This is a genomic window from Bacillus sp. F9_6S_D1_P_5 (genome assembly GCF_054823925.1).
In genome coordinates this window covers 57,672-111,718 of sequence record NZ_JBTREW010000017.1, presented here as the reverse complement: position 1 = coordinate 111,718, position 54,047 = coordinate 57,672, and the positions used below count along the sequence as shown (strand labels likewise).

General features: G+C 33.9%; 49 protein-coding genes and 2 other annotated features (1 of these 51 only partly in view). Of the genes, 9 read left to right on the top strand and 40 right to left on the bottom strand.

Annotation, left to right across the window (positions count from 1 at the left end; genetic code table 11):
- Positions 1-117 precede the first annotated feature (117 nt).
- The 4 genes from ACUXEY_RS20160 to ACUXEY_RS20145 all read right to left on the bottom strand — a co-directional run bounded on the left by ACUXEY_RS20160 (position 118) and on the right by ACUXEY_RS20145 (position 2,678).
- Positions 118-960: a DegV family protein gene (locus ACUXEY_RS20160; protein ID WP_025991670.1), complete on the bottom strand. Its 843-nt coding sequence runs from the start codon at positions 958-960 to the stop codon at positions 118-120.
- A 152-nt stretch (positions 961-1,112) separates the two neighbouring features.
- A complete protein-coding gene (locus tag ACUXEY_RS20155; protein ID WP_000629012.1) occupies positions 1,113-1,364 on the bottom strand; it encodes a DUF2535 family protein in 252 nt (83 codons plus the stop codon).
- 342 nt (positions 1,365-1,706) lie between these two features.
- Entirely contained in the window at positions 1,707-2,450 is a 744-nt protein-coding gene (tatC, locus tag ACUXEY_RS20150; protein WP_461301447.1) for a twin-arginine translocase subunit TatC, read from the bottom strand.
- Positions 2,451-2,492: 42 nt separating this feature from the next.
- Positions 2,493-2,678: a twin-arginine translocase TatA/TatE family subunit gene (locus ACUXEY_RS20145; RefSeq protein WP_000492443.1), complete on the bottom strand. Its 186-nt coding sequence runs from the start codon at positions 2,676-2,678 to the stop codon at positions 2,493-2,495.
- Positions 2,679-2,891: 213 nt separating this feature from the next.
- On the opposite strand from ACUXEY_RS20145, the gene trhA reads away from it, so the two are divergent.
- Together trhA and ACUXEY_RS20135 are read left to right on the top strand one after the other, a co-directional pair.
- Positions 2,892-3,548: a PAQR family membrane homeostasis protein TrhA gene (gene trhA, locus ACUXEY_RS20140; protein ID WP_000136894.1), complete on the top strand. Its 657-nt coding sequence runs from the start codon at positions 2,892-2,894 to the stop codon at positions 3,546-3,548.
- A 261-nt stretch (positions 3,549-3,809) separates the two neighbouring features.
- Positions 3,810-5,165 carry an RNA-guided endonuclease TnpB family protein gene (locus ACUXEY_RS20135; protein WP_461301446.1) on the top strand — a complete coding sequence of 452 codons (1,356 nt, stop codon included), beginning with the start codon at positions 3,810-3,812 and terminating at the stop codon, positions 5,163-5,165.
- Between the two features lie 287 nt (positions 5,166-5,452).
- On the opposite strand, the gene ACUXEY_RS20130 is transcribed toward ACUXEY_RS20135, so the two are convergent.
- The 6 genes from ACUXEY_RS20130 to ACUXEY_RS20105 form a co-directional block, all read right to left on the bottom strand.
- The gene (locus ACUXEY_RS20130; protein ID WP_098345781.1) at positions 5,453-6,172 is read right to left on the bottom strand and encodes a lysophospholipid acyltransferase family protein; all 720 of its coding nucleotides are present in this window, start codon (positions 6,170-6,172) and stop codon (positions 5,453-5,455) included.
- Positions 6,173-6,283: 111 nt separating this feature from the next.
- Positions 6,284-6,919, bottom strand: a complete 636-nt coding sequence (locus tag ACUXEY_RS20125) for an FMN-dependent NADH-azoreductase (protein WP_001991934.1) — start codon at positions 6,917-6,919, stop codon at positions 6,284-6,286.
- A 242-nt stretch (positions 6,920-7,161) separates the two neighbouring features.
- On the bottom strand, positions 7,162-9,147 hold the full coding sequence (gene pbpC, locus ACUXEY_RS20120) for a penicillin-binding protein 3 (RefSeq protein WP_461301445.1): 1,986 nt from the start codon (positions 9,145-9,147) through the stop codon (positions 7,162-7,164).
- Between the two features lie 155 nt (positions 9,148-9,302).
- Entirely contained in the window at positions 9,303-9,791 is a 489-nt protein-coding gene (locus ACUXEY_RS20115; RefSeq protein WP_014893782.1) for a dihydrofolate reductase, read from the bottom strand.
- Between the two features lie 19 nt (positions 9,792-9,810).
- Positions 9,811-10,767 (bottom strand): thymidylate synthase, encoded by a 957-nt coding sequence (locus ACUXEY_RS20110; protein WP_429601459.1) that lies wholly within the window; start codon positions 10,765-10,767, stop codon positions 9,811-9,813.
- A gap of 106 nt (positions 10,768-10,873) precedes the next feature.
- A complete protein-coding gene (locus ACUXEY_RS20105) occupies positions 10,874-13,456 on the bottom strand; it encodes a family 78 glycoside hydrolase catalytic domain (RefSeq protein ID WP_461301444.1) in 2,583 nt (860 codons plus the stop codon).
- Between the two features lie 184 nt (positions 13,457-13,640).
- Between ACUXEY_RS20105 and ACUXEY_RS20100 the strand changes: the two genes are divergently transcribed.
- Positions 13,641-15,098, top strand: a complete 1,458-nt coding sequence (locus ACUXEY_RS20100) for a serine hydrolase (RefSeq protein ID WP_429601461.1) — start codon at positions 13,641-13,643, stop codon at positions 15,096-15,098.
- A 123-nt stretch (positions 15,099-15,221) separates the two neighbouring features.
- Entirely contained in the window at positions 15,222-16,505 is a 1,284-nt protein-coding gene (locus ACUXEY_RS20095) for a S41 family peptidase (protein ID WP_461301443.1), read from the top strand.
- Between the two features lie 35 nt (positions 16,506-16,540).
- Here ACUXEY_RS20095 and ACUXEY_RS20090 read toward each other — a convergent pair whose 3' ends face one another.
- The 6 genes from ACUXEY_RS20090 to ACUXEY_RS20065 all read right to left on the bottom strand — a co-directional run bounded on the left by ACUXEY_RS20090 (position 16,541) and on the right by ACUXEY_RS20065 (position 21,387).
- Positions 16,541-17,470, bottom strand: coding sequence for an aminoglycoside phosphotransferase family protein (locus ACUXEY_RS20090; RefSeq protein WP_461301442.1), 930 nt, complete (start codon positions 17,468-17,470; stop codon positions 16,541-16,543).
- A gap of 11 nt (positions 17,471-17,481) precedes the next feature.
- The gene (locus ACUXEY_RS20085; protein ID WP_461301441.1) at positions 17,482-17,868 is read right to left on the bottom strand and encodes a VOC family protein; all 387 of its coding nucleotides are present in this window, start codon (positions 17,866-17,868) and stop codon (positions 17,482-17,484) included.
- A gap of 1 nt (position 17,869) precedes the next feature.
- Entirely contained in the window at positions 17,870-18,505 is a 636-nt protein-coding gene (locus ACUXEY_RS20080) for an HAD family hydrolase (protein ID WP_429601464.1), read from the bottom strand.
- A gap of 108 nt (positions 18,506-18,613) precedes the next feature.
- Positions 18,614-19,201 carry a YpjP family protein gene (locus ACUXEY_RS20075; protein WP_429601465.1) on the bottom strand — a complete coding sequence of 196 codons (588 nt, stop codon included), beginning with the start codon at positions 19,199-19,201 and terminating at the stop codon, positions 18,614-18,616.
- A gap of 283 nt (positions 19,202-19,484) precedes the next feature.
- Complete coding sequence (locus ACUXEY_RS20070) at positions 19,485-20,684, bottom strand: ABC transporter permease (protein ID WP_461301440.1); 1,200 nt, start codon at positions 20,682-20,684, stop codon at positions 19,485-19,487.
- Positions 20,677-21,387: an ABC transporter ATP-binding protein gene (locus ACUXEY_RS20065; protein ID WP_429601467.1), complete on the bottom strand. Its 711-nt coding sequence runs from the start codon at positions 21,385-21,387 to the stop codon at positions 20,677-20,679. Before ACUXEY_RS20065 ends, ACUXEY_RS20070 begins: the two co-directional genes overlap by 8 nt.
- A gap of 153 nt (positions 21,388-21,540) precedes the next feature.
- Here ACUXEY_RS20065 and ACUXEY_RS20060 point away from each other — a divergent pair, with 153 nt between their 5' ends.
- Both ACUXEY_RS20060 and ACUXEY_RS20055 read left to right on the top strand, forming a co-directional pair.
- Entirely contained in the window at positions 21,541-21,972 is a 432-nt protein-coding gene (locus ACUXEY_RS20060; RefSeq protein ID WP_461301439.1) for a GNAT family N-acetyltransferase, read from the top strand.
- Positions 21,973-22,001: 29 nt separating this feature from the next.
- Entirely contained in the window at positions 22,002-22,529 is a 528-nt protein-coding gene (locus tag ACUXEY_RS20055; RefSeq protein ID WP_461301438.1) for an HAD-IIIA family hydrolase, read from the top strand.
- Positions 22,530-22,583: 54 nt separating this feature from the next.
- Here ACUXEY_RS20055 and ACUXEY_RS20050 read toward each other — a convergent pair whose 3' ends face one another.
- From ACUXEY_RS20050 to ACUXEY_RS20025, 6 genes are all read right to left on the bottom strand, one after another.
- Positions 22,584-23,024, bottom strand: a complete 441-nt coding sequence (locus tag ACUXEY_RS20050) for a GNAT family N-acetyltransferase (protein ID WP_429604914.1) — start codon at positions 23,022-23,024, stop codon at positions 22,584-22,586.
- The gene (locus ACUXEY_RS20045; protein ID WP_461301437.1) at positions 23,021-23,500 is read right to left on the bottom strand and encodes an SAM-dependent methyltransferase; all 480 of its coding nucleotides are present in this window, start codon (positions 23,498-23,500) and stop codon (positions 23,021-23,023) included. Before ACUXEY_RS20045 ends, ACUXEY_RS20050 begins: the two co-directional genes overlap by 4 nt.
- A gap of 81 nt (positions 23,501-23,581) precedes the next feature.
- Positions 23,582-24,280 carry an aspartate/glutamate racemase family protein gene (locus ACUXEY_RS20040; protein ID WP_461301436.1) on the bottom strand — a complete coding sequence of 233 codons (699 nt, stop codon included), beginning with the start codon at positions 24,278-24,280 and terminating at the stop codon, positions 23,582-23,584.
- Between the two features lie 149 nt (positions 24,281-24,429).
- A complete protein-coding gene (gene eutG, locus ACUXEY_RS20035; protein WP_461301450.1) occupies positions 24,430-25,632 on the bottom strand; it encodes an alcohol dehydrogenase EutG in 1,203 nt (400 codons plus the stop codon).
- A 52-nt stretch (positions 25,633-25,684) separates the two neighbouring features.
- The gene (locus tag ACUXEY_RS20030; protein WP_461301435.1) at positions 25,685-27,124 is read right to left on the bottom strand and encodes a GntP family permease; all 1,440 of its coding nucleotides are present in this window, start codon (positions 27,122-27,124) and stop codon (positions 25,685-25,687) included.
- A 205-nt stretch (positions 27,125-27,329) separates the two neighbouring features.
- Entirely contained in the window at positions 27,330-27,995 is a 666-nt protein-coding gene (locus tag ACUXEY_RS20025) for an HAD family hydrolase (RefSeq protein ID WP_461301434.1), read from the bottom strand.
- Between the two features lie 191 nt (positions 27,996-28,186).
- Here ACUXEY_RS20025 and ACUXEY_RS20020 point away from each other — a divergent pair, with 191 nt between their 5' ends.
- Together ACUXEY_RS20020 and ACUXEY_RS20015 are read left to right on the top strand one after the other, a co-directional pair.
- Positions 28,187-28,984 carry a lipid II flippase Amj family protein gene (locus ACUXEY_RS20020; RefSeq protein WP_461301433.1) on the top strand — a complete coding sequence of 266 codons (798 nt, stop codon included), beginning with the start codon at positions 28,187-28,189 and terminating at the stop codon, positions 28,982-28,984.
- Between the two features lie 32 nt (positions 28,985-29,016).
- The gene (locus tag ACUXEY_RS20015; protein ID WP_461301432.1) at positions 29,017-29,586 is read left to right on the top strand and encodes a nucleotidyltransferase family protein; all 570 of its coding nucleotides are present in this window, start codon (positions 29,017-29,019) and stop codon (positions 29,584-29,586) included.
- A 42-nt stretch (positions 29,587-29,628) separates the two neighbouring features.
- On the opposite strand, the gene ACUXEY_RS20010 is transcribed toward ACUXEY_RS20015, so the two are convergent.
- From ACUXEY_RS20010 to ACUXEY_RS19930, 17 genes are all read right to left on the bottom strand, one after another.
- On the bottom strand, positions 29,629-30,543 hold the full coding sequence (locus ACUXEY_RS20010) for an alpha/beta fold hydrolase (RefSeq protein ID WP_461301431.1): 915 nt from the start codon (positions 30,541-30,543) through the stop codon (positions 29,629-29,631).
- 37 nt (positions 30,544-30,580) lie between these two features.
- Entirely contained in the window at positions 30,581-31,921 is a 1,341-nt protein-coding gene (locus tag ACUXEY_RS20005; RefSeq protein ID WP_461301430.1) for a sodium-dependent transporter, read from the bottom strand.
- Positions 31,922-32,037: 116 nt separating this feature from the next.
- Positions 32,038-32,286, bottom strand: a binding site (T-box leader).
- A 770-nt stretch (positions 32,287-33,056) separates the two neighbouring features.
- The gene (imm47, locus tag ACUXEY_RS20000; RefSeq protein ID WP_461301429.1) at positions 33,057-33,869 is read right to left on the bottom strand and encodes an Imm47 family immunity protein; all 813 of its coding nucleotides are present in this window, start codon (positions 33,867-33,869) and stop codon (positions 33,057-33,059) included.
- Positions 33,870-34,407: 538 nt separating this feature from the next.
- A complete protein-coding gene (locus ACUXEY_RS19995; RefSeq protein WP_061682591.1) occupies positions 34,408-34,797 on the bottom strand; it encodes a hypothetical protein in 390 nt (129 codons plus the stop codon).
- A gap of 33 nt (positions 34,798-34,830) precedes the next feature.
- Positions 34,831-35,418: a CdiA family toxin C-terminal domain-containing protein gene (locus tag ACUXEY_RS19990; protein ID WP_461301449.1), complete on the bottom strand. Its 588-nt coding sequence runs from the start codon at positions 35,416-35,418 to the stop codon at positions 34,831-34,833.
- A 75-nt stretch (positions 35,419-35,493) separates the two neighbouring features.
- Positions 35,494-36,153 (bottom strand): WXG100 family type VII secretion target, encoded by a 660-nt coding sequence (locus ACUXEY_RS19985; protein ID WP_461301428.1) that lies wholly within the window; start codon positions 36,151-36,153, stop codon positions 35,494-35,496.
- A 113-nt stretch (positions 36,154-36,266) separates the two neighbouring features.
- A complete protein-coding gene (locus ACUXEY_RS19980; RefSeq protein ID WP_461301427.1) occupies positions 36,267-36,704 on the bottom strand; it encodes an SseB family protein in 438 nt (145 codons plus the stop codon).
- Positions 36,705-36,773: 69 nt separating this feature from the next.
- Entirely contained in the window at positions 36,774-37,529 is a 756-nt protein-coding gene (locus ACUXEY_RS19975; protein ID WP_461301426.1) for a DUF975 family protein, read from the bottom strand.
- 164 nt (positions 37,530-37,693) lie between these two features.
- Positions 37,694-40,408 (bottom strand): hypothetical protein, encoded by a 2,715-nt coding sequence (locus ACUXEY_RS19970; protein ID WP_461301425.1) that lies wholly within the window; start codon positions 40,406-40,408, stop codon positions 37,694-37,696.
- A 23-nt stretch (positions 40,409-40,431) separates the two neighbouring features.
- Positions 40,432-43,107 carry a tetratricopeptide repeat protein gene (locus ACUXEY_RS19965; RefSeq protein WP_461301424.1) on the bottom strand — a complete coding sequence of 892 codons (2,676 nt, stop codon included), beginning with the start codon at positions 43,105-43,107 and terminating at the stop codon, positions 40,432-40,434.
- Positions 43,108-43,190: 83 nt separating this feature from the next.
- Positions 43,191-43,463 (bottom strand): WXG100 family type VII secretion target, encoded by a 273-nt coding sequence (locus tag ACUXEY_RS19960; protein ID WP_000136048.1) that lies wholly within the window; start codon positions 43,461-43,463, stop codon positions 43,191-43,193.
- A gap of 127 nt (positions 43,464-43,590) precedes the next feature.
- Positions 43,591-47,598: a type VII secretion protein EssC gene (gene essC, locus ACUXEY_RS19955; RefSeq protein WP_461301423.1), complete on the bottom strand. Its 4,008-nt coding sequence runs from the start codon at positions 47,596-47,598 to the stop codon at positions 43,591-43,593.
- A gap of 31 nt (positions 47,599-47,629) precedes the next feature.
- A complete protein-coding gene (locus ACUXEY_RS19950; protein WP_144611187.1) occupies positions 47,630-47,992 on the bottom strand; it encodes an EsaB/YukD family protein in 363 nt (120 codons plus the stop codon).
- Between the two features lie 29 nt (positions 47,993-48,021).
- Complete coding sequence (locus ACUXEY_RS19945) at positions 48,022-48,795, bottom strand: hypothetical protein (protein WP_461301422.1); 774 nt, start codon at positions 48,793-48,795, stop codon at positions 48,022-48,024.
- An 11-nt stretch (positions 48,796-48,806) separates the two neighbouring features.
- The gene (locus ACUXEY_RS19940) at positions 48,807-49,571 is read right to left on the bottom strand and encodes a vWA domain-containing protein (protein ID WP_144611185.1); all 765 of its coding nucleotides are present in this window, start codon (positions 49,569-49,571) and stop codon (positions 48,807-48,809) included.
- Between the two features lie 195 nt (positions 49,572-49,766).
- Positions 49,767-51,065, bottom strand: coding sequence for an aspartate--tRNA(Asn) ligase (gene aspS / locus ACUXEY_RS19935; RefSeq protein WP_461301421.1), 1,299 nt, complete (start codon positions 51,063-51,065; stop codon positions 49,767-49,769).
- A gap of 108 nt (positions 51,066-51,173) precedes the next feature.
- Positions 51,174-51,385: a binding site (T-box leader), on the bottom strand.
- A gap of 66 nt (positions 51,386-51,451) precedes the next feature.
- Entirely contained in the window at positions 51,452-52,807 is a 1,356-nt protein-coding gene (locus tag ACUXEY_RS19930; RefSeq protein WP_461301420.1) for a UDP-N-acetylmuramoyl-tripeptide--D-alanyl-D-alanine ligase, read from the bottom strand.
- A 92-nt stretch (positions 52,808-52,899) separates the two neighbouring features.
- Between ACUXEY_RS19930 and ACUXEY_RS19925 the strand changes: the two genes are divergently transcribed.
- The gene (locus ACUXEY_RS19925) at positions 52,900-53,388 is read left to right on the top strand and encodes a hypothetical protein (RefSeq protein ID WP_461301419.1); all 489 of its coding nucleotides are present in this window, start codon (positions 52,900-52,902) and stop codon (positions 53,386-53,388) included.
- 106 nt (positions 53,389-53,494) lie between these two features.
- Here ACUXEY_RS19925 and ACUXEY_RS19920 read toward each other — a convergent pair whose 3' ends face one another.
- Positions 53,495-54,047, bottom strand: partial view of a M36 family metallopeptidase gene (locus ACUXEY_RS19920; RefSeq protein WP_429601497.1) — the final stretch only. It continues 959 nt past the right edge of the window; the window shows 553 of its 1,512 coding nt (coding positions 960-1,512); its start codon lies beyond the right edge, outside the window; it ends in the stop codon at positions 53,495-53,497.

The window sequence follows — 54,047 nt, the reverse complement described above, 5'->3', positions numbered from 1 at the left end:
AAAGATGGCTCCGATTGAATATCGGAACCACCTTTTAAGTGCTTGATTTTTCAGGGCTTTTTTATTAAACTGTCCATTTTATAGGGTACAGTTCATTTATTTCAAGTAGCTTTTTTATTACTCTGCTAAATACATAAATCCGATTGCACCCGGACCTGTATGAGTACTAATAATAGGCGTTGTAAAGAAAATTTCTGATTTAGCAAATCCACTTACTTTTTCTACAGCCGCTTTTACATTTTCAGCTAAAGGAATTGCTTTCGCATGTGGAATTGCCACAGCTTTTACAACTTTTCCAGCTGTATCTTCCTCAAATAACTTAGCTAACGTTTTTACAATTTGACCTTGGCTACGCACTTTCGTTACAGGGTTATAAACACCATCTTCAAGGCTAGCAATTGGCTTTATATTAAGTAGTGAACCGATAAACGCTTTTCCTTTACCGATACGCCCACCCTTCACTAAGTTTTCTAATGTATCTACTACTACATATAAACGAGTATTCTTTCTCACTTCATCTACACGTTTTAAAATTTCTTCTAGTGAGCGTCCTTCATTTGCCATTTTCGCAGCTTCAACTACTTGATATGCTAAAGCATGTGTAATAAATTGCGAATCAACAACTGTCACTTTTGTGTCGGTCATTGATGCAGCACTATTTGCAGTTGCTACAGTACCACTCATACCACTTGTCATATGAATGGAAAGTACTTCACTTCCATCTTCCCCTAACTTGTCATACATTTCTACAAATGTACCCATTGCTGGTTGTGATGTTTTTGGTAGTTCTTCTGATTTAATCATTTCTTCAATAAATTCATCCGGTTGTAGATCAACGCGATCTAAATATGTTTGTCCATTTACAGAGATTGATAATGGTAGAACATGAATGTCATACTTCTCAATTACCTCTTGTGATAAATCTGCCGTTGAATCTGTTACAATTTTAATTTTTTGCATATTATATTCTTCCCTTTCCAATACGCTCTCCTTATTATTATACTAGCATTCCCTGTGCTTTCAACAATTTGGAACGAAATTTAATCAAATTAATTATATTTTTATACCTAAAATGAAAAAGACAGAGCTCCTAACCCTGTCCACACTCTATATCATGCATTTTTTTCAAGAGTATTTGTTTTATATACATTTAAATAATCATTCCACTTCAAACAATTTTGTAAATATTCACGGAAAGAATACGAAAATCTTGGGTGTTTTTGTTTTTGAATTTTTGCAATAAATAATTGAAGACGAGACTGAATTAGAAACGATAATGGATGCTGTGCTTGTAGGACAGGGATTTCAAATATTTTAATACAATCCCCTGTTGAATGAGTGAAATAAAAACTTTTCGTAATCACAATATCAATCCTCTTTTTCATTGGATTTTTGAACTTCTTCTACTTTACGCTGTAACACGTTGTTTAAAGTGGCGACTCCTATGAATACAAAAGTATCCTTAGACAATCTCTGTAGTCCTTATGGTTAGAAGATTTATACTCTATTCATCTCCACCTAATCCATCCCCCATCCTAAATTTCTCATAAGACGAGGACTCGTTATCCGTATATTGCTTAATATATTCAGTATAAACTTATAAAAGCGCAAAGTTTGTCTAAATTTTGGAGATTCTATAATTTTTTTCTTCTTTATATTGTATACGTTTATAGCTAGAGTATAACAAATAAATAAAAAAAGTGCCTTTATAACGAGGCACTTTTCGACTGCATTTCTTCTTCTCTTTTCTTTTTTCGCTTACTAACAATCTTTGATAAAGCAATACTAATTTCATAAATACAAATAAGCGGTACCGCAACTAAACTATGAGATAAAAAATCTGGCGGTGATATACACGACGCAATGATAATTAATGCTACGTAAGCATACCTTCTTATTTTTATTAGAAATTCCGCCGTCAATAGTCCAATACTCGTTAAAAACATTACTACTACTGGCAATTCAAAAATTACAGCAAATGGAACTGTTAAATTAAGAACAAAATGAAAATACTTTTCTGTCGTAAACATCGTATTAAACATTTCATTACCTATCGTAGTTAAAAAATGAAATAAAAACGGCATTACAACGAAATATCCAAAGCATAAACCTGCAATAAATAATATAGACAATACCGGTATATACATTACTGTCATCTTTTGTTCATTTGGATGTAAACCCGGTTTTACAAATAACCAAATTTGTATAGCAGCAAAAGGAATTGTACAAACGATAGCAAATACTGTAGCAATCGAGAAAAAAATCCACAATACATCACTTGGACCGAGAACAGTTAATTTCATTGGTAAATCTTTTACAAGCCAAAAATAAATATCCTTCGTAAAAGTAAACCCAATAATTAAAAATAGTACAAAGGATAACACTGTATATATTACTCTTTTGCGAAGCTCAACTATATGTTCTACGACGCTCATTTCCCGATCTTCCATCTCGTTCACCACACTTTATTTATCCATTACGAGGAAAATTCATTACATTTTCTCTTTCTTTTCCTTCTCTTGAAATGCATCATCAGTCAACTCTTTCGTTGATTTTTTGAATTCTTTTAACGTTTCCCCTAAAGCCTTTCCGATTTCCGGCAATTTTTTCGGCCCAAATAAAATAAGTACAGCTACTAAAATTAAAATTAATCCTGGAAAGCCAATATTTGAAAACATTTCTCCATCCCCTTTATTAGTAGATTCCTTGTCCTACTATTACATAATTTTATTTTGTCAAAAAAGTTTGAAAACGTCAACAAATCCATTAGCTTTTGTCAAAAAAATTCAAAAATATAATCAATTATACAAATTTCATTTTCTATTGCCCTTGTGTATGATATGGTAAGGGAAAAGACATATTATTTTATGATAGTAGAAAGGATTTGCATTATGACTGAAAAAATGACACGAATGACACAATTTGTGAAAGAAGAAATTGCAAATGCAATTACACATGGTATCGGTGCCATTTTAAGCATCCCTGCCTTAATCATATTAATTATTCATGCCTCTAAGCATGGTACCGCATCTGCAGTAGTTGCATTTACGGTTTATGGTGTAAGCATGTTCTTACTGTACTTGTTTTCGACATTGTTACATAGCATTCACCATCCAAAAGTAGAAAAATTATTTACTATACTAGACCACTCAGCCATTTATTTATTAATCGCTGGCACATATACTCCTTTTTTACTTATTACGCTTCGTGGACCATTAGGTTGGACGTTACTCGCAATTATATGGACACTAGCAATCGGGGGTATCATCTTCAAAATTTTCTTTGTACGTCGCTTTATTAAGGCATCAACGCTATGTTATATCATAATGGGATGGCTCATAATCGTTGCCATTAAACCACTTTATGAAAATCTAACTGGACATGGTTTTTCACTACTGTTAGCGGGCGGAATTTTATATTCTGTAGGGGCTATATTCTTCCTTTGGGAAAAGTTACCTTTCAATCATGCCATTTGGCATCTTTTCGTATTAGGTGGTAGTGCGATGATGTTCTTCTGCGTACTCTTTTACGTCTTACCTACGGCATAATAAAAAAGGTTTCAGCTTAATGTAAGCTGAAACCTTTTTTATCTTTTTCGGCAAGAAGGTAGTCTGAACTCTTTTGTTTCGTTCATAACAATGTTCCCGGGGCAAATATTTGTTTCTTTTTGTTTTACGATATAATCTGCCCTTAGATAAGGAGGGAATAGATCGTAAGACAACGAAATTGGATAATAATCATCATTCGGTTACTTGCACCAAAAGTAATGAATAAGTTTAATGAACTCTCTAAGAAAGGTGGTGAAAACAATGGCTAGAAAGAAAGCAGTGAAAGTATTACGTAAACAAAAGAAACGAGAGAATATGCAGCGCTTCACCCAGAAACAGAATATCGGACGAGCTTGCCTGACTGCAAAGGAATTTCGTTTACTTCAGCGCATGTCACATAGTTCAAAAGCATTGCGAAATGTTGGATTGTACACGATGAAACAAAGTTATTTGACCCATAATAAAATTGCTACTGTAAAAGAAGTGGATACCGCCATGCAAGCCGATATGAATTACTGGGGCATTCAATCAAATTCTGTTCAAGCGATTCGTAGAGCCTTATTTACAGAAGTGAAGAGCTTTTTTAAAGCGTTGGAACAGTGGAAGAAAAAACCTGAGAAGTTCACAGGGCGTCCTAAGTTTCCGAATTATTCTCGTTCCACTGACAAACGAATTATTGAAATCTATCAAGTCCCAAAAGTGGATGAGAACGGGTATTGGATGATTCCGATGAATGTGGCATTCAGGAAAAAATTCAGCTCCATTAAAATACGTATGCCTAAAAACGTAAGAAATAAAAAAATCTCCTACATTGAGATTGTACCGAAGCAAAAAGGTCGGTTCTTTGAGGTGCATTACACATATGACATGCACGTTTCTCAAATGAAGCAACAATCCACGACTACGAGTAACGCTTTGAGTTGCGATTTAGGTGTAGACAGATTAGTAAGTTGCGTAACCAATACAGGTGATACATTTTTAATTGATGGGAAAAAACTAAAATCTATTAACCAGTACTTCAACAAAATGATACGTAATCTACAACAGAAAAATGTGGACAATGGAATTTCAAAACGTAATGTAACGAATAGAATGGCTGCACTTTGGCATAAACGAGAACGACAAATAAATGGTTACATTTCACAAACGGTAGGCCTGTTATTTAAAAAAGTGAAAGCATGTAACATAGATACGGTTGTCGTAGGGTATAACGCTAGTTGGAAACAAAAATCTGATATGGGAAAAAAGAATAATCAAACATTTGTTCAAATCCCGTTTCATAAACTGATTGCGGCAATTGAGAATAAATGTATAAAAGAAGGTATACGATTTTTCAAACAAGAAGAAAGCTATACTTCAAAAGCTAGTTTTCTTGATAAAGATCCGGTTCCAGTTTGGTCTAAGGATGATAGGACGCATTATCGCTTTAGTGGTAAACGAATCACTCGTGGTCTGTACCAAAGTAAATCAGGAAGATGTATTCATTCGGATATTAATGGTGCATTGAATACATTGGAAAAATCAAGAGTTGTAGAATTGGATGAAAGTCTTAAAGTAAAAACGCCGATTCTATTAGAAGTGCAAAAACGTAAGGCTGTTGCCTCGCGCATAGCTTAGTGGGTGTGTCAACCATCCATGTGTACTCGACTTGTCGGGGCTTGTAGCACACGCCAGATTCATCTGAGTGGTGGCTTCTTCCAGAAGGAAGAACTGCTTTTTTTCGAAAGGGTGGTGCAAGTGGAAAAACGATAGTTCGTTGCCAGTACCAACCAAAAACATACTTGGGGTGTTACCGTCAGGTGGCATGAATGCTAGAGCGTCAAACTGTCTAGCGATAGACGAAAAGACCTAGCGTTCAAACTCAAACCCCCACTGAAACGCTGTATCTCAGTGGGGGTAGTTGACTACTTATGTAATTGTGATGCGATAACATCTTGTGTATACTTCGTTAACTCTTTAATATCCATATTCGCATACTCTTCAGGTGTAATCGGCTTAGAAATTGTTACTGTTGCATGAGCTCGTTTCATACGGTTTCCATTCGCTTCAAACATTTTATATGTCCCATCTAATGTTACAGGTAAGATTGCTACACCAGATTTTACTGCAAGGTGAAAACTCCCAGCCTTAAACTCTCCAATTTCGCCACCTTTACTTCTTGTCCCTTCTGGGAAAATTACGATAGAATGTCCATTCTTTAATAACTCGATTCCATCTTTAATCGCTTGAAGTGATTGACGACGATCGCTACGATCCATAAATACACAATTCATAAGTTCCATCCATGTTGGTACAACTGGGAACTTTTTAATCTCTGCTTTTGAAACGAATCCAATTGGTTTATTTAAGTAACCTAGTAAAACAGGGATATCCATATTACTCTGGTGATTACTTACAACTAGTACTGGCTTGTCTTTCGGAACATTTTCAAGTCCCTTTACTTCAACTGCCCCACCAGCAACTTGTACCATTTTCTTACCAAACCAATTTGTCGTTTTATACACAGCATTATCTTTTTCTTGTGGCGACATAGTATTTACTTGCTTTTTCAGACGCCACATTCTCGGTGTAATCGCAATTACGATTAAAATTAAATAAAAGATTTTAAAAAACGTTTGAATCATACAGAACCCCCACCTATTATCATTCCGACCTTCATTATACTAGACAAACGAAGGAAAAAGAAGAAAAAATGTCCAAACAGCAAGTGTTTGGACATTTTTTAGTATTATATATTAGAAACGTTTTGCTAATTCACGAGCATTAGCAATTGCTGCTTCTTTAATTTCTTGTGCTTTTTCAGGGTTTGCATTCATACCTTCAACTGCAATATATTCAGTATCATTTACACCGACAAATCCTAATACAGTTTTTAAGTGATTGCGTCCGAAGTCTACAGCTGCGTATGCTCCTTCAGAATATACGCCACCTGTCGCTTGAATGTGAAGTGCTTTTTTACCTTCTAATAAGCCAACTGGACCATTCTCAGTATATTTGAATGTTTTACCTGCGATTGCTACGTTATCTAAGTATGCTTTTACTACTGGTGGGTAGCTAAAGTTCCACATTGGAGTTACGAATACATAACGATCTGCATGCATAAACGTTTCTAAGTTTGTGTTCATTGCTGCAACTTTTTGTTGTTGAGCTTCAGTTAAAGTTTCAAAACCTTCACCTGCTGCAAATTTACCCCAAGCAGCAAATACATCTGCATCGATTGCTGGTACTGTAGTGTTGAATAAATCAATTGTTACAACTTCGTCTTGTGGATGTTCGTTTTTATAAGCTTCGATGAAAGCTTCCCCTACTGCCATTCCGAAAGAACCTTCTGCTGAATTTGGATTTGCTGTAATAAATAGTACTTTTGTCATTGTATTCTCTCCCTTTTCTACACTTTATCTTTAATTTAAGATTTATAATACGGAAGTAAATAACTTACCTTATGTAAGTATAATACAAAAAGTTATGTTCGATGTCAATAAAAATAGCTACTTTTTTTTCGTAAGTTAATGATTTATTTTGTTTCCTTAAAATTCAGTATACAAATATTAAAGAATTCCTTCATATAAGAAGGCTAGCTCTACAAATTATAGAGCTAGCCTTTTATTACATATTATTTTTGAAATACATGTTTTACTTTTTCAGCTGGAATATTACTTCCACCTCTACCTTTTACATCTTCAATCATCATGGTAATGACCATATCTGGTGAATTTAAATCAAATGCAGCGAACCAACCTAGTTCTTTTCCTTCGGCTTCTTTTGATACTTTTAATTCTGCTGTACCTGTTTTTCCAGCAAGAGTCATGTCATCAATTTTAGCAATTTTCCCAGTACCATCTGGATCATTAATTACTTTCGTCATAGCGGTTTTTAATATATCCTGATTGCCTTTTGAAATTACATTCTCTTTCCAAACTTTTGGTTGCTTATCTGTTTTAATAATATATGGAGAAGGTATGTTTCCATCATTAACAATTGGTGCGTACGTTAATGCTAAATGGAGTGGCGTCATTAATACTTGCCCTTGTCCATAACCTGTGTCTGCCATTTGAATATCATTTTTAATACTATCATTTGCGATTTTTGAAGCTGGGAATCCATATTCAATTGGTAATTTCTCATCGAATCCGAATTTTTTCGCTTCACTCATAAATTTATCTTTTCCGATTTCCAAAGCTTCTTGTGCGAAATAAATATTATCCGAGTATTTCATCGCCTTATCAAAATCAATCGGATTTGCATCTTTTACACGCGTTACATAATAATTACCCCAAGAAGAATCTTTTGTCCATTTCAATCCTTCAATTTTCAACTCTTCTTTTGGATCAATCGTTTTCGTTTCAAGACCGATTGCAGCTGTAATAGGCTTAAATACAGAGCCTGGAACTGATAATTGTGTAAATCGATTCGTCATCGGTTTCTTCGGATCATTATTCCATGCTTCTCGTTGTGCTTTTGATGTCCCTCTTGCAATTATATTTGGATCATATGCTGGGCTACTTACAAGTGCAAGGGTTTCTCCACTTTTCGGATTAATTGCAGCACTTGAACCAGCCTCACCTTTCATTTCATTATAAGTTTTTTCTTGAACAACACTATCAATCGTTAAAGTTACATTTTCTCCATCAACAGCATCTGTTTTTGCTAAATTTTTAATTTCTTTTCCTTGTGCATCTTCTACAAAGACACGGCCGCCTTTTTTACCGCGCAGCTTTTCTTCCAGTACTTGCTCTAAACCAGCTTTACCTACTGGATCATCTGCTTGATAGCCTTTCTTTTGTAGCGTTTTTAAATCTTCAGCATTTACTTTCCCAATATATCCAGTCAGATGAGCTGCCGCTTCTCCTAATGGATATGTACGAACATTTACAGGTTTTGTTAAAACACCTGCTAATTCAATGTACGTATTTTGCGTTGCCCCTTCAGGCAAAATTCCAATTGGTACAAGATATCCTGGTTTTACCCATTTAGCAGCTAGTTTTTGATCAATTTCTTCTACAGTCATATTTAATAACTTTGCTACTGTCTCTTTCGTTTGCGGAGCAGTATCGTCTAATTTTTCTGGAACTATTCCAATTTCAGAAGCTTTCCCATTCGTTGCAAGACCTTTTCCATTACGATCGTATATTTCACCACGTTTTGGCTCTGTCGTTTGCATACGCACTTTACTATCTTTCGTCATACCTGGGAATATAAAATCAGGAGTCCAATCTATTTTCCAAGATTCTTTATCTCCATCTTTTTCTTTCACCATTTTTGCTTCATGGCCAAAATTGATTTTACCACCAACTGTATCCATACTTACTTTAAAAAGAACAGGACCTTCATCTTTTTTATCTTCTTTTACTTCTCCTGCTTCTACTTTTAAGTTTTTCACTTCAATGCCTGAATAAATTTTTTCATATTTCTCAGTGAATTCTTTCTTTGAAATATCTTTTTTTGCCTTTTCTGTTAATTGATCATACATTTCTGCAAATTTTTGTTTATTCCATGCTTTTGCATATGTATCAAATGCTTCCTGTGGTTTTTCTTCTTTACCACATCCGACTAACATGAATGTTAAGCAAAGAAAAAGAATCCCCCATATCTTTCTCAATCGATTCTCCTCCTCTTTCTATCTTAATACTCTTGAAAATTTTAGCATTTTCACACGCTATCTTTCATTATAGCACTATCGAATCTCATCTATAAACCTATATTGATGGATACAAATAAAAAGATTGATGCGAATATTCACATCAATCCTTATTATTATTGTTGCTTTTCATATACATGATAATAGTACGTATACGGATTTTTTTCATCCGTTAAACCTTTTTCAACAAAAATTTCTTTCCAATTTGTCATATCCATTTCTGGGAAGAATGTATCTCCTTCAAATGCATGATGGATTTTTGTTATATATAACTTGTCTACGTAAGGTAAAAAGAGATCATAAATTTGCGCTCCACCAAAAATAAAGATCTCTTCTTCATTTTTGCATAGTTCAAACACTTCTTCTACAGAATGTGCTACTTCACAACCTTCAACATGATACCCTTCATTGCGAGTTACAATAATATTACGTCTTCCAGGCAGTGGTCTACCAATCGCTTCATAGTTCTTTCTCCCCATAATAAGCGAATGACCCATCGTTGTTTTCTTTACATACTGCAATTCACTTGGTAAGCGCCAAGGTAAATTATTATCTTTACCAATTACTCGATTCTCGTCCATTGCGACCATAAATGAAACTATCATCTTTTCATCTCCTCTACAATTACACTGCAACTGGTGCTTTAATTGCTGGATGTGGATCATATCCTTCAATTGTTAAATCTTCCATTTCAAAATCAAACACAGATTTCACATCTGGATTTAGTGTAAGTTTCGGGAATGGACGTGGTTCACGTGCCAATTGCTTTTCTACTTGCTCAAAATGATTTGTATAAATGTGTGCATCTCCAATTGTATGAACAAATTCTCCCACTTCAAGTCCGCATTCATGTGCAATTAAATGTGTCAGTAGTGAGTAACTTGCAATGTTAAATGGAATTCCAAGGAATATGTCACCACTTCTTTGATATAGCTGACAAGAAAGTTTGCCATCTGCTACATAAAATTGGAATAACGTATGACAAGGCGGTAATGCCATACTTGGTATATCTTCAGGATTCCAAGCAGAAACAATTAGGCGACGCGAATCTGGTGTTTTCTTAATCATTTCAATTACATCTTTTAATTGATCGAGTGTCTCACCAGCTGTCGTTTTCCAAGCACGCCACTGCTTACCATATACGTCTCCTAAATAACCATATTTATTTGAGAAATCATCATCTTCTAAAACGTTCTTTTTAAACAATTCCATTTGCTCATCGTACTGTACTTTAAATTCCTCATCTTGTTGTGAGCGAAGACCAAAATCAGTCATGTCAGGACCCGTATACTCATCGCTTTCTACCCAGCTCTTAAATGCCCATTCATTCCAAATATTATTATTATGCTGCAATAAATAACGAATATTTGTATCACCTTTCATAAACCAAAGTAATTCACTTGCTACAAGGCGAAACGGCACTCTCTTTGTCGTTAATAAAGGAAAACCTTTACTTAGATCAAAACGCATTTGATAGCCAAATACAGATACAGTGCCTGTCCCTGTACGATCTTCTTTCTTCGTACCATGCTCCATTACATGGCGGCATAAATTTAAGTATTCATTTTCAGCATGTTTCATATGTAGAAAAACCTTCTTTCAATCTTATATAAAATTTATCATAACATGAAAAACAGTGAATTTAATATTCATACTGAATAAAAAATTTTTCTATATTAACAGAATTCTACCTCATTATATTTTTACAAAATGTAAATTTATAATCGCCTGATCCTAATTCCTTTTCAATAGTATGCTCTGCTTTCCAATTCATTTCTTCTATCCGTAATGTAGCACTCGTATTAGGTGGTATGGAAACACGTAGAAAGGCTTGTTCCTTTTCCACACGCCAATCAATCTCAATTTCTCCATAAGCTGTCTCACGTTTTACTCTAATCCATTCTAAATTCGAATCAAAATGTGGTTGTACATAAAAATGTTTATATGCAGGTTTTGTTTCATCCACTTCTAACCCAACAATATAACGGTATATCCACTCAACGATAGAGCCATATGCGTAATGATTGTAAGAATTCATACTATCATTCCAAAGTGTTCCATCCTCTTTTACGCCATCCCAATGTTCCCAAGTCGTTGTGGCACCTTTTTGAACTTGATATAACCAAGATGGATAATCCTCATGAAATAAAAGTTTACAAGCAAGATCATGACGGTGAAACTTGCTTAATATTAAATTTAAATACGGTGTTCCTATAAAACCTGTTGTTAAATGATTTCTATTTTCTTTTAAAAGCTCAATTAATCGATTAAATACTTTCTCCTTCACATCACCTTTCACTAGTTCAAAAAGAAGTACTAATATGTGGGCTGTTTGTGTATTTGAAATTAACCTGCCATTTGGTGTAACGAATTCATTTTGAAATGCTTGAACAATATTCCTATGTAACTCTGCATAATACTTAACATCTGTATTTTCACCTAAAATCCCAGCTACCTTTCGTAAAAGCGATGTAGAATATGCATAAAAAGCCGTCGCAATGAAGTGTTTGTCTGTTCCGCCTTCAAATACATCTGGTTTCGTATCTAATGCAAGCCAATCTCCTAAATGGTAACCTGTATCCCATATATACTCATTCTCACCTTGTGAACGTATGTAATCTATATATTTTTTCATACTTTCATATTGTTCTTTTAAAATGGATTCATCTCCGTAATGCAAATAGTGGACCCATGGACAAATAATAGCTGCATCCCCCCAACCTCCAGAAGTCTCCAGATCAAAATCCGCTCTTTTCCCAAACGCATCTGGTATAACTAAAGGCACAGCTCCATTTTTATTTTGGTCTAGCGATAAATCTTGAAGCCATTTTTTAAAGAACAATTGGACATTCATAATTTGTGTAGCTGTCCCAATAAACATTTGTGCATCTCCGGTCCATCCAAGTCGATCATCTCGCTGCGGACAATCTGTTGGCACGTCAAAGAAGTTTCCTCTTTGAGACCATTCTACATTATGATGAAGTTGATTGATTAATGGATTGGACGTTTCAAATTCTGACGCTTTTTCCATGTCAGTATGTAATACAATCCCTTCAAAATCTGTTATTTGAGGTGGCTGAGTTAATCCACTTATTTTCACATACCTAAAACCTTGATACGTAAAATGAGGTTCAAACGTTTCCTCCTCTTCTCCTTTTGCTATATACACTATTTTTTGTTTTGCCTTTCGGAGATTTCCATTATAAAAGCTACCGTCTTTATTTAATATTTCAGCATGATGCAATTCTATCTTTTGCCCAGTATATACATGACGGACTATAAATCGAACCCAACCTACCATATTTTGCCCCATATCAATAAGCCATTCGTGATTTGGTAGTTTTGAAATAGCAATTGGTTTTATAATTTTCATTTTACGAATCGCTTCATTTTCTTGTGCAACAATTATTTGTTTAGAATGCTCAATTACTTCAACATGTTCTAGCACTTGTTCACTTTCTTCTAGCCTAGCGTCATAAACTTCTCCTTCATAAATTTCCGAATACAAAATAGGGCTTGGATTTACCGCCCATGTTTCATCCGTTACAATTTTTTCTTTCGTTCCATCTTCATACGTAATATGTAATTGAGCAATTATCGCTCTCCTTCTCCCGTAATAATTACGTACATGATGCATTGTAATCGGCCCCTTATACCAGCCGTTACCAACCAGAGTAGAAATATCATTATGCCCAATCTTTAATACATGGGTTATATCGTACGTTTGGTACAATATTCTCTTATCATAACTTGTCCAACCAGGAGTAAAATAACAATCTCCAATACGCTCACCATTTATAGAAGACTCGTATAACCCTAAACTTGTGATATATAAACGTGCTTTTTTAACTAATTTTTTAATAGAAAAGCTTTTATGAAAAGACATAACTTGTGTGCGCTCTTTTTTCGCAGCAATCCAATTCCCGCTCCAGTTATCTTGCCCTTGTAATCCAGTCTCCCAAAATGCTACTTCTGACCAAGGTGATTCTTCTCCGTAATTATCCCATACCTTTACCCGGTAAAAATAACGCGTTTCTTCTCTGTATGAAAATGAATTAATTGGTATATATAAACTTTGATCTGTTTCTACCTTCTGCGAATCGAATACTATAGTTTTAAACTCTCTATCCTTCGCAACCTGCAATTGATACGCAAGTTGTTTTACATTTCGCTTACTCGACTCGAGTTGCCAACTAATTTTAACGACTTTTGAATCTATGCCTATCGGATTATTTTTATTATCACAAAGCAATTTCTTTATTGTTAGCACACTTCTTCACCGTCTTTTCTAAATCTTAATTTAAATTAATTATAATAAAAATAAAATTCTAAATAAATAATAATTTCATTCATCCTTACAAAATTATTAACTTTCCATAATTAAAAAGGTTTTCATTTTCTATTACCGAAAGTATAGTGCGGTAGAACAAAAATTATATTTGGAGGTTAGAATTATGTCTAAAATTGAAACCCCTGTTATGGCTTCTTTACAAACAACGGTTGAAAAAATGATGGAGGATTTAAATGTTCCTGGTGCTGCTGTAGCTGTTATAAAAGACGGTGAAATGATTATTTCAGAAGGTTTCGGCTATCGTAATTTAGAGACAAAAGCCCCTGTTACACCGCGTACTTTGTTCGCAATCGGTTCCTCAACGAAAGCTTTTGGCACACTTTCATTAAGTTTGTTAGCACAGCAAAAAAAGTTTAATTGGGATGCTCCTGTCCAGTCTTATATACCAAACTTCTCTTTATCTGAACTACTTGCTAGCTCACAAGTTACCGGAAGAGATTTAGCTTCTCATCGAACTGGCGTAAGTCGTCATGAGGCTCTTTGGTATAGCTCTTCCTTATCTCGAAAAGATCTCGTTGAAAAAATAAAACATTTACCACTTGATGCACCGTTCCGTACAGCATTTCTTTATAACAACTTAATGTATGCAACAATGAGTTATATTGTAGAAAACATTACGAATCAAACGTGGGAGCAATACGCTACAGAACATATTTTAGAACCTTTAAATATGAGACATACAAATTTCTCTGTTACAGATTCACAAACTACAGATGATTATGCTTTACCTTACATTGAAAATGAAGGTGAAATAAAAGAAGTTCCATTCCGTAACATCGATACAGTCGGAGCTGCTGGATGTATTAATTCTACAATTGAAGATATGGCAAATTGGGTCCTTCTTCACTTAAACAAAGGTAAATTTGGAGATCATGAATTAATCTCCTCTGAATTATTACAACAAATGTATACACCACATAATTCCATTCCAGATCAACCAGTTTTATCACTTCCTGAATCTCCATTAAATAGTTATGGGCTTGGTTGGTTTATAAGCGCTTATCGTGGTAATAAGGTGATTCATCATGGTGGTAATATTGATGGATTTTCAGCGCTTGTTTCTTTCATACCAACAGAAAACATCGGCCTTGTCATTTTAACGAATGCTGGAGGCACATTACTTCCTACTTATCTCGCTAATCAAATTTATGACGAACTGCTTGAATTAGAATCCATTGATTGGCATAAACGTGCTGTAGAAGATAGTGAAAAAATGAAGGAAATGATGAAAGAATCAACCGAATCCATCCCTGAACAAATGAAAGGGACTACACCTTCTCACAAATTAGAGGACTATACTGGTACTTTCGAACACCCTGCATACGGAGCATTACAAGTATACAAACGAGATGATTCGTTATTTGTACAATTTATGGAGATGGACATTCAATTAGCGCATCATCATTACGACATCTTCTCTGCTAAAGTTGACTTATTCCAAATGAAAATGAATTTATTATTCGCTTATGAAATGAATGTGAGTGGTGAATTCCCATCCCTTCAGTTACATGTGCCAGCTATGTTAAGTACGCAGCCACTTGTATTTACGAAAATTAAATAAATATTTTAATAGAGGGATGATAACACATCCCTCTATTCCTCTTTTCTCTATGCAAAAAAGGATAATACGTAAAGGATACAGAATTCTATTATTTAACTAATTAAATTATCTGGAGGAAAAGCTGTGTACACAGAAATTTTCAAAGAAGTTGTTTCGATTACTCATCACGATTATTCCGGTTGTATTGATAAAAAAGGATGGGACGATCCTACTACTTATTTACAGACAATCGAGAAATTAGAGAAACACGGAGAACTGACACCAGTTCATTTCACTGAAATTGTACGTGATTACTTACTAGACTTTAAAGATAATCATATGTTTTTCAAAATGAACTCTAACAATCAACCTCTTAACAGTGTTGGTTTCCAAGTGAAAAGATACGAAGATCGCCTATATATTACATCCACTTCACATGAAGTAAGAGTGAAAAAAGGACAGTCTATACTAGCATTAGATAATATGAAAATTCCTGAGCTATTAATAAAATATAAGAAGTATTTAAATGAAGCTACATATGAACGAGAAAAATGGGATTATGTTTTATTAAAATCGTCAAATTGTACACTTATAGATGAAGATGGATTGACTCAAACAATTACTTTACAAAAGTATAAACAAAATGAATACACGCCTATTTATTCATTTAAACAGCATAATAAAGATACACTTTTAATTACTTTGACGGATTTCGCAAATACTGAAGCTATTAATAGATTATTAGACTCACACAAAAATGAGCTAAATTCTTTTCCGAATTTAATTATTGATGTGCGTTTGAATCGTGGTGGAAGTGATGATGCATTTTTTAAATTACTTCCTTACATATTCGAAGACAAAGAGATTTCCCTTTTCGATTCTTCAGATACAATGCAATTAAATCATACGGAACGAAACTTTCATTTACGTATGAAAGACATGGAAATGGAAGATTATGATTCTTTAGACGAACTTTCCAAAATATTCACAGATGTATTTATTCAAGATTTAAAAAAGAATTATAAAAAAGGGTTCGTTACATTTGATCCTTCTGAATTACCAAAAGAACTCCAATCATTAACAATACATGGAAGGAAATCACCTACTAGAGTAGTGATATTAACAGATGTTACATGCGGAAGTTCTGGTGATTCTTTTGTAGAAGTTGCAAAAAAATCATCGAAAGTAAGAGTAATAGGTCGTCCTACTGCTGGTTTAAATGATTATTCTAATTTAGCGGTAATGAAATGGGCTGATACATTCGCTCTTTATTACCCTACTTCACGGCTTTCTATTATAGATAAAGGCGAAGGAATGTCCGGAATTGGTATACAACCACATATACATATCCCATGGACTCCGGAACATATACAAGAAGATATAGATGTAAAGTTAGCATTACAACTACTTCAAAACGAAAAATGGTAATAGGAAAAGGAAGGTGTGAATCACACCTTCCTTTTTTATTTCATGTCAATCTTTTCTGGTTGAAACCAGATTGGCTTCGATAGCTCAAAGTCTTTATGATCCTCTAAAACGATAGTAAGGCGTTCTAACGTATCATCTAACATGTGCGGTGCCGCTCGTAATGACCATACAACTGATGAGAAAACTGTCATGCCAACGTATACCGCGTATAATTTCCAAAACTCCTCTGGTATTTTCCCATTAAAGTATCCTTCTATTTGTCCGATTGAATACGGAATACTAATATCCCTTGCAAATAGTGCAATTTTTACGAAATCATGAAGTGGGTCGCCCCAGTCGTAGCCATTAAAATCAACAACACCTACATATTTCCCATCACGTACAATTATATTTTCTAAATGAAAATCATCGTGTTGAAATCGATTTGGGCGGTTCTTTAAATATAGTTCATTTTCATCTATAAACTTTATGATTTTATCATCATTTTTTACTTTTATTCCACACGTTTTATATGCCTCTACATATTTTCGATGTTTTTTCATTGCTCTTTCATACCACGGTAGGATATCATTAGGCGCTTCATATGTATGCATTTTTGCTAAATCTTTTCCTGCCTCTATACCAATTTTATATTGTTCTTTTGGTAAATACGTAGGCAATAGCTTCTTCGCATCTTCCCCTTCTATATATGAGAAAATACTATATACACCTTCTTCTTCCAATATACCTATTTCAATCGGCCTTTGTGCCTGTACGTTACGTTTTACCATTTCATTTAAAATTTGAAATTCTATTTTCCTTCTTTCATACTCTTGTATATCGCCAATCCGTAACAAATATTTTTCATTATCAATTGTCGTAACTATATATTTCTTATCAGGTGAGAAACCTTTAGAAATTTCTTCAATATTAACTGCATCTTTTACTATTTGTATATTGTTTTGCCATGCTGTAATTGTTTTCATGTATATTCCCCTTACATTTCTACATTTGGTGTATAAGCTACTTCTATAATAAACCCATTCGGATCATAAAAATCAATTGTATAGTACCCTTCCGAATAATGATTCATTTCAATCGGACCACGTATTATCTTTATTTTCGTACTAGAAAGAAACTCTGCTAACTCATCAACTACTTCTCTATGAATAGCTTGGTAACAAATATGTCTAGGACCTAACGTCCTTACGATTTCCTCGTCTACTTCCTTAAAATATATTTCACTTTCTCCCGTGCTATATGATACTTCATTTAATTTTCTCCATCCAATTACGGAAAACAACATATCGTAAAAAGAAATGGATTCCTCTAAATTTGCTACCCAAAATTCAATATGATGAATGCCTGTACGAAGTGTATTCATATTAAGAATACGCTCCTTGTACTACTTGCACAATTTCCATTGGTGTATTGACCATATAATCTGGTGCATCTTTTTTCACTGTTTCAATGACATCATACCCCCAAGATACCCAAATCACATTCACCCCAGCCTTTTTACAAGCTGCTACGTCTCGCTGTTCGTCACCGACGTATAACATATCTTTCTCTGTTATATTTTTCGATTTTAAAAATCTTTTTATCATTTTATCTTTACCGAACAAATTTTTAGAACAATATACTTCTTGTATATTTTCTATATCATTATTGTGTAAAAACGCCCGAATATGCTCTTCTGAGTTCGATGATATGACTGCAATTCCGTACCCTTTTTTATGGAGTTCATCTAATACATCCTTCATGCCATGGAACAAAATGAGATCTTTTATAGCAGGTTGATACAATTTATAAAATTCCAGCGCTAATAGCGGTAGTTTATACAGTGGTACATCGAGTTGTTTACATCTTTCTGGCATCGTTAATTTACGTAAATACTCAATTTCTTCTTCCCTTACCGTTTTATATCCATGTTTTTCAGCAATTTGATTATAAATTGGTACAAATATATTTTGTGAATCTACTAATGTGCCATCAAAATCAAAAACAATGTATTTTTGCATTCCCATACTCCCTTTACTTCTTTTTTCCTAAACCTATTTTATTCAACAACATAGTTGTCTTACCCTTCTATACACACAAAAAAAGAACAAGATTTTCACTTGTTCTTTTTAAGAAAGCCACTTTGGCGGTACATTTGTATTCCAATAAATATTGCCTAATTCATGATGTCCTGAGTATCCATCATCAAAACGGTGATAGTGGAAATTAAAATAGTAACCATCTTGCGGTGGATGATCTCTCCTTACATGAAATCGCAATAAGTCATTTCCTGATTTCGTGTCATAAACGTGAAAGATTTTTTCATTATTCCCACCAGCTGGTCTTTGAGAAATCGCTAATGATTGCAACGAATCTTCCGGTACATCATTGGCAAGTTCAGCAATTGCCTCTTCAATTTTCGGTAATATTACATCTTTAAACTCATCTTCAATTACTGGGCCAATTTTAGTGCCAAACTTTTGCATCGACTGCTTCTCTGCTTCTTGCATTGCATACGTAATAAAAGTATCGGTGGTTAACCTGTCATTCGTTTCTTCATATGTATAGGACGTACTCTCCAAATTTTGTTGCCCAGCTGTGCTCGTAGGCTTGTCCGCAGCTTTGGCATTATCAAGCAATATGGAAGGAGGCGTCACTAAACCAAATGTAAATACGGTAATTAATGCGACTAAGGTTTTTCTAAACCAATTTGGCATGTATGTTCCCTCCCCTTTCACTCATTATATTTTATATAACGGTTGTTTCTTCTATTATACAAAATGATTGTAATTTTTGCACTTTACAATTTTGTTAACGTTCACATATTTTTCACTTGAATATGAAATTGTAAGATTTCATACAATATCAATACAACAACAATGAGGAGGCGATCATATGTCTTTAGATGTCATGTATTCCGCCGCAAGCATACTCGTTTTAGCATATTTTCTTTATCAATGTGTGACAGATTAGAAAAAGAGCCATTTTCCGGCTCTTTTTTTATGGTAAAAATACAATCCAACCAATCCATACTGTAAAAATAATCCCGGCAATTACAGCTGGTACTAAATAAAAATGAGAAAGGATAACCAACCCATATAAAAGGATTACTGGAAGTAATAAATATCGATCTGCCTTCCATCTTAACAATAGTAAATTTCCTTCATCGCAATATAAATGAAGAAACATTTTTTTCGTAAATTCATTCCAATAATCGCGCGCATAACGAGAAATTGCAACTAAAGCAAATACAAGAATAATAGCTGCAATCCCACTTGGACTCATAATAATACTTACAGTGCTTATACATACAATTTGAATATAAAATATTCGTGCACTACTTGTACGGAAAAAGTCTTTTAAAAAGGATTCAACAATACGAGATTCCTTTTTCTTCCCTAAAAACTTTTTAGAACGAGGAAACATCCACGGTTTTTTATTCGAACTACTCGGTTTAGCTGTATGACCACCAACTTGTATAATCCCACTTGTCCAGCGCATACTTTCTTCTTTCTCTTTCTCTACTTCTTTAAAAAAGCAATTTTTATAATTCAATTTTTTTTTTATCAATACGATAATTAGAAAAACTGCTAGACCGATACATAGTATAGAATAAAATGGATTTTTATAAATAAGAAACAGACTCACTCCAAAAAAGGTTAAACTTATAGAAAACATTACATTTTTTATAATCCATAATAGCCATCGTTTCTCCACACGTATATGAATAAATCTCGTTAATAACGACAATAAAAATCGAAATACAGTAAAGAATAGCCAAAATAATACGACTTGTATCTTCGTCACTCCGATACTTTTCATCAACACCGGTAACATAGCAGCTACTACCACTACATTCGTTATTGCTATTCGAATAAACGTATATGTCATGCCATACTGGATTAACTTTTGCATGTGAGCGGGATACGAAATTAAAAATAAACTATCCGCTTGCTCAAAAAATGAGCGAACTCCTCTAGAATATGTAATCACATAAAATGCGAGTAGACCTAATCCGAAATAAACTGTCTCTCCCATCGATAATTCTTCTATCCATAGTGAACGATAATAAATCCCCATAAATATAAATGCTGGAATAATAATATATAGCGCAACTGTCCAATCAGTTATAGAACGTATGGACTTCCATTTGCGCCCCAGTTCATGACGCAATCTATTATAAAATTGTTGTTTAATCATGTTGTTCCCGCCTTACAATTACATCAAAACAGTCTAATAATGAACTCCCTGGCATTTCTGCTAACGTTTGGATTGCTTCTAAATGTCCATCTGCGACTAATGTACCTTGTGAAATGAGTAAAAACCTCTCACAAATTCTTTCGGCTGTGTCTAATACGTGTGTACAAAGTAATATACCTGCACCACGTTCTTTCTCTTTATATAAATAACTTAAAAACTCTTTCGTAGCTACTGGATCTAAACCGATAAAAGGTTCATCAATGATATAAAAATCTGGTTCAGTTAAAAATGCCAAAATGAGCATCGATTTTTGTTTCATTCCTTTTGAAAACTTTGATAAATACTCATGTTTATGTTTATCCATTCGAAACATATGTAATAATTCTTCAGCTTTCTTTTCCCAGCTTCCTATCTCATTCTCGCGAGCAGCCATTAATAGTTCAATATGTTCCCATAGCGTTAAATAATCATAATATGTCGGGTGCTCCGGCACATATGCATAAGGGTTTTTCTTTTCACCGAATGATATTTCACCATTCATATTTACAAGTAAACCGAGCATCGTCTTAATCGTCGTACTTTTCCCAGCACCATTCGCACCAATAAGTGCAACTAATTCACCTTTTTCAATTGAAAAGGCAATATCATGAATTGTCTTTTCCCCTATATCATATCCGGCAGAGCGGATATTCACGTCTAACATACATTCCCCTTCTTTCCATTTTAAATACAATCAAGGAAAAGAATAACATATAACTATCTATATATCATTATAAAATATTTAAATTCATAGCAGGAATAAATACTTTTTAACAGAATATTTAATGTTTGATTACATTTTATTGGAGTGGATAATATGTCTTTTCAAATTCGTGAAGCTACGATAGACGATATAGATGCACTTTGTTCTTTAACAACAGAATTAAAAGGTTCCTCTATTTCGTATAAAGATATGAACAACCGATTGCAATTCGTACAAATGAGTCCTTTTGATTTTTTATATGTTTATGAGGAAGAAGACACTATTTGTGGATTACTTGAGTTTCGTATACGTGAAAATTTAGAAGATGTAACTCGTTATGGAGAAATTTCAATTATTAGCGTTGATTCTACAATACGACGAAAAGGCATTGGGCAAGTATTAATGAATTATGCAGAGCAATTAGCAAAGACACATAATTGTATCGGCACATGGCTAGTCAGTGGAACAAAAAGATTAGAAGCGCATCCTTTTTACAAAAAATTAGGATATGAAGTGAATGGATATCGATTTGTAAAACATTTTTAAACTACTTATAAATGGGAAGGACTAAAACTATGACAAACATCGAAGCTATTTTTATTGATCGTGACGGTACAATTGGCGGTGACACTACAATACATTACCCTGGATCTTTTACCTTATTTCCGTTTACAAAAGCAGCTCTACAAAAGCTAAAAGCTCAAAATATAAAAATTTTCTCTTTCACAAACCAGCCAGGTATCGCAGACGGGATAGCAACTGTTGCTGATTTTGCACAAGAATTAAAAGGATTCGGCTTTGATGATATATACGTATGTCCTCACAAACACGGTGATGGTTGTGAATGCCGTAAACCCAGTACAGGTATGTTGCGACAAGCAGCCGAAAAACATGACCTTGATTTAACAAAATGCGCTGTAATTGGTGATCGCTGGACTGATATCGTTGCAGGAGCAACAGTACATGCGACAACGATATTAGTGCGTACAGGCGCTGGATACGATGCTTTACATACGTACCGAGACCAATGGGCACATATTGAGCCGAACTACATTGCAGAAAACTTTGAAGATGCTACAAAATGGGTTTTAAATCAACTATAATCATATAAAAAGAGACGTTTTCATTGTGAAAACGTCTCTTTTTATATGATTTTTTTAAAACGTTAATTCATAATGGAAATAACGATTATCTCTCAAATAACCATTTTCAGCATATAATCGCTGCGCTGATAAATTATCAATCTCAGTTTGTAATTTTACACCTTTTGCACCATTTTCTAATGCAAATTCTTTAGCAGCTTCTAATAATTTTTTACCTGTTCCTGCTCCGCGTTTAGTGGCTTGTACAAACAGATCATTTAAAATCCATAATTCTTTCATCGAAATGGAAGAAAATGATGGATATAATTGCGTGAATCCAACATATTCACCATCTTCAACTGCCACAAAAATAACAGATTCTTTTCTCTCAATTCGATTTCGTAAAAATACTTTTGCTCCTTCTATATCGGAATCTTGTCTATAAAACATGCGATAGTTATTAAAAACTGATGCTAGTCCATCTAAATCTGCAATTGTTGCCTCATATATTCTCATTTTATTCCATTCCCCTTCCAATACTGTTTCATTATATCCGTTGCCCATTTAGGCTGTACAATTTCTTCTCTCGGCATAAACTCTTTCATTATCGGTTTTATATCCAATACAGGGGTGCCATCAATAGCATCTAACCCCTCAACAATAATTGATTTTCCTTCTCTTTTTATCACCTTTACAATCGTTGCTCCTATGCGATTCGGACGGTTTTTCCCGCGCTGTGCAAAAATGCCTACGTTAGGATAATCATTATTATTTCTAGGATGTCTAGCAAAATATTGAATTTGTTCATCCGTTACTTTATGAAAATAAAAAACAACTTCAATATGAGAAAAATCTTCAATCCCTTGTATACTTTCTTCTGTATACATTTCAGTTAAAGTAATATAGGATCTTACTTCTCCCCACTCATCATCTTTTATTTCCTTTCTTTCATTATGTACAAATGCGATTGGTTGAACTGAAAACATACGCATTCCCCCTTAAATGTAACCACTTACATTATAAAATATTTTCTGAATGTTTTCCACACACAAGAATTAGGTTACATAATATAATTATAATCTATTTTGTAAAGCAAAATTAACTGCTTCAACCGCATGTATATGAGTTGTGTCGAATATCGGAACTGATACGTCTTCCTGCTTTATTAATAATCCTATTTCTGTACAACCTAATATGATCCCTTGGGCCCCTTCTTGTACTAGCTCTTCTATCACTCTTTTATAATACTCCCTAGATTGAGATGTTATCTTTCCTAAACACAATTCTGTATATATTACTTCGTTTACCTTCTCTCTATCTTTTTTTGATGGAACCATTACTTTTATATGATTTTCTTCTATTCGTACTTTATAAAAATCTTGTTCCATTGTATATTTAGTTCCAAGTAAACCAACCGTTTGAATATCTTTTCTTTTAATTTCTTTCGCTGTTGCATCAGCGATATGTAAGACTGGAATATGGATTTTCTCCTTTATTTTCTCAATTACTTTATGCATTGTATTTGTGCAAATAATAATAAAATCGGCTCCTCCCCTCTGTAACGCATATGCTGCATTCCCTAATACTTCTCCTGCTCCATTCCAATCTCCGTTAGACTGGAATCGTTCAATCTCTTCAAAGTCCACACTATTAATCATACATTTTGCTGAATGTAATCCTCCTAATCTCTCTTTTATTTCTTCATTTATGATTCGATAATATTCAGTAGTCGATTCCCAACTCATACCACCAATTAAACCTATTGTTTTCATGAAAACATACACCTACCTCGCACTATATTTTATGTTAATTACAACATTTTATTATGTATATTATACACAATAAAAACAAGACTTTACGTTTGAAATATAAAGTCTTGCTTTAACTATTTCCAAGGAAATTTTATAAGAATATTCTGAAATTAATTCTCTAATATTTTTATAGAATCTTCATATTGATAATGAAAACATTCTCGATATAACTGTTTAATTTCATCATATGATGGCACACGTGGATTATTTGCTGGACTTCCACTTTCAATTGCATCTGATGCCATTTTAGAAACAGCTTTTTCAAATTCAACCTCGCCGATTCCGTATTCTTTTAAATTTGGAATACGAAGATCAAAACAAAGTTTTTTTATTTCCCCGAGCGTGTAGTCAGCTACTTCTTCATCAGAATAAGAATACATATCTTTATTTAAACAACGTCCAATTTCCGCTAGTCTTTTTATTGCACTCACTTTTGTATATTCTAAAACTGTAGGTAATAGTATTGCATTTGATATACCATGTGGTACATGAAATAACGCTCCTACTGGTCTTGACATTCCATGAACTAATGTAACAGATGCATTTGAAAATGCGATTCCAGCTTGTAAGGACGCAATCATCATCGCCTCTCTTGCCTCCATATTCTCTCCGTCTTCATATGCAATACGTAAATATTTCATAATACTTTCAATCGCGGAAAGAGCTAGTACATCTGTAAGTGATTGTGAAAATTTAGAAATATATGCTTCGACTGCATGACATAATGCATCTATCCCTGTTGCTGCTGTAATATGAGGTGGTACCGAACGTGTTAAAATTGGATCAATAATCGCTACTTGTGGGGTAAAACTTGGATGTTTCATCATCATTTTTACATCTGTTCGTTTATTCGTAATTACTGCTACACTTGTTACTTCCGATCCAGTACCAGAAGTTGTTGGGATTGCAATAAGTGGTAGCGGATCATTGTCTATTTCCATATCCTTTTGGACGTAATCTTCCACTTCTCCACCATTTGTATATAACACCGCAACTGCTTTCGCTGTATCGATACAACTTCCACCACCAATACCGATAATAAAATCACACTTTCCTTCTTTACAAAGTGTTAACGCTTCTAACACGTGTATATTTGTAGGCTCAGCATTCACTTTATTATATGTAATAACAGTTATACCTTTCGTATTTAATTGTTGTATACACCTCTCAACATATCCTAAATCCTCCATAATTGTATCCGTAACTATAAACGCTTTTTTCCCCAACCTTCTAGATTGTTCCCCCAGCTTTTCAAGCGAATTTCTTCCATATAATACAGACTTCGGCATACGAAACTCAGCAACTTCTTGCAAGTACTCCACCCCTTCTTACCCTAATTAATATTTTAGTTTATAAAATATCGACTTAATAAATTCCTGTTACAGTATAGAATGCAATTACTAAAAACACAGCAACCGTTTTCAAAATTGTAATAGCAAAAATATCTTTATATGACTGTTTATGTGTTAAACCTGTAACTGTAAGAATAGTAATAATTGCTCCGTTATGTGGTAATGTATCCATTCCTCCTGATGCCATTGACACGATACGATGCATTACTTCTAATGGAATATCGAATTGATTAGCCGCTGCAATAAACTTATCTCCCATCGCACTCAAAACAATTCCCATTCCTCCTGATGCAGAGCCTGTAATTCCAGCTAAAATGTTCGTCGTGACTGCTCCATTCACTAGAGGATTTGTGAATGTGGCAGAAATACCATCTCTCATAATCGCAAATCCTGGAAGTGCTGCGATGACACCACCGAATCCAAACTCAGCTCCTGTATTCATCGTTGCAAGTAAAGCTCCACCAATACTTGTATTCAATCCAGCTTGAAATCCTGTTACTACTCGTTTCCAATATAATAATAACGTTGTTACTATACCTATAATAAGTGCCAATTCTACTGACCAGATTCCAACTACTGCACTTAATTCTACTTTTCCAAATGCTTTCATACCAATTGCAGAAAAATCAAAACCATTCGGATACCACTTCGGTATCATAATAGTAAAAACTTTATTCATTACACCTACTAAAATAAGTGGTACAATAGCAATTACTTGCTGTGCTCTTGTAATTTCAATATTTTTAACCAGCGGCATATCTTTTTGTTCTGCTAGTAAAGAAGCTGCCATTTCAGTATTCCCATCGTTAAAACCAAAATACCCTTCTCCTGCTGCCTTTGCCTTCTTACGTCTACTCTCTAAATATAGTAAACCTAACGTAAGTACAAAAATTGCCCCTACAATACCAAGTATCGGTGCAGCGTAGATGTCCGTTTTAAAAAACGTTGTAGGTATTACATTTTGAATTTGTGGTGATCCAGGTAGCGCATCCATTGTAAACGTGACTGCTCCAAGTACAATCGTTCCAGGAATTAAACGTTTTGGAATATTCGCTTGTCGAAACAGCTTAGCTGCGAACGGATATACAGCAAACACTACTACATACACACTTACGCCACTATACGTTAAGATAGCACCCATTAATACAATCGCTAAAATCGTACGTTTTTCACCAACTAACTCTATAATTGTCTTTGCAATCGAGTCCGCAATTCCTGACATTTCTACTACCTTCCCAAATATTGCTCCAAGTAAAAATACAGGAAAATATAGTTTAATAAAGCCTACCATTTTCTCCATAAAAATATTAGAAAAGAAAGGTAATACAAAACTAGGCTCTGTTAAAAATACGGCAAATAAAGCAAATATCGGTGCAAATAAAATAACAGAAAACCCTCTATAAGCTACAAACATAAGTAAACTAAGTGCTAATAATATAATAACTAGCTCCAATTATACCCCTCCTTTAAACAGAAAATTCAAACTTTTATAGATAAACTTCTATCAATCTTTTGATTCTGACACTCCTCCTCTTATTCATACAAATTTTTCATGCTAAAAATGTCTAATTATAAGTATTCGATTACATATGAAAAATCCCTTTAAACAAATACGATTTGATCATCATACGTTATAAAGGGATTTTTAGTCTCTATATTTACTTCTTTATCAAACTATTTTCTAAACAGATATGATGTAATTCTTTTACATCATTTACTAAATGAGTCGCACCAACTTCACTCAACTCTGTTTCACTACCATAACCGTATAAAACACCAATTGAAGCAATCTCATTATGATTCGCACCGATTATATCATGCTTTCTATCTCCAATCATAACAATTCCTTCTTTATTAAGTTCTTCATTTGTTTGTAAAATATGAGCAATGATCTCTTCTTTCTTTATTCTCGTACCATCTAAATTACTTCCAATGATATCTTCAAAATAATCCGTTAATTGAAAATAATCTAGTACTTGTTTTGCAAATACAGTAGGTTTTGAAGTTGCTATAAACAAACGATTTCCGGTATCTTTTAATTGTTTTAAGAGATTTGGAATACCCTCGTATACATTATTTTCTAACAATCCACGCTGCTTTAAATACTCTCTGAAATAAAAAACAGCTCGTTCAACTTCTCCTTCATTCATCTTATATCTCTCAACGAATGATTGCTGGATGGGCGGACCAATAAATGAGTCTAATTCACTTACACGTAATTCTTCAATTCCAACCTTTTTTAATGCATACAATACTGAATTTACAATTCCTTCTTTCGGATTAGTCAATGTTCCATCTAAATCAAATAGAAATGTTGTATACAAATTTAATCCCTCGCTCCTATTTACTTTACATATTATATGGAAGGCTTTTTCATGCCCACCTTTTACTATACTATCATTATTTACCTTTTGAAAAATTATTTCTTCTATGTCACATACTTTCAGTTACAAAGTGTAATACATATGATAAAGTAAAAAAGTTACAATTTTTTTAATAGAAACCGGTGAAACAAATGTCTATTACATTAATATTTATTATGGCCTTTACAATTATAATTCACGCAGTCGAAACAAGTTCTTATAGTATTCGATTAGCAGGGGTTCGTTTGAAAAAGATTGCCGTTGCTTTATCTGTCGTAGGAATGGTATTACTTATTTCAAGAACGTCAAACTTACTACAAGCCTTTTTAATTGGTGGTATTGTCGATGAAGCAAAACTAGATTCTTCTATTAATTTAGAGCATATTATAAGACTTGTACTATTATCTGCTTCTATCGGTACATTACTTGCGATTATATTGTATCCAACTTTGACAAAACTATTTGGATACGTCATTCAAAACTTTGAAACAGACGGTTCTTTCATTCGAATGATGAAAACGAATAACATCCAAAAATTAAAGTACACAAAAAAATATGTACGCTTTCCAAAACTAGAAATGATTCATAGACTACGCATTGGTGGTATTCCAAAACGTATTATGCTTATTAACATGTTTGCTACTGCTATATATACAGCTGGTGTTCTTTCAGCCCTATATGCGTCTTTTTTACTTCCAGATTACGCGACAAAAGCTACTACAGCTTCTGGCCTTATTAATGGTTTTGCTACCATTTTATTAACAGTGCTACTAGATCCACGTATCGCTCTTTTAACAGAGCGAGCTCTTCAATCAGAAGAAGGTGCTGAAGCAATGAGTAAAATGTATGGCTGGTTAATGATTTCTAGACTTTTCGGTACGTTATTAGCACAACTATTATTCATACCAGGTGCTTACTGGATCACATGGATTATAAAACTAATGAATTAAGCCCTCAATTAAAAAAGTAGGTGGGATAACAAATGACAATACAAACAGAGCAAGATATAATTCGATTAATAGAAAACGATGAATGGATGATGGATGTATTACAAATGGCAAAATCACTAGAGTTACCTGATTGGTGGATTTGTGCCGGCTTTGTCCGCTCTAAAATTTGGGATACTTTACATAACTGTGAGGCTAGAACAGCTCTGCCTGATGTTGATGTAATTTATTATGATAGTCTACATAAAGATGAGATGTACGAACAATCATTAGAAAATAAATTAAAGAATATTGATGCTACGATTCCTTGGTCGGTAAAGAATCAAGCCCGTATGCATGTAGTGAGTAATATGCCACCGTATTCTTCTTCTGTTGATGCTATTTCTAAATTCCCTGAAACAGCAACGGCTTTAGGTGTTACATTAGACGAAAAAAACAAAGTTATATTAACAGCTCCGTGCGGCATTGAAGATGTTCTTTCCTTACAAGTGAGACCAACAGCTCATTTTCTGGAATCGAAAGAGCGTATACATATGTACAAGAACAGAGTTATTAAAAAGAATTGGCAAAGTAAGTGGCCCAACATCACAATCACATATCCATAAATTAAAAAAGGGTGCTTCTCATTTATAGAAGCACCCTTTTCTTCATTTCAAAAAATGTATGACTGTTTCTGCGGATCTATCTGCTTCCTCATAATGAGGTGAATGACCGCTCTCTTCAAATGCGATATACTTACCGTTTCGAGCTTCTTTATTAAACGTTTCAATTTGTTTTTCACAGGTTACTACATCATGTTTTCCTACAATTAATAACATTGGGTTTGTGATATCTTTTATTTTAGGTAATAATGAAGTATGGAATGCTCCTTCTAATTTTAATTTATCAAAATGAATCTTGGAGCGATTTGAAAATACTTCCCACTCTTCATCACTATATAAACTCTCGTCTGTCACATCTTCCTTATAATTGTAAATCTCCATTCTTTTTTCTTCTAGTTCATCACTTAGTCTTATATAAGCTTCTAACAACTCTTCTGAACTAGCATTGCTAGATGAATAAGCAAAGGACTCTTCTGCTACTTCTTCTTTTCCATACTTTTTTAATAAGTTCCCTGTCTTTTGTAACAAAGCTTTACTTGTTAACGCAAAATCGAAAGTTGGCCCTTCAAATATGATTTTCTCTATTGAACTTGGATATATCGACGCATATAGCAACGCTACATATCCACCGAAAGAATGTCCAATTACAGACCACTTCTTAATTTGTAATACTTTTTTTAGCTCCTCACAGTCTTCAATTAAATCATGTAATCCAAAAGCTTCGTCTTCAGTAATTTCTTCTGAGCGACATACACCTCTTTGATCTATCAAAATTACAAATAATGAATCTTTTAATCGTTCCGCTTGATGAAATGAAAAATCATAACAACTTTCTCCCGGTCCACCATGTAAGTATAGGACTGGTTTATTTTTAGGGTTTCCATGCGTTTCAACGTATAGCTTTTTGCCTCTAATATGCATGTATTTCCCTGCTTCTATCAAATTCGCCTTTATGATCATCACCTTCTTTTTTTACTGAATATTATAACATTTTATCTTAAATAATCCCTATTACATTTAAAAAGACGATGATAATTGCAAGCGGTGCTACAAATCGAAGTAAAAACGCCCAACAAGTAAATATTTTCTTTCCATAATTACCACCTACAAAAAACTCTGCTTCTAGTACCTTCTTCTCCATTTTGAATGAAACGAAAATACTAATAAATAGTGCTCCAAGCGGCATTAATATATTACTAGATAAGAAGTCTACTGCATCAAAAATATTCTTTCCAAAAATCGTAATATCACTCCATATTCCAAATGATAACGCTGATGGTATACCTACTAAGAAAATGCCGAAACCGATCATCCATGATAATTTCGTTCTCTTTTCTAGTTCACCATTTGCTAATGCTGAAACAACTGTCTCTAATAGTGAAAATGCTGATGTTAATGTCGCAAATGTAAATAGTGCAAGAAATACTGTTAAGAATAAACCACCGAATGGAATTTGACTAAATACTGATGGTAATACGATAAATAGTAATCCAGGCCCTTCTGTTGGCTCCATTCCTAATGAAAATACGGCCGGAAAAATAGCAAGACCTGCAAATAATGAAACAAATAAATTCAATCCAACAATTGTTATTGCTGATTTTGGTAAACTTTCTTTTTTATTTAAATAGGAACTATACGTGACCATAATCGAAATACCGATACTAATTGCAAAGAATGATTGGCCCATTGCGAACAAAATACTTTCTGAAGTAATCTTTGAGAAGTCTGGTTGTAAGAAAAACTTCACACCTTTTATTGCGTTATCAAGTGTTAGTGAGCGAACAATAAGAGCGACAAATAAAACGAACAATGCTGGCAACATATATTTACTTGCTTTTTCAATTCCGTTTTGTACACCCTTTGATACAACCCAAATCGTAATGAACATAAAAGCGAAATGTCCCATAATTGCCCAAGCGGGATTTCCAATTGTTTCAGTAAATAATGCTCCGTAATTTTGTCCCGGAGTAATAAGTTGTCCCGTTACTCCTCTGAATAAATAAATTAACACCCATCCACCTACAACACTATAAAACGAAAGTAGTATAAAACACGTTCCTACACCAAGACGTCCAATCCAGTGCCACCCTGTATTTGGTGCAATACTTTTAAATGCGCCAACTGCTTGCTTCTGTGTACTACGTCCAATCATAAATTCAGCTATAAGTAGCGGTAGTCCAATTAATACTGTAAATAATATAAAAATTAAAAAGAATGCTCCTCCCCCACTCTTGCCAGCGATATAAGGAAACTTCCATATTGCACCTAGCCCAATTGCTGATCCTGCTGCAGCCATTATAAACCCTAATTTCGAAGTCCACTGCTCCGTCTGTTTCATCTTATTTTCCTCCTAATTAAATCATTTTATACGAATAATCAAATTATATAGACCAATTCGAATATACCCTCCATTTCTATTCCTATAAAATAAAAAAATGGCCCAACGTCTCTATATAAAGAGACGCTAAGCCATTTGCTTAACGCGGTACCACTCTTATTGATTCCATTATGAATCCACCTTAGTAGTAATCGTTTGATTACAAACCTAATATCGAAGGTTAACCGTTAAGATTTACTAAGAATGTGATTCCGTTCCACCTTACTGCTCCTAGGCGAGTTCAGGATGTCATTTGGCTATGTCACACCAACCCATAGCTCTCTGTACAAATATACGACCTTACTACTCCTATTCAACACATTTAAATATTTAGAATATATTTTCTTTTGAAATTAATATGAAGTATATCGATTATATTTGTAACTGTCAAGGGTTATATTAAAATTTGTTGAGAAACCTTTTTTTATCCTTCGTCATCATCACCACTATCAGCAGTACCTTCTTCTGGATCACCGTTATCTTGTTGTTGCGATGACTCTTTTTGTTGAATAGTATTATCTACCGCTGTAGTTAACGTCACTTCACCTTTTATTATATGTATTTTTACATCAACCGTTAAAACGTACTTTACGATGACTTCAAAACATAATACAACCCTTTATTTTTTCCTCCACTATCGTCATATACTGTACATAGCCACTACAGTCTATAAAACAACAATAAAAATTTAACACTTAATGCACTTATAAAATTATAGTGCTCTTTTAAATTTCTACGCTAAAACACAAAAAAGCACTTGTTTCCTTTAATTGACAATCAAGTGCTTTAAGTTCATCTATTTTTAAGTAGCGTAAATTTGTAAGTTTTGTAGTAACAGTATGATACCTTTTGTATATCATGACAAATACTATATTAAAACTTACGAGTTTGTACGAGTTCGTTAGTTTCATGCCCACTCCATGTGTTTATATTCACCGCCATGTAAAATGCCATCTCGCCTAAGCTCGTACTTCTTTTCCTATTCTATCATTGCACATAATACTCTATGATAGTACAACCATCATGAGGTATATATTTTCAAACACCATATATTTTTCTATTTACTTCACATATACTTGTTTTTCATAGGTTATAGTTAAAGCTTATATCCGTAAAAATATTTTTGTCCCTTTTCCCAATTTTCACTTGAAAATTCGTTTATATAGTCAATAAAATCTTTATAATTACTTGCACTAATAATAGTGTTGTAATCCGCAGGTACTCTTTTACCAGTCCAAATTGATAATAAAGATGGTATTAATTCCATTTTTAATTGCTCATCATTATTTGCAGCAATCATAACCCGCTGAATCAATTTTTTAGCTAAGTGTCCAGGAAAAGCTAAATTCTGTTGAAAATAATAACTATTTGTATCCTTTTCTTGACAATACTTAAAATAAAAATTTCCAATTTCATCTATAGTTGCATCTTCACCAATTTGCTCTTCAAAATTAATAAAAGAATCAATAGAGTCTCTTATAATAGTAGCTGTATCACTGAATTCCTCCCACTCTTCAAGTAAAGCCAATAAATATGGAATTACCTCAAGAGAAAGTGAGGTTGTGGCTGCTGATGCAAAAGTGTCTACTGTTTCTTCAGTTACCTCACTAAGAAAACGGAGATTATTTGAATTTCTTAAGTCTTCATGTGTTGCGACAGATAAAAATACTCTAACACATAAATTCAGAACAGCTTCATCTTTAGTCTGATTCATTAATTGAACTAATAGTGGTTTTTGAGTAAAATCCCCCGTTTTCAATAATTCTATTAAGTTAAATAAAACTTCCGCTTCTGTTACAGATTTTAAAAGTCTTTCTTTTATTTCCGATTTAGCTAAAATTGTTTTTTCTCCAAACCATATACTATTCATAAGATTTCTCGTTTCTCCCATAAATACACCTACTTCCATTAAACTATCTCTTCCCATCTTCTCGTTGCCATTTCAGAACTTTATTTTGAAAAACAGTAACCTCAGTATGTTGTGGATTATTACCAAATACAATAATCCCCTTTTCATTCTCATGTATTTTTAGTACCTTAGCATTTTCTTTAACTAATTCTTTTTGAGCTTTTCCATTTCCTTTTTTAAATACAATATGATGCGCATGCGGATCAAATATATCTTTTGGAGGATCTCCTATATTCTTTTTTAAATAAGCTCCATAATCAATTTTGTCTACATCCTTAGTAACTTTACCCGTACCCTTATAGTTGTTATCTCACGCTAATTTTTAATTAGGTATTTTTTCAATACATTCAACAAAAGAGACCTCAAATATGAGGTCTCTTTTGTTGAGTCTTCTTCATCTATAACTTCCTCTTTACTTATTCAATATTAGACAATCTTCCTTATTGATATATAATAAATTCCTAATAAAAACGCATTCTTCAAAAAGTTCTTTTTCTGCCCTTCGAATCTTCGAATCTAGTAAAATGGCTATAAGATATTACAAATTTAAGCTACGCTTAACTTGTACTAATAAATCCATTAATCCATTTCTTTCTGGATTTTTTTCCACTTCTTTTTTCACATGTTCTTCCAAATAATTATAAAAAGTTTCAAAGTCCAAATACACTTGTTGTTCAGACTCCACAGCTGGAGAATCTAATTCAACTAACACATGCTTATCATCTAAAGGTGTAGGTAGCTGTGACATATCAAATTCATCTAAATCAGACTGAAAATGAACAAATACTATTTCTTGTCCAAACCCCTCTTTTTTCACAAAAAAACTCAAAGCTCTTTCCAAGTACTTACCGTTTATAAAGTTAAAATATATTGACATCAATTCATCATTTTTCTCTTCATCTTCAATAAATTCAAAATTACTATTCATTTTATCCTCCTATAAATATTGTATCTTATAATGTCAGTCTAGAATTGGAAAAAAGTTAGTTATCTCCCCAGTATCATTTAAATAACCTCTGAACTTCAATCCATTTGAAGCAGTACCTTCAACAAGCCTACCATTTATTGTTCCCTTTTGCATTGCTTCTTTTCCCCACTGATATATCTTATCATCACTAATCATTGCTGGATCGTATATTGTTTTAGGCTCCTTAATATTTTTATACGAAACAGGTTCTGCAATATTTCCAGCCATATCTTTTCTAGGTATTTTGTATTCTATCTCATAAATCCCTTCAATTGAAGAATGTGATTTTTTAGATATAATTAAGTCTTCTACATCAACACCCTGATTTTTCAAAGCATTGTAAAATTCATCCATGTTATGTCCACCACTAACCCCTTTTTTAGTGCTTATATTCTCAACATTTTTTAGATGATTTTTAGCATTATCTCCAAATTTAAAGTTATTAGCTCCACCCGTACCCTTAACAACCTTACTCTCCATATACTGATAAGCCTCTTTCAGAGAATACTGTCCTCCTGAGACCTTTCCTACTCCAGCCATGGCAAAGCCTTTTCCCTCGCCTGGGATCCATTTGTATTCCAGTAATGTTTTTACTGCGTGCTGGATCTTTTCATTCCCCTGCAAGAAAGTTGTTTTTACGGTTGTGGCACCTTTGTTCTATAGACTTCCGATTTTGTCGGCAAATCCTTTTGCTGTCGAGGCTACAAAGTTTACACCTTCTGTTACTTTGTGGCTGGCTGTCTTTATGCCATCAACAGCTACTTTGCCAGCTTTTCCGGCTACCATTGTTACGCCTTCGCCTAGTCTTTTTCCTGCTTTTACAATCGTCTTGCCAAAGCTAGAAGCGACATACTTTATTCCTTTTCCAGCAAGACTTGCCACTTTTCCAACAGGAACAAAGTTTAGGAGTGTCCATCCTGCGGCGATGAGTCTTTCTTTTGATGATAATTCTTTTCCTGTAATAGGGTCTTTACCGGTAACTGCACGAATTGCATCATTTACTCCAATGAATTCAGCTGCTCCTTCTACTCCCTTTTCCCACCATGATTTTTCATGTTTCTTTTCTTTTTTATGGGTTTCTTTCAATTTTTCATTTTGTTTCTTTTGATATTCTTCATCTGCTTGACGAAACTTTTGAGCGATACGCCGTAATTCTTTTTCTGTAACTTGTAAGTTACGTATGTAAGATTCCATGAGTCTCATTGATCTCATATATTCCCCATAAAAATGCTGACTCGTTGCTCCTTGCCATTGCATTTGAATACTAAACATAGATTGATTGAGATTTTGTTGTATGTTCTGGCTGTGTGTTTGCATCTCTGATATGTTTTTGGCAATTTGTTCGAGTTATTCAGGTTTGACCTTAATTTCCAAACCTTCTCCCACCTTCCTCTATTTTATACCAAAAATGAATAGAACTGCATCAAATTTTACTTATCCTCTTTAGAAAAAACATCAAAAATACTATTATCACAAATCGCTTCAATTTCTTCCTTTACAAATAATTTTTGAAATTTTGTTCCTGGATTTAATATTACATTTGCCTCTAAATCTATCGTCTTTAATAATTCAACTGCATTCATAGAGACGTATGGACATTCTTCTGGAATAACCATTTCTAAATGTTTCAAATCAGAATACAGTGGTAACATTAATCCTTCTTCCATTTCAAAATAATGAATTTGCAATTGTGTATTTTCAGTTGAAATCAAATTCCCTTCTTCATCTACAGTTGTATCTCCCTCTACAGAAGCAACAACGTACAAATTTGATTTCTGTAATATCTCATAAAAATGAACTCTTTTTTCTTCATTCTGTAAAGCTTCCACTAACGCCTCATCTAATGGACAAATTTCTAGTAAATTCATTGAACTTCACTCCTTATGTGAAATAAATTCGCCATCTTACTTAAAGTAAGATGGCGAATGTTAAATCCGTTATTTTTGAATATTGATAACTGGTACTTCATTTGTATTATTAGTTCTACTTACTAGATTTAGGTAGAAATGTGATACTGTAGTAGTATAATATGGCGTAATCCAAAGATATGGAAGATTTAGTGTAAATATTCCCACCAATGAACCTAAAATAAACCAACCAATGAAACTTAACCAAGTGATAAATAAATCTAACTTATGTCCTTTCATCATCATTTTACTTTTTTTAATTGCTTCACTTGCTGTACATTCTGGATCCTCTAACATAATGTAGTAAGCCATAGAATAAGAGAAAAATTTAATAATACCTGGAACAATGAACAAAAGACTCCATAAGCTAATAAATATTGTTTGTAAGATACCTAATTTCATAGCTCTAAATATATTATTTGAATTGAAACCAGCAAATAGATCACCTATTGTGGTAGATTCATTTTTCGCTAAACGTAATGTGATTGTATAATAGCCGTAACTCATAACACTTTGTACAACAATATAAAGAATAAAAATAATAGCCCATACAATAATTTGAGATAAAATCAATCCAAAATTAATTTGAGGTTCGCCATATGAATAATATACAAAGTTCTCAGGTCCTATAATATCTATAAACAAACCAAAAATTAGAAATACTACTATACCAATGATATACATACTTGCTACGGGGATGAGATAATTAAGAAACGTTGAACCTCCCCCTAATCCCCATCGGCCTTTCAATGAGGCTAATGCTTCCCTTTTTAAATTGCTAATCATCTTTTTTCCACCTTTCAAATTCTGTATTATGCATAGTGTGGCTTTAATGAATAATTAATGAGTTTAGTAAAATTCAAATTTCTACTAAACTCATTAATATTTACTCCTTATGCGAAATAATTTCGCCATCTTACGTAAAGTAAGATGGCGAATGTTAAATCTAATTATTTTTTAACGTTCATAGATTTAATTTTTTCTACATTCTCTTTTGCTTGTTTCGTTATTTCTCCATTAATAGCATTTGCATATTTATCACGAGTTAAAAATTCAAAACATTTATACGCATTATTCGTATCAGTTGCAGACATATATCCTGCACCTTTATTAAACATTTTTAGAGCTACCGTATTCATCCATTCTTTTGCATCTGCTTCTGGATATCCTAGTTCCATAGAACGATAAGTTAATTCAATTGCTGAAGCTAAATCTTCAATCGTATCTTTATTTCCGCTTACCTTTGCAGCTTCAAATGTACTCAAATACTCAATTGCCGCTTTTACCTCATCTTTAATTCCTAATTCTTCAATACCTGGTGTTTTATATAAAATTTGATAGTTGTTTAACGCTGATTTATATTGCGTTTTCTCTAACTGTTTTGCTTCTTTAATTACTAGACTAGCAACATTAGAAAATCCTGTTTTGTCAACAACACCTCGAGAAGCTGCTTGACCATAATAATGTAAAGCATTATAAAGGCTCGTTTGTCCTTCTTTATTTGCTTCATCACCTGCTAATTGCACAAGTTGAATTCCCTCCATTTTTTTGGATGCATTATCAATCATATTCATACCGCTTATTTGGCCAATCGTTTTATCAATATCCTTTAACTGTGCAAGTAATGTGTATGATGGTAATAAGTTTTTACTTACTTCACTTTGCCATCCTGTCGTTCCATTCATTTTATTCCATTCATTTTCTGTATCTGTCCATAATTTATTCGCATAATTAACCATTTCTTCTCTTGAACGTTCCAATGGGTGCTTTGTACGAATTGCATTTGCAATATTTAATACTGCTGTATAATATTCTCCATTATTTGCAGCATCGTTTGCTTTTCTTTCAAACATTAGCGGCATTAATAACTTATGAGATTCATCTTGAACGGATTTTTCTACTCTTGTCGTATTTGCTAATAAATTCGCTTTATTTATAGCATCTTCGACTTTGAAATTAGAATCTTTAATTTGTCCACGAAGTCCCTCTACAGCCGCACTAAATTGCTGTTCTAATTTTTCTTTTCGTTCTCCTGTTGCACCGTCAATATACTTATTTGCTAATAGTAAAGCATTTTCATATTGTGGATTCGTTGGATTTAAATATGTTTCTATTTGATCGATTTCTTGACTAAATGGTTCAGATTTTACTTGTGCTTTTTGAGTACTTGAATCGATATTATTTGTTTTCTCGTTATTTTTGGTACCTTCAGTCTTAGCATCTTTTTGGTTTTTCTCAGTTGTTGTACTTGTTGCCTCATTTTCTTCTGTAACTGCTTTTCCTTCATTACTGCTAGTATTTTCTTTTACAGGGCTTGCTTTTTCTTGTATCTCAGTTGCAGACTGCACTACTGTTGTTTGGATATTAAGGTTCTGTAATTCTTCTTGTAATAGCTTGTTGAAAATATCTTCTACACCTTGATTCGCTTTTTCTACTAATGTAGGATCTACGCTTTCAAGTACTGATGTAACTAAATAAAATTTACTTAATGCTTGTTCTAAAGATGCTACATCCCCTGTATTTGACCACTCTCTTTTTTCTTCTATTGCTGTTTGATAAACTTTTTCTGCTACAGATTTAATATAATCTTTCTTATTTTCACTTAAATATCTTTGTAATTCTTCTTGTGTAGTAACCGATTCATTTAATACATTCATTTGATTACGTAAATAGAATAGTGCTCTCTCATTTGAATATTCACCACTTGTAAGAATTTGTTCTACATTATCTAATGCTAACTTATGTTCAGCTATCGATTTTGATTTTGATGGTGTATTCAATTGGCTAACGAGCGTCCAGTCTTCTTTTTTGCTATAGTAGTTTGTTAAATTATTTAATGCATTTTCATCCAGTTCTTTTTGACTCGTATAAAAATCATTAAAGAAAACAGATGAGTAGTATTTTCCATTTCCTGCGTACCACTCAACTAAAATATCACCTGTTTTTGGTGATACTGTAATTGTTGGGTGTGTTGGTTCTGGATCCGGTTTTGGTTCTGGTTTTGGTTCCGGTTTTGGTTCTGGTTCTGGTTCTGGCTTTGGTTCTGGTTTTGGTTCTGGATCCGGTTTTGGTTCTGGTTTTTCTGTTCCAGTTCCTTCTGTTTCAGTTCCTCCTTTTCCAGTCCCCTCTGTTCCAGTTCCTCCTGTTTCAGTTCCTTCTGTTCCAGTTCCTCCTGTTCCGGTATTAGTTTTTGGCGGTTCTACAGTAGATGTAGGTAATTGAGCATTATCATTATTTTTACTTGGTTCTGCCACAGGTCCAACCATATTAGTTGGTAAATCTAGTTTTTGTGGAGTTGGTGCATCTGATAATTTAATCTGCGGATCTTTCTTTTCCACCGATACTTCATCTGGTTTATATGTTACTGGCGTAATTGGTGATTTATTATTCCCAATTAAGTCTGCTAAATTAATAGTTGGTTTTTCGCCGGGTTTTTCATCTTTTTTTGCAGGATCAGCGACTAAATTCGGGAACATAGACTGTAAATCGCCCCCTGTAATACGATCATCTTTTTTCTCTTCTGTATTACTTGCTAGTTTTACTTGTTCTTTTCCTACTGTCTTAAAGCCTTTGTCATACACAAGATATCCTGACGTCCCAAATAAAGCTACTGACATTACTGATATAGCGACTTTTTTCCCTAAGTTATTATTGTTTTCCTCCATGTCCTTTTCCCCTTTTCCTATCTTTATTGAATCCAACCGTTTGTTTTCATTTCTGTTAGTTTTTCTTGCGCAGCTTTCACTTCGGATTCATTTTCATTTGCTTGCACTGTTTTTCTTAAGAAACGACTTGCTTCCTCGTATTTTTTCTGTTTAATTTTAAACATCCCGAATGCAAAATTCACATGTGGATTTTCATCGTTTTGTGAGTATGCTTCTGTGAAAAGCTTCTCTGCTTCATTCCCTTGTCCCACTTTATCGTATAAAATCCCTATATTTACAAGCGTATTTATGTCGCGTGTTCCACTGCTGACAACTCTATTGTAAGCTTCTAACGCTTGCTGATATGCAGCAGTACTCTTTGCACCATCTCGCGTTTCATAAAATTGACCCGCTTCGTAATACACAATTCCTAGTTGATTTAACAACTCAATATTTTTCATATCTTTTTGAATCGCTACTTGTAAAATGTGAGATGCTTGTTGATAATTCATTTCTTTCTTTGCACTATCAATTAGATTTGTTTTATTCCAAAGCACATATAAATTTGAAAGTTCAATTGTATATATGGCATTCTTTGAATCTTGCATAATAGCTTCTTTAAAGAAAGATTCTGCTTTGTCTAACTGTACCGTTGCGGTTGATAATTGACCTTTTAAATAAGAAACAATTGCCTTATCCTCATTTGTCTTCGTGCTCATTTTGACAATAACATCTTCCGCTTTTTCAAATTCTTTCATTTTCATATGACTTACAGCTAAATCTCGCATCGCATCTTTTTTGTATGGTTCAATTCCTTTTGCATTATTCGCTAGCGCTTGTTCAAAATTTTGCACTGCTTCTTGATATTTTCCAATTCGGAAATTCGCTGAAGCTAATAGATAAGCAGCTTCATTATTTTCTTTATCGATTTCTCTATCTTTTATTAGTTTTGTAATATAATCGATTGCAATTTTATTTTTTCCTTCAGCAACGTAAATCGTTGCTAATTGGAGATAAGCCTCGTCTTTACCCTTCACAGCAATTGCATGTCCAACAGCTTCTTCAGCTTTTGTATATTTTTTATCATCATAAGCTTGTCGTGCTTGTTCCATAAACTTTTGATATTTAGCGTTTGTTGTGTAGAAATAAAATAACGTTGAACCACCTATAACAACCACTACAGTTGAACCAATAATCAAAATTCGCTTTTTATTCTTTTTCCACCATGTAGAAAAAGCCGACGGTTCGCTTTGTTCATGCGTTATTGTGAGTGGTTGATTTGATGCTTTTGCATTTAAAATTTCATCATCCACATCATATTCCACTTGTTTTTTCGTTTGTTTTCGGCTCTGCAGAATGCTATTTGGCACTGTAATTGTAGCTGCTACTTCTTGCTGCGACTGTGTTCCTTGCTCTTCTTTTATCTCTTCAATAATGCTTTCAATTTCCTGTTTTAACGCCTGGTCAATGTTTGGAAATTGTACGATTCGTGAATAGACGAAACAAGCAAATGCTGCATTGTTTTCTCGTTCCAATTCAGTAGCTAATTCCAAATAATGTTGTAGGACCATTTTATTATTTATTTCAGGCTCTTGACTCTCCATAGTTTGAATGATATATGCGAGTTCTTTTTGTAGAGCTTTTGATGGATTGAGTGAATTGAAAATTATTTTATACTCATATAATGCCGCTTGTTTAAATCCTCTCTCTTCTAATAATCTTGCAATTTCCAAACATTTTGATACAAAAAGAGAGTGTTCTTCTGCTGACTGCCTTTCCGCATCAATTTTTATTCTTTCTCTCGCGCTATTAAATACATTGTACCACTGTGCAAAGCTTGGGCATTCTGCGAAAGATTTACTGCTCCATGCCTGCTTAAATAATTTTGCAATTTCCCCGTTCCATTCATCATGTAATACTTGCTGAAGTAACGTATACCTTTCACATTCTGTCTGCATTTCTTCCGTTTTAAAGTAACTTGCATCCGTCCATTTTTTATTTCGAACTTCTTCACTACACCAACTTAATATTTCTCCCAATAAAATAGCACCAGCAAATCGATCGGCTTCTTTTTGCCATACTCCACTTTTTAAATACATCGGTGCGTAACCCGCTGAACCTGCTGGCAATAACGAAGGTCTTTTCGTTTTTGGGCCATACATTTGCTCAACATCAACAAGTTCGATATAGTGTTGACCTTTAATTGGATTTTCACTTAAGAAAGGTACAAGTATGTTGCTAGACGATAAATCATTATGAGCAACTTCATTTTCTTCCATCATTTTAAGTGTTGTAAGAAATGCTTCTGCAATAAAGAAACATTGTTCTTTTGATAACATTCGTTGCTCTTGTAAAATATCAGCCCAAGTTGGACCTTCAATCCAAGGCATTACAATACTGTTAGCAAGATCTTCTGATTTTTCGATAGCAGATATATGTTCTTCTTTAGTAACAATATAGCGTGAACATACTTTAAGACCCGCTAAGGAAGAAAGTGGTTTCAAAAATGCTAGTTGATGTTTTTCCTCGCGATAGCGTTCCTTAAAGACTTTTAATGCAATTCGTTCCATACCATTTTCATGTTGTAGTTGATAGACTGTTCCTTGTCTACCTTCTTGCCCATATGGCATTTCAATCCCAACTACTGCTGGATGTTTCTCAAACCGATAAACATCTTTATTAAGACTAATTTCTTCTCCTACTTCCGGTCGGAATCCCATTTTATCCCCTTACTCTCATATGACAATTTTTCATATAAAAGACCAGGAACAATAGCTCCTGGTCTTTTGCAATTGTTCTATTCTTAGTATGTGTTATCTGTACTACGGAATTTCTCAGCAATACGTTTTAGGTCTCTCGAAATTCCTTCTAAAATAGGAATGTATTGTTGCATTTTTTGTTTAGAATTTTCAAATTCTCCTCTGAATTTTGCTTGTGTTGACCCAGCCCATTGTCCATCTAAACTTTTAATATCGCCTTCAAGTCTATTAACTTGACTTTGTGCTTCCGCAGCTGCGTTATTAAAGTTATTAGAAATTCTTTCAAGGTCTTCTGGTCTAATTTTAATTTCTGTCATTGTATTAATTTCCCCTTTCAAATCATAAATGATACAACAATTAGATTATAAACTATATTCATACAATTTTAAAAGAGTTAAATTACAAAAAAATTCTATTTTATAGTAATTTAACCCTATTTTAATATTATTTCACTTTTAATTCAGACCATTTCACACTAATTTTGTCTGTCATCGTGCGAAGTAAATGTAATGGTGTATATGCACATTTTATTTTTATTGGCTTTCTACGTATGCAATATCCATCCCCACTTAATAATTCTTGATCGATTTCAGCATGTGGAAGTTTCATATTAAAGAAATATACATCGTTATTGTGGGTCGTTCCTAATAAATAACCTATACTTCTCTTTCTAATTTCTCCAAACCATTTTTCATGTGAAAAGCTATTTACACTAGATGTTGTAGCCGCCGTTAAAAAATGAACCCCTTTATTTTTACAATTTTGAACTATTAGTTCCATTTTATTTTTCGCCTCATAATCAGTTGATAATACCGTTAACATTTGATCAATATCATCAATTGCAATGATTATTTTCTTATATGGAAACTCCACTGTTACCTTTGGATCTATAGAAGGTACTACTGCTTCTCTATTATTTATTAGCTCTAACAATTCATCTAACATTTCTTTTAATTGCATATCATCTGTAACTCTCTTCTTCACATGAGGTAAATCTCCAAGAGCTAATATGCCAGTAGGTCTTTCACCAAGGTCTACTAAGTATAGCTCAACCTTTTCTGGAGAGTATTGGTATGTAGTAGTGAAAAGAAGTGTTTGTAATAATGATGTTTTCCCGCCTTCTATTCTTCCACCAATAAATATATGATTCATTTCGTCCAATGAAAAATTTTGCAAACGGATATCGTCTGTTTCAACTCCTGCAGAAATTTGAGTTGGTTCTAATTGCTCAACTATATCTTCTACAAATATTTCTTTAGGAACCATTGGAATCTCTTTTGCTTTTTCACCATTCCATTCACTGCCCATTTTTTGAATAATCGTTTTTAATTGCTGTGAGTATTCTAATTCACTTTCACCTATAAACGGCAGTGCTGCTTGGAACAATTCAGGTGGTTGTCCTTTCATTAACCCACGGCCAATAGGAACTTCAATTAACGGGAAATTCGGTTTACCAACTAAACTAGGATATTCAGCTCTATCTTGCAATTCAAATGTAATTGCCATCGGTATATTATTACGAACACGATCAAACATATCAATTGTTTGATTAAGTGAGAAATAGAAGTACACGCCATATGTGCTTGATTCGCGTAATAACATTTCTAATACTTCATTCTCTTTTTCGAATTCATTTTTAAATCTTATATAACCATCTACCATTACAACGATAGCAGGAATTTTCTTTCCAACCATTCGATTATACATAGAGAATGACTTTGCACCGATATTAGAAAAACGCTCTTTTCTATACGTGATTTCCTTCTTTAAAAATCCGAATAGACGTTTCATTTTTTCATTTTCGTCCTCTTGTACAACCCCGCCTACATGAGGTAAATCTCTAAAATCTAAGAACATACGACCAAAATCAATAATATAAAAATTCACTTCTTCTGGTGTATGAGATACTGCTAGAGACATAATAATTGTTTGTAACATCGTTGTTTTTCCTGTTCCTGGCATACCATAAATATTTAAGTGTCCTTCTTGTAAATCTAACTTCAGCGGAAATTGCGCTTGATTTGCAACATCATCAATTAATCCTACTGTTACTTGTAAATATTCTTTTGATTTATTCCACTCAGCAATTGTCCAATCTTCCATAGCATAAAATTCTTTTAACAATAATTTTTCTGGTAATGGGTCCAGCCAAGGTCCTGGTAATGCTTTAATATTTTCTTTTTCTGATACGCTCTGTACATATTGAATAAAAGCTTGTAGTTGTTTTGGACTATTTGTCATTGGTTTTGGACGCTTTTTCACTTTTATTCTTTCACCCGAGAGCTTAACTTCTGTAAAATCAACTATATCAAGAACTTTCTCTTCATTTGGATTATACGGTGCTCCGCTCCATGCTGATTGGAATAATTCCAATACTTCATTGCTACCAACTTGGAGATACCCTCGTCCTGGTACATTGATTTTTGATGCATCTGGAATCTTTAACATTTCACGACTATCCGCATCATCTTGTACACGTAAACAAATTCGAAAACGCGAGTTACTCCAAATCTTGTCATTTACAACCCCTGAAGGTTTTTGAGTTGCTAATAATAAGTGAACTCCTAACGTCCTTCCTATTGCAGCGACACTAATTAGCTCGTCCATAAATTCTGGTTGTTCCTTTTTCATTTGAGCAAACTCATCAATAACAATAAATAAATGTGGTAAAGGTTCTTTTTCGCGCCAGCTTGTTTCATAATATTCATCTAAATGCTGGACATTTCCAGCCTGAATGAATAATTTTTGTCTACGCTCTAATTCTGCCTTTAATGAAATTCTGGCACGCTCAATTAAGTTTGGATCTTCTAAGTTCGTAATAGATGCAATAATATGCGGTAATCCCGCAAATGTGTTTGACATTCCACCACCTTTATAGTCGATAAGCATAAATGCCATCTCATGAGGATGATAGGTTGCCGCTAACGCCGCTATTATAGACTGAATTACTTCACTTTTTCCTGATCCAGTTGTACCAGCCATTAGACCGTGCGGACCATGCCCTTTTTTCTCTATTTTATCGTGAATATTTAGAAAAACAGGTTTACTTCCTTCTCTTACACCAATTGGAACCGGCAATGAAGTCGGGTATCGATTTTCTTTCCATCTCTCTAGCACTTGTAATTCTTCCATGTTTTTAGCTTGAAACAAGTCTAAAAATGTTAATACTTTCGGAATGTTGGCTGCTGTTGAACTTTTCATTCGAATTGGAGCAATACTTCGCGCTCCTAATTCACATCGTTCGAATGAAAGTCGATCTACTTTAAAACTAGCACGCGTTGTTCCACTATTCTCAGCTGAACTTGAAAACGTTTCTACTAATTCACCATTTTCTCCATTTAAGCTTATTACAAGATCACATTCCATCGGTAAACGTTCCCTCTGTTCCGCAAAAATAAATGTAGAAGCTCCTACACTTTCACCTTCTCTAAGTAGCATGGGAATTAAAGGGTCATCCTCTAATAATTCTCTCGCTGATAAGAAAAAGACATACATCGGAATTAAAGGAACTTTGGCATCCGCTTGCGCAGAGGAATTATAGATTCTACGCATGTTAAGTGGGGTAAATAATACTTCAGCTAGTTTCTGTGCATCTTGTTGATTTTCAGATAAAAAGCGCATACTTCTCTGTTCATCCCATACGTGAGGAAGCCACCTCATCCAATCCCACTGCTTTTTCTCTTTCTCATGATAAAATGCTGCTATTTTCACTTCATTTGGTGCATGATGCGTCATAATTTGCGTCGTTACAATTCGAATAAAGTTTAGTCTATCTTCTTTATTTCCAACTACACCAATTACATCGTTTTTTTTCAAAGAAATAGAAATGTGTCCATTTGGTATCGTATTGAAATCTCTTTTCACATTTTGTGCTTCTGTAACTAATGGATTTTCTTCATAACCTTTCTGCTCAGGCACCTTCAATTCTACAAGGAATGGTCTTTCTCCAGTTCCAATACGAATATCTAAAAAGTCCGGACTTTCAGGTGTACGCTCCCATAAATTACTTTCCCGATTTTCAATTCTTTGTACACTTTTTAATGGGCTTGGATTTTGTGTAATTAAATATTTTGCTTGTTCAACCTTTAACGTATCTAATTCCACTCGATGCTTTTGAATTTGCTCTAAGTATCTTGTTTGTAATTGTTCAACCATTTGACGATGTTCTTTCTTTTTACGGAAATGTCCCATCGTTGTAAATAGATATGACCCCAACATCGGAATACTTGAAACCATCATTAATGGCATATAACTTGCATTCATCTTCATAAATTTCATCATTACAAAATATAATACCAATGTTAAAACCGTCATCATTGCAGGCAGTAACATTGTTTCAATTGAAAACTTCGGCTCCTCCGGTATATTCGGTGGATCATGAATAATAACATCCCCTGTCGGTATATCTACTTTCACACGCGGAGAGCGTTGAAAATACGGTGATTTTTGCACAAAACATTTCTCCTTCCCCATCCAAAAACTATTACTCAATGATTTTCCATACATAATCTTCTTCACTAGAAGACATATCTTGTTTAACAGGTTCATTATAAACTTCTTCTGCTGGCATCATTTCAAAAGAAGGGATAATTGCTCCTTTTTTATGTAGCATTACATATTGTCCATCCCATACATCATTATCGCGCAACGTTTCATCATTTCGAATAGAATGCCACTCCTCTTTATCTTTTGCCACTCTAATTTCATAGATCCCGCTTAATGCTTCATCTATTTTTTCATGATGTAAAATCGATTCAATAATTTGCACCACTTTTACGTCATTTGGAATTGCAATATCTATTTCTTCATTTGACTGTTTTATGTATGTAACAATAATCTCTTCCACATTTATTCACCTTTTTTCCATCATGTTTGTTACCAAGAAATATCTAAAAATGAAATATCATCGCTTGTCGGAGAGTTCTGTGCCCTCTCAATTTCTTTTAACACTTCCTCAAAGTTATACTGCTTAAGCGGCACAAGTCCGTCTGAGTGAATAACTATCCGATTAGCTTCTTGCCTAGATAATGTCTTTGAAAAAACCGCCAATTCCCCACCAATAATGCCCCGCTGCGTAGACCATCTTTTCTCTATATTTCTCTCAAACTTCATTACATTCAAACAATTCTCTTTATCTTGAAACAATTGTACAAATGAATCGCCATGTGTAACTATCGCTATTTGTACTTTATCTTGATTTGGAATCAGCTCTATTTTCCCACCGATAAACATCGCTTCACTACCTTGTTTTCGCTTTTCTTCTAATACATCGCGAAGTAACCACGGTGTTTCTTCTGGCAATCGAAATGCACTCACTTCCTCTGAAGCTTCTTCTATCCAATTTTTTAACTGTTCATTTAATAATGTAGCAATATCCAGTCCACTTTCTTGACATGTTTCAAACAAGTTTACTAACTTCATACCAAGAAATTTTGCAGCAATTTCACCATGAAAAGACAGCCCTACACCATCACATAACGCAAATATGAAACTAGTTCCATTATCTAGAAATACTAGAAAGTCTTGTCCACTCTCGTTTAAATCCTGCGTTTCTTTTGCTCTTACATAGCTATATCGATAAGTAAAATGTTTAGTTTCCTTGTCTTGCAATACCGTTTCTTTCTCTTGAGATAGAATATATTTCATCATACTTCTCTCTCCTATCGAACCGGCGTTGCAGCAGACATTTGAAATCCAAGTGATACTAAGTCCGCATTTGTCCCAGGAAACATCATCACAGCACCATCTGCAATATGAAACCCATGTTCCGTCATCATCTCACGATAGCTTTGAGGGATAGGCGATGAAAGTCTTTGCAACTTTGCACCATATTCATCTGTAATCTCTGTATTTGGCATAATTCCTTCCCACTTCTTTATATTAGAAATTTGGTCTTGCATAATTTCATCTGAAATAAAAATATTTTCAATTATTACGTTTCCATCAGGTACAGACATATTCATAATTCTTCGTACAATTGATTCTGGATCTTCACCAGTTGATGCCCCATCTGTCATATGACAAACAACAGGAGCTGGCCCGTCTTGTAAATTTGGTAGTTCCTTTTGCAATAACTTCTCCACTACAGAGAAAGCTTTCGCTGTATCAGTTAAACGATGCGTTTGGATTTTTTCTAGTGGGCGAAGTCTTGCTACCTCATCTATTGTTTTCACACCACCCAATAAATCAAAAACATGATCGCTATAGGCTAAAATAGATAACTTATATCTCGGAAGCAAGCGACTACCTTTCGTTGAACGAAATACCATTTGGCGAATCGCTAAAGAAAGAGCATCCGTTACAATATCAATTCTTCTTTTTTCTTCTCCGCCTGCATCCATCATTTGGTTCATTGATGCGCTTACATCAAGAAGATAAATTATATAAGCTGGTGTTTGTTGTGTTGCTTGAGTTTGATATAACATGTTTCATACCCTTCCATACTTTATTATATGAACTTTTTTTATATTCATATTTCATTATAACTTATGAATTTTCTTTTTCTCAATTCATTATAAAATGTTCTTAATATAATTTACATATTTTCACACAAAAAATTATTCCTTTTAACATGTGTTGAAAGGAATAAACCCCTTCTATACTATAGAAGGGGTTTATTCTTATGGTATAAGACGCGTACAATCTCTCGGAAAAGCACTCGCCTCTCGTACATTTATTAATTCTAATAGTTTGTATACAACTCTCTCTAATCCAATTCCAAAACCACCGTGCGGGGGACAACCGTATCGGAATGTATTTAAATAAGATTGAAATTTATCTGGATGTAATCCTTTTTCTTTAAAAGAAGCGTGTAACATTTCATAATCATGAATTCGCTGCGCCCCTGAAGTTATTTCTAGTCCTTTATATAGTAAGTCGAACGAATCAGTAATAGATGGATTCTCATTATTCGGCATCGTATACATCGGCCTAGCTTCTTTCGGATAATGTGTAATGAAAACAAACTCACTCTTATATGTTTCCTTCACATATTTCCCTAATAGCTTCTCACCTTCTGTATCTAAATCTCCAATTGGCGATTCTTTTCGGTACTTACTTTTCAAAATTTCTTGCGCTTCTAACAATGTAATTTTCGGTATTTCTGTAATAACAGGTACTTCTATTTGTAATAGTTGTAGTTCTTTTTCACAGTTTTTTGCTACTTGTTGAAACATATATCGTAAAACATCCGTTTCTAGTTGCATCACTTCATAAAAATCATGAATAAATCCAAGTTCTACGTCTAACGATATATATTCATTCAAATGACGGGAAGAATTATGATGTTCTGCTCTATAAACAGGTGCAACTTCAAAAACACGTTCTAACCCTCCAGCTACCATCATCTGTTTATAAAACTGTGGTGATTGTGCTAAATAAGCTTCTTTTTGAAAGTATGGAAGTTTAAAAACATTCGCTCCTCCTTCTGCCCCTTGTGAAACAATTTTCGGAGTAAATATATGCGTGAAATCGTTCTCTATAAGAAATTCACTAAAGCTCTGAACGAGTGTAGATTTCACTTTAAATATCGCCGCAGTTCTCTCATGCCTTAATGATAATACCCTTTCATTCAGTAGTTGATCCAAGCCAACTTGCAATTTCTTTTTATTTATTTCAAATGGAAGTGGTTCTGCGCCATTTAATATTTTCACTTCGTGAGCAAGCACTTCAACCCCTAATTCTGTTTTTGACGTCTCAACTATTTCACCAATTACGTGGACAACACTTTCTACATCGACTTTGAATCCAGCTAACTCGTTTTCTAATACACATTGAATTACTCCTGTTCTGTCCCGTAATAATAAAAAACTAACATTACCTAGATGACGAATCTTTTTTACCCATCCTTGAAGTAATACAACCTTTCCACTTTGCTCCGTACATTCTTTTGTGAGTGAACGCTTCATTATTGAATCCATTATTTTTCCCTCCATTAATTTTTTGTTTATTTACGTTATTGTTGTTGTCATCGTCATCATCCACGGTCACTCACCTCCCTTCAAAGAATACAAAAATCCGCCCCTATAAATAGGGACGGATTTTTCCGCGGTACCACCCAAATTGTCATAATGACCATCTTAGCCCTGATAACGGTAGGTACCGTTTGCTTTTACTAATTATCACGTTCAAAGCAACACTCACAGGTGTCTTTCCATCATGCGGTATCGCAATCTTCTCAGCAACTGATTGCTCTCTGTAGACCTTTGCATCATGTACTTTTCCTGATCATCACTTTTTATATTTACAGAGTATTCTATCTCTTCATTTTATTAAATGCAAGCCTTTTTAAATATATTTTCATTTTTCATATCCAATTTTGTACGATTTCCTCTAAAGCCATTCCGCGTGAGCCTTTCAATAGTACGACATCCTTTTTCGTTATTACTTTTAATACTGCCTCTGCTATTTTTACTTTATTATTAAATGACTGTACTTTTCCTGTTTCAAAGTTCTTTCTTGCTTCTTCCGCTACAATTTCAGCTAACTCTCCATAGGTAAATACATATTGAACGCTCTCTTGATTTAACATTTTGCCAATTTCTCTATGATATGTTTCAGCTTCCTTCCCTAACTCCAACATATCCCCAATTACTATCATTTTTTTGTTATAGACTTTTAATTTCTGTAACGTTTCAATTGCAGCCTTCATTGAAGAGGGACTTGCATTCCATGCATCGTTAATAATCGTAAAACCTGTTTTAGCAGTTAAAAATTGAAAGCGCATATGAGTAATATTTACTTGACGCAATGCTTCCTGTATTTTTTCTGCAGTGACATTATAATATTGACCTACAGCGATTCCGACGATCGTATTTAATATATTATGTTTTCCATGTAAGGGAACATCGTACTGTATATTTGAATCATTTAATTTAAAATGAACACCATATTCATCTAATTGCACGTTTGTTGGAAACAAATCATTTGTATACGTTTCACCAAATGTCTTACAATTTATACTCGATAGATTTTTATTTTTCAAAAGCAATGGTTCACCACCATTATATAAAAACAAACCATTTCCTTTTAACCCATCAATAATTTCTAATTTAACCTTCGCAATCTCTTCTCTGGATCCAAGCGCTTCTAAGTGAGACTGGCCAATCATTGTAATTACCGCTACATCTGGCTGTGCTATTTTTGATAAGTTTCGAATTTGTCCCTTTTCACTCATCCCCATTTCAAGTATTAAAAACTCTGTATCTCGTTTCATTTCTAAAATCGTTAACGGCAAACCGATTTGACTATTAAAATTGCCCTTTGTTTTATGCACACGATAAGTTGTATTTAAAATTGTGTTTATTATATCTTTTACCGTTGTCTTGCCATTACTACCAGTGATTCCGATTACTTTTACATTTAGCTCTTTTCGATAAAATTGTGCCAATTGTTGCAAAGCAAGCAAAGTGTCATCTACAAATATAATTGCTCCCCCTTTTGGCGGAGTACCGTAAGACTTTTTCCATAAGGAAGCGACAGCTCCATTATCCATTGCTTCTTTCGCATAATCATGTCCATCTTTCACTCTAATAATTGGGACAAACAAATTCCCTTTCTTAATTTTCTTAGAGTCAATGCAGATACCTTGTATCTCTATATTGTGAAACGATTCTCTTAATCCTTCTCCATCTACTATCTCTTCAAGTTTTTTTAAATTCATTTGAATCAAATTATCACCTTTTTTCCATTTTATTACATAAAAATTGTGTTTTTTACGCATATTAACTAACAAATTTAAAGCGAGGTGTGTAAATGAAAAAAACAATAAGTTTCTTCCTCCTTTTGTTATGCCTAATCGTAGTAAATGAAACGTACGCCTATTCACCAAAATCGTTACCAATCTCCCAAAACTCTGATCAATGGCAAGTGAATATTGATGAACCAAAAAAAATAAGCAAAAAGATGCTTCAAACTAAAAAAGATGAATTTCAAACATATCAATTTTCAGTAAAAAATGTCGGAAACAGTGAAGTATATAACGTACAAGTCGAAGTATTCCGCAACGAGCCAAAAACGAAAACGAAATATGAACTTTTCTCACGAAAGGAAAGTCGCTTAGCAAGTGGAAAAACTGGATTTGAACATGCTAATTTTCCAGTTGCTACAAAAGCAGATGAAGTTGATGTAATCATTACTTGGCAAGAACACCCTTTCCGTTCTATGAGAAACGGTCAAAAAGTTGAGTCTAGAAAATTTAAAGAGCATTTTGTTTTTAAAGACGAAACGAAACAAAATAAATGAAATGCGGATAAATTTACACTATCATTCGTATAACTTACTTTACTAGTACCAGTTCTTAAGCAAATTAAAAAGTCGTGGCTTATAATAAATGCCACGACTTTTTATATTAATTCGTACTAATTCCTCTCGCTGCCCAAATACGATCAATTTCAGCAGCATGTTGTCCGCCATATAAAAGAGCATCCGCTTGCTTAATTGCTTTTGCTCCATCACTGAATTTAGAGTTTGGTGTTAATGACCAGTGCGATTGTAAAATAATTTTTGTTGCAACATCACGGCCAAAAGCTTGTGCCATCTCATATTGTCCTTGTGACCAAATTTCCCCATCAGCATGTACTTGATTTTTTAAATCTTTCGGATACACTTTATTGGTATCTAATCGGCGCAGGCATGTTGGATCTGAACTAGAATAAGCCGCCGCATCCCACTCTCCAACACATGCTTTTCCGTATCCTGTAGTCGATACAGCATCTTCATACGTAGCACCTAAGAAGTCACCAAATCCTTCTCCCATCGCTCCGCCTTCTGCTGAACTACCAAAGCCAGGAACTTGGTTATCTTGAATCGAATGCCCGTATTCATGTGCGATAATACCAGCATCTTCTGCATCATCTACTCCGCCAGTACCGAAAGTTAAAGCTTTCGTTGTTGGAGAATAA

What these genes read in the sequence shown, in the direction of transcription:
- ACUXEY_RS19945 (WP_461301422.1), bottom strand. Translation starts at nt 48,795, where the DNA reads ATGATGAAATATATTCTATCTCAAGAGAAAGAAACGGTATTGCAAGAC.
- ACUXEY_RS19925 (WP_461301419.1), top strand. Translation starts at nt 52,900, where the DNA reads ATGAAAAAAACAATAAGTTTCTTCCTCCTTTTGTTATGCCTAATCGTA.
- ACUXEY_RS20040 (WP_461301436.1), bottom strand. Translation starts at nt 24,280, where the DNA reads ATGAAAACAATAGGTTTAATTGGTGGTATGAGTTGGGAATCGACTACT.
- ACUXEY_RS20055 (WP_461301438.1), top strand. Translation starts at nt 22,002, where the DNA reads ATGACAAACATCGAAGCTATTTTTATTGATCGTGACGGTACAATTGGC.
- ACUXEY_RS20050 (WP_429604914.1), bottom strand. Translation starts at nt 23,024, where the DNA reads ATGAGAATATATGAGGCAACAATTGCAGATTTAGATGGACTAGCATCA.
- ACUXEY_RS19965 (WP_461301424.1), bottom strand. Translation starts at nt 43,107, where the DNA reads ATGGGATTCCGACCGGAAGTAGGAGAAGAAATTAGTCTTAATAAAGAT.
- ACUXEY_RS19960 (WP_000136048.1), bottom strand. Translation starts at nt 43,463, where the DNA reads ATGACAGAAATTAAAATTAGACCAGAAGACCTTGAAAGAATTTCTAAT.
- ACUXEY_RS19985 (WP_461301428.1), bottom strand. Translation starts at nt 36,153, where the DNA reads ATGCAAACACACAGCCAGAACATACAACAAAATCTCAATCAATCTATG.
- ACUXEY_RS20160 (WP_025991670.1), bottom strand. Translation starts at nt 960, where the DNA reads ATGCAAAAAATTAAAATTGTAACAGATTCAACGGCAGATTTATCACAA.
- ACUXEY_RS19930 (WP_461301420.1), bottom strand. Translation starts at nt 52,807, where the DNA reads ATGAATTTAAAAAAACTTGAAGAGATAGTAGATGGAGAAGGATTAAGA.
- ACUXEY_RS19980 (WP_461301427.1), bottom strand. Translation starts at nt 36,704, where the DNA reads ATGAATTTACTAGAAATTTGTCCATTAGATGAGGCGTTAGTGGAAGCT.
- ACUXEY_RS20090 (WP_461301442.1), bottom strand. Translation starts at nt 17,470, where the DNA reads ATGAAAACAATTACAGCATGGCAAAACAATATACAAATAGTAAAAGAT.
- ACUXEY_RS20145 (WP_000492443.1), bottom strand. Translation starts at nt 2,678, where the DNA reads ATGTTTTCAAATATTGGCTTTCCAGGATTAATTTTAATTTTAGTAGCT.
- ACUXEY_RS20075 (WP_429601465.1), bottom strand. Translation starts at nt 19,201, where the DNA reads ATGCCAAATTGGTTTAGAAAAACCTTAGTCGCATTAATTACCGTATTT.
- ACUXEY_RS20005 (WP_461301430.1), bottom strand. Translation starts at nt 31,921, where the DNA reads ATGAAACAGACGGAGCAGTGGACTTCGAAATTAGGGTTTATAATGGCT.
- ACUXEY_RS19975 (WP_461301426.1), bottom strand. Translation starts at nt 37,529, where the DNA reads ATGATTAGCAATTTAAAAAGGGAAGCATTAGCCTCATTGAAAGGCCGA.
- aspS (WP_461301421.1), bottom strand. Translation starts at nt 51,065, where the DNA reads ATGGATTCAATAATGAAGCGTTCACTCACAAAAGAATGTACGGAGCAA.
- ACUXEY_RS20065 (WP_429601467.1), bottom strand. Translation starts at nt 21,387, where the DNA reads ATGTTAGACGTGAATATCCGCTCTGCCGGATATGATATAGGGGAAAAG.
- ACUXEY_RS19970 (WP_461301425.1), bottom strand. Translation starts at nt 40,408, where the DNA reads ATGGAGGAAAACAATAATAACTTAGGGAAAAAAGTCGCTATATCAGTA.
- ACUXEY_RS20015 (WP_461301432.1), top strand. Translation starts at nt 29,017, where the DNA reads ATGACAATACAAACAGAGCAAGATATAATTCGATTAATAGAAAACGAT.
- ACUXEY_RS20010 (WP_461301431.1), bottom strand. Translation starts at nt 30,543, where the DNA reads ATGATCATAAAGGCGAATTTGATAGAAGCAGGGAAATACATGCATATT.
- ACUXEY_RS19995 (WP_061682591.1), bottom strand. Translation starts at nt 34,797, where the DNA reads ATGAATAGTAATTTTGAATTTATTGAAGATGAAGAGAAAAATGATGAA.
- ACUXEY_RS20070 (WP_461301440.1), bottom strand. Translation starts at nt 20,684, where the DNA reads ATGATTAAACAACAATTTTATAATAGATTGCGTCATGAACTGGGGCGC.
- ACUXEY_RS20125 (WP_001991934.1), bottom strand. Translation starts at nt 6,919, where the DNA reads ATGACAAAAGTACTATTTATTACAGCAAATCCAAATTCAGCAGAAGGT.
- tatC (WP_461301447.1), bottom strand. Translation starts at nt 2,450, where the DNA reads ATGGAAGATCGGGAAATGAGCGTCGTAGAACATATAGTTGAGCTTCGC.
- ACUXEY_RS20135 (WP_461301446.1), top strand. Translation starts at nt 3,810, where the DNA reads ATGGCTAGAAAGAAAGCAGTGAAAGTATTACGTAAACAAAAGAAACGA.
- ACUXEY_RS20020 (WP_461301433.1), top strand. Translation starts at nt 28,187, where the DNA reads ATGTCTATTACATTAATATTTATTATGGCCTTTACAATTATAATTCAC.
- ACUXEY_RS20085 (WP_461301441.1), bottom strand. Translation starts at nt 17,868, where the DNA reads ATGAATACACTTCGTACAGGCATTCATCATATTGAATTTTGGGTAGCA.
- ACUXEY_RS20060 (WP_461301439.1), top strand. Translation starts at nt 21,541, where the DNA reads ATGTCTTTTCAAATTCGTGAAGCTACGATAGACGATATAGATGCACTT.
- ACUXEY_RS20130 (WP_098345781.1), bottom strand. Translation starts at nt 6,172, where the DNA reads ATGATTCAAACGTTTTTTAAAATCTTTTATTTAATTTTAATCGTAATT.
- trhA (WP_000136894.1), top strand. Translation starts at nt 2,892, where the DNA reads ATGACTGAAAAAATGACACGAATGACACAATTTGTGAAAGAAGAAATT.
- ACUXEY_RS20100 (WP_429601461.1), top strand. Translation starts at nt 13,641, where the DNA reads ATGTCTAAAATTGAAACCCCTGTTATGGCTTCTTTACAAACAACGGTT.
- ACUXEY_RS19940 (WP_144611185.1), bottom strand. Translation starts at nt 49,571, where the DNA reads ATGTTATATCAAACTCAAGCAACACAACAAACACCAGCTTATATAATT.
- ACUXEY_RS20115 (WP_014893782.1), bottom strand. Translation starts at nt 9,791, where the DNA reads ATGATAGTTTCATTTATGGTCGCAATGGACGAGAATCGAGTAATTGGT.
- imm47 (WP_461301429.1), bottom strand. Translation starts at nt 33,869, where the DNA reads ATGGAAGTAGGTGTATTTATGGGAGAAACGAGAAATCTTATGAATAGT.
- ACUXEY_RS20080 (WP_429601464.1), bottom strand. Translation starts at nt 18,505, where the DNA reads ATGCAAAAATACATTGTTTTTGATTTTGATGGCACATTAGTAGATTCA.
- ACUXEY_RS20045 (WP_461301437.1), bottom strand. Translation starts at nt 23,500, where the DNA reads ATGCGTATGTTTTCAGTTCAACCAATCGCATTTGTACATAATGAAAGA.
- ACUXEY_RS20110 (WP_429601459.1), bottom strand. Translation starts at nt 10,767, where the DNA reads ATGAAACATGCTGAAAATGAATACTTAAATTTATGCCGCCATGTAATG.